Source organism: Paenibacillus sp. KS1 (genome assembly GCF_001680695.1).
GTDB lineage: Bacteria > Bacillota > Bacilli > Paenibacillales > Paenibacillaceae > Paenibacillus_B > Paenibacillus_B suaedae.
On sequence record NZ_MAIS01000039.1, the window covers coordinates 1 to 57671 of the forward strand.

Annotated in this window: 50 protein-coding genes and 1 riboswitch (1 of these 51 running past the window's edge); of the genes, 6 read left to right on the plus strand and 44 right to left on the minus strand. The window is 48.1% G+C overall.

The features are described 5' to 3' along the window. Window positions 1-349 precede the first annotated feature (349 nt). The 15 genes from BBG47_RS14480 to BBG47_RS14555 all read right to left on the minus strand — a co-directional run bounded on the left by BBG47_RS14480 (window position 350) and on the right by BBG47_RS14555 (window position 19230). Window positions 350-1300 (minus strand): 4-hydroxy-3-methylbut-2-enyl diphosphate reductase, encoded by a 951-nt coding sequence (locus BBG47_RS14480; RefSeq protein WP_021253997.1) that lies wholly within the window; start codon window positions 1298-1300, stop codon window positions 350-352. Window positions 1301-1382: 82 nt separating this feature from the next. After that, window positions 1383-2852, minus strand: coding sequence for a sensor histidine kinase (locus tag BBG47_RS14485; protein WP_028531874.1), 1470 nt, complete (start codon window positions 2850-2852; stop codon window positions 1383-1385). 4 nt (window positions 2853-2856) lie between these two features. Next, window positions 2857-3543 (minus strand): response regulator transcription factor, encoded by a 687-nt coding sequence (locus tag BBG47_RS14490; RefSeq protein WP_065292278.1) that lies wholly within the window; start codon window positions 3541-3543, stop codon window positions 2857-2859. Between the two features lie 175 nt (window positions 3544-3718). Beyond that, on the minus strand, window positions 3719-5368 hold the full coding sequence (locus BBG47_RS14495) for a S1C family serine protease (RefSeq protein WP_065292279.1): 1650 nt from the start codon (window positions 5366-5368) through the stop codon (window positions 3719-3721). Between the two features lie 285 nt (window positions 5369-5653). After that, window positions 5654-6319 (minus strand): response regulator, encoded by a 666-nt coding sequence (locus BBG47_RS14500; protein WP_021254001.1) that lies wholly within the window; start codon window positions 6317-6319, stop codon window positions 5654-5656. A gap of 26 nt (window positions 6320-6345) precedes the next feature. Continuing rightward, window positions 6346-7431, minus strand: coding sequence for a HAMP domain-containing sensor histidine kinase (locus BBG47_RS14505; RefSeq protein WP_065292280.1), 1086 nt, complete (start codon window positions 7429-7431; stop codon window positions 6346-6348). Window positions 7432-7438: 7 nt separating this feature from the next. After that, window positions 7439-8485: a cell wall-active antibiotics response protein LiaF gene (liaF, locus tag BBG47_RS14510; protein ID WP_065292281.1), complete on the minus strand. Its 1047-nt coding sequence runs from the start codon at window positions 8483-8485 to the stop codon at window positions 7439-7441. A gap of 243 nt (window positions 8486-8728) precedes the next feature. After that, window positions 8729-8917: a hypothetical protein gene (locus tag BBG47_RS14520; RefSeq protein ID WP_065292283.1), complete on the minus strand. Its 189-nt coding sequence runs from the start codon at window positions 8915-8917 to the stop codon at window positions 8729-8731. 139 nt (window positions 8918-9056) lie between these two features. Beyond that, window positions 9057-9884 (minus strand): 3D domain-containing protein, encoded by an 828-nt coding sequence (locus BBG47_RS14525; RefSeq protein ID WP_065292284.1) that lies wholly within the window; start codon window positions 9882-9884, stop codon window positions 9057-9059. 111 nt (window positions 9885-9995) lie between these two features. Continuing rightward, window positions 9996-10613, minus strand: coding sequence for a PadR family transcriptional regulator (locus tag BBG47_RS14530; RefSeq protein WP_251483721.1), 618 nt, complete (start codon window positions 10611-10613; stop codon window positions 9996-9998). Further along, window positions 10610-12142 (minus strand): MDR family MFS transporter, encoded by a 1533-nt coding sequence (locus tag BBG47_RS14535; protein WP_065292285.1) that lies wholly within the window; start codon window positions 12140-12142, stop codon window positions 10610-10612. The genes BBG47_RS14530 and BBG47_RS14535 overlap by 4 nt, the downstream gene beginning before the upstream one ends. 171 nt (window positions 12143-12313) lie before the next feature. Further along, a complete protein-coding gene (locus BBG47_RS14540; RefSeq protein WP_065292286.1) occupies window positions 12314-16252 on the minus strand; it encodes an SdrD B-like domain-containing protein in 3939 nt (1312 codons plus the stop codon). 285 nt (window positions 16253-16537) lie between these two features. Beyond that, a complete protein-coding gene (gene sdaAA / locus BBG47_RS14545; RefSeq protein WP_065292287.1) occupies window positions 16538-17407 on the minus strand; it encodes an L-serine ammonia-lyase, iron-sulfur-dependent, subunit alpha in 870 nt (289 codons plus the stop codon). Continuing rightward, a complete protein-coding gene (gene sdaAB / locus BBG47_RS14550; protein WP_065292288.1) occupies window positions 17392-18099 on the minus strand; it encodes an L-serine ammonia-lyase, iron-sulfur-dependent subunit beta in 708 nt (235 codons plus the stop codon). The genes sdaAA and sdaAB overlap by 16 nt, the downstream gene beginning before the upstream one ends. A 69-nt stretch (window positions 18100-18168) precedes the next feature. Further along, the gene (locus BBG47_RS14555; protein WP_065292289.1) at window positions 18169-19230 is read right to left on the minus strand and encodes a PTS sugar transporter subunit IIC; all 1062 of its coding nucleotides are present in this window, start codon (window positions 19228-19230) and stop codon (window positions 18169-18171) included. A 612-nt stretch (window positions 19231-19842) separates the two neighbouring features. On the opposite strand from BBG47_RS14555, the gene BBG47_RS14560 reads away from it, so the two are divergent. Further along, window positions 19843-20517: a helix-turn-helix transcriptional regulator gene (locus BBG47_RS14560; RefSeq protein ID WP_021254015.1), complete on the plus strand. Its 675-nt coding sequence runs from the start codon at window positions 19843-19845 to the stop codon at window positions 20515-20517. 173 nt (window positions 20518-20690) lie between these two features. Here the strand turns inward: BBG47_RS14560 and BBG47_RS14565 are convergent, their stop codons facing one another. The 8 genes from BBG47_RS14565 to metA all read right to left on the minus strand — a co-directional run bounded on the left by BBG47_RS14565 (window position 20691) and on the right by metA (window position 33236). Beyond that, a complete protein-coding gene (locus tag BBG47_RS14565) occupies window positions 20691-22163 on the minus strand; it encodes an ammonium transporter (RefSeq protein WP_065292290.1) in 1473 nt (490 codons plus the stop codon). A gap of 282 nt (window positions 22164-22445) precedes the next feature. Then, the gene (locus BBG47_RS14570; RefSeq protein WP_065292291.1) at window positions 22446-24671 is read right to left on the minus strand and encodes a M1 family metallopeptidase; all 2226 of its coding nucleotides are present in this window, start codon (window positions 24669-24671) and stop codon (window positions 22446-22448) included. Window positions 24672-24895: 224 nt separating this feature from the next. Beyond that, complete coding sequence (gene thrS, locus BBG47_RS14575) at window positions 24896-26869, minus strand: threonine--tRNA ligase (protein WP_065292292.1); 1974 nt, start codon at window positions 26867-26869, stop codon at window positions 24896-24898. Between the two features lie 543 nt (window positions 26870-27412). Beyond that, window positions 27413-28369, minus strand: a complete 957-nt coding sequence (gene ytxC / locus BBG47_RS14580; RefSeq protein WP_021261987.1) for a putative sporulation protein YtxC — start codon at window positions 28367-28369, stop codon at window positions 27413-27415. A gap of 184 nt (window positions 28370-28553) precedes the next feature. After that, window positions 28554-29693 carry a cyclic dehypoxanthinyl futalosine synthase gene (gene mqnC, locus BBG47_RS14585; protein ID WP_028531863.1) on the minus strand — a complete coding sequence of 380 codons (1140 nt, stop codon included), beginning with the start codon at window positions 29691-29693 and terminating at the stop codon, window positions 28554-28556. A 224-nt stretch (window positions 29694-29917) separates the two neighbouring features. Beyond that, complete coding sequence (locus BBG47_RS14590; protein WP_065292293.1) at window positions 29918-31108, minus strand: trans-sulfuration enzyme family protein; 1191 nt, start codon at window positions 31106-31108, stop codon at window positions 29918-29920. A gap of 5 nt (window positions 31109-31113) precedes the next feature. Continuing rightward, entirely contained in the window at window positions 31114-32295 is a 1182-nt protein-coding gene (locus BBG47_RS14595; RefSeq protein WP_065292294.1) for an aminotransferase class I/II-fold pyridoxal phosphate-dependent enzyme, read from the minus strand. Beyond that, complete coding sequence (gene metA / locus BBG47_RS14600; RefSeq protein WP_021254588.1) at window positions 32292-33236, minus strand: homoserine O-acetyltransferase MetA; 945 nt, start codon at window positions 33234-33236, stop codon at window positions 32292-32294. Before metA ends, BBG47_RS14595 begins: the two co-directional genes overlap by 4 nt. A 167-nt stretch (window positions 33237-33403) precedes the next feature. Then, a riboswitch (SAM riboswitch) is annotated at window positions 33404-33530 on the minus strand. 541 nt (window positions 33531-34071) lie between these two features. Here metA and corA point away from each other — a divergent pair. Beyond that, window positions 34072-35007 (plus strand): magnesium/cobalt transporter CorA, encoded by a 936-nt coding sequence (gene corA, locus BBG47_RS14605; protein WP_065292295.1) that lies wholly within the window; start codon window positions 34072-34074, stop codon window positions 35005-35007. Between the two features lie 255 nt (window positions 35008-35262). Here corA and BBG47_RS14610 read toward each other — a convergent pair whose 3' ends face one another. After that, entirely contained in the window at window positions 35263-36324 is a 1062-nt protein-coding gene (locus BBG47_RS14610; RefSeq protein WP_065292296.1) for an HRDC domain-containing protein, read from the minus strand. 276 nt (window positions 36325-36600) lie between these two features. On the opposite strand from BBG47_RS14610, the gene BBG47_RS14615 reads away from it, so the two are divergent. Next, a complete protein-coding gene (locus BBG47_RS14615; protein WP_065292297.1) occupies window positions 36601-36897 on the plus strand; it encodes a DUF3055 domain-containing protein in 297 nt (98 codons plus the stop codon). 100 nt (window positions 36898-36997) lie between these two features. On the opposite strand, the gene BBG47_RS14620 is transcribed toward BBG47_RS14615, so the two are convergent. From BBG47_RS14620 to BBG47_RS14680, 14 genes are all read right to left on the minus strand, one after another. Then, on the minus strand, window positions 36998-37888 hold the full coding sequence (locus tag BBG47_RS14620) for a 5'-3' exonuclease (RefSeq protein ID WP_094183170.1): 891 nt from the start codon (window positions 37886-37888) through the stop codon (window positions 36998-37000). Between the two features lie 117 nt (window positions 37889-38005). Beyond that, on the minus strand, window positions 38006-38161 hold the full coding sequence (locus tag BBG47_RS28975; protein WP_083189309.1) for a CBS domain-containing protein: 156 nt from the start codon (window positions 38159-38161) through the stop codon (window positions 38006-38008). Window positions 38162-38233: 72 nt separating this feature from the next. Continuing rightward, window positions 38234-38461 (minus strand): magnesium transporter, encoded by a 228-nt coding sequence (locus BBG47_RS14625; RefSeq protein WP_065292298.1) that lies wholly within the window; start codon window positions 38459-38461, stop codon window positions 38234-38236. A 20-nt stretch (window positions 38462-38481) separates the two neighbouring features. Then, window positions 38482-39186, minus strand: a complete 705-nt coding sequence (locus BBG47_RS14630) for an MgtC/SapB family protein (RefSeq protein WP_065292314.1) — start codon at window positions 39184-39186, stop codon at window positions 38482-38484. 461 nt (window positions 39187-39647) lie between these two features. Further along, window positions 39648-40019 (minus strand): arsenate reductase family protein, encoded by a 372-nt coding sequence (locus BBG47_RS14635; RefSeq protein ID WP_021254581.1) that lies wholly within the window; start codon window positions 40017-40019, stop codon window positions 39648-39650. Window positions 40020-40055: 36 nt separating this feature from the next. Beyond that, a complete protein-coding gene (locus BBG47_RS14640) occupies window positions 40056-41063 on the minus strand; it encodes an RluA family pseudouridine synthase (RefSeq protein WP_065292299.1) in 1008 nt (335 codons plus the stop codon). Further along, window positions 41056-41640 (minus strand): cob(I)yrinic acid a,c-diamide adenosyltransferase, encoded by a 585-nt coding sequence (locus BBG47_RS14645; protein WP_065292300.1) that lies wholly within the window; start codon window positions 41638-41640, stop codon window positions 41056-41058. The genes BBG47_RS14640 and BBG47_RS14645 overlap by 8 nt, the downstream gene beginning before the upstream one ends. A 66-nt stretch (window positions 41641-41706) precedes the next feature. Continuing rightward, window positions 41707-42273 (minus strand): P-loop NTPase family protein, encoded by a 567-nt coding sequence (locus BBG47_RS14650; RefSeq protein WP_065292301.1) that lies wholly within the window; start codon window positions 42271-42273, stop codon window positions 41707-41709. Between the two features lie 87 nt (window positions 42274-42360). Then, entirely contained in the window at window positions 42361-42900 is a 540-nt protein-coding gene (locus BBG47_RS14655; RefSeq protein WP_065292302.1) for a hypothetical protein, read from the minus strand. A gap of 132 nt (window positions 42901-43032) precedes the next feature. Then, window positions 43033-43293 carry an aspartyl-phosphate phosphatase Spo0E family protein gene (locus BBG47_RS14660; protein ID WP_021254576.1) on the minus strand — a complete coding sequence of 87 codons (261 nt, stop codon included), beginning with the start codon at window positions 43291-43293 and terminating at the stop codon, window positions 43033-43035. Between the two features lie 147 nt (window positions 43294-43440). Next, window positions 43441-44649, minus strand: coding sequence for an aminotransferase class I/II-fold pyridoxal phosphate-dependent enzyme (locus tag BBG47_RS14665; RefSeq protein ID WP_065292303.1), 1209 nt, complete (start codon window positions 44647-44649; stop codon window positions 43441-43443). 13 nt (window positions 44650-44662) lie between these two features. Continuing rightward, window positions 44663-45163: an Lrp/AsnC family transcriptional regulator gene (locus BBG47_RS14670; RefSeq protein ID WP_021254574.1), complete on the minus strand. Its 501-nt coding sequence runs from the start codon at window positions 45161-45163 to the stop codon at window positions 44663-44665. A gap of 274 nt (window positions 45164-45437) precedes the next feature. Next, complete coding sequence (locus BBG47_RS14675) at window positions 45438-45830, minus strand: spore coat protein (RefSeq protein ID WP_065292304.1); 393 nt, start codon at window positions 45828-45830, stop codon at window positions 45438-45440. A 27-nt stretch (window positions 45831-45857) separates the two neighbouring features. Next, on the minus strand, window positions 45858-46127 hold the full coding sequence (locus BBG47_RS14680) for a hypothetical protein (protein ID WP_021254572.1): 270 nt from the start codon (window positions 46125-46127) through the stop codon (window positions 45858-45860). 107 nt (window positions 46128-46234) lie between these two features. Between BBG47_RS14680 and BBG47_RS14685 the strand changes: the two genes are divergently transcribed. Continuing rightward, a complete protein-coding gene (locus tag BBG47_RS14685) occupies window positions 46235-47449 on the plus strand; it encodes an NAD(P)/FAD-dependent oxidoreductase (protein ID WP_065292305.1) in 1215 nt (404 codons plus the stop codon). 100 nt (window positions 47450-47549) lie between these two features. Here BBG47_RS14685 and BBG47_RS14690 read toward each other — a convergent pair whose 3' ends face one another. The 4 genes from BBG47_RS14690 to BBG47_RS14705 form a co-directional block, all read right to left on the minus strand. Next, a complete protein-coding gene (locus tag BBG47_RS14690) occupies window positions 47550-48755 on the minus strand; it encodes an MFS transporter (RefSeq protein WP_065292306.1) in 1206 nt (401 codons plus the stop codon). 87 nt (window positions 48756-48842) lie between these two features. After that, on the minus strand, window positions 48843-49370 hold the full coding sequence (locus tag BBG47_RS14695; RefSeq protein WP_065292307.1) for a hypothetical protein: 528 nt from the start codon (window positions 49368-49370) through the stop codon (window positions 48843-48845). 259 nt (window positions 49371-49629) lie between these two features. Beyond that, window positions 49630-50049 (minus strand): DUF350 domain-containing protein, encoded by a 420-nt coding sequence (locus tag BBG47_RS14700; RefSeq protein ID WP_021254568.1) that lies wholly within the window; start codon window positions 50047-50049, stop codon window positions 49630-49632. Window positions 50050-50075: 26 nt separating this feature from the next. After that, a complete protein-coding gene (locus BBG47_RS14705; protein WP_065292308.1) occupies window positions 50076-52439 on the minus strand; it encodes an endonuclease MutS2 in 2364 nt (787 codons plus the stop codon). A gap of 154 nt (window positions 52440-52593) precedes the next feature. On the opposite strand from BBG47_RS14705, the gene BBG47_RS14710 reads away from it, so the two are divergent. Both BBG47_RS14710 and BBG47_RS14715 read left to right on the plus strand, forming a co-directional pair. Continuing rightward, complete coding sequence (locus BBG47_RS14710; protein ID WP_021254566.1) at window positions 52594-52950, plus strand: phage holin family protein; 357 nt, start codon at window positions 52594-52596, stop codon at window positions 52948-52950. Window positions 52951-53093: 143 nt separating this feature from the next. Then, window positions 53094-53471, plus strand: coding sequence for a cupredoxin domain-containing protein (locus BBG47_RS14715; protein WP_065292309.1), 378 nt, complete (start codon window positions 53094-53096; stop codon window positions 53469-53471). 99 nt (window positions 53472-53570) lie between these two features. On the opposite strand, the gene BBG47_RS14720 is transcribed toward BBG47_RS14715, so the two are convergent. Together BBG47_RS14720 and zapA are read right to left on the minus strand one after the other, a co-directional pair. After that, a complete protein-coding gene (locus tag BBG47_RS14720; RefSeq protein ID WP_065292310.1) occupies window positions 53571-54182 on the minus strand; it encodes a CvpA family protein in 612 nt (203 codons plus the stop codon). Window positions 54183-54218: 36 nt separating this feature from the next. Continuing rightward, window positions 54219-57671, minus strand: partial view of a cell division protein ZapA gene (gene zapA / locus BBG47_RS14725; protein ID WP_065292311.1) — the 3' portion only. The gene runs 105 nt beyond the window's last position; only the last 3453 of its 3558 coding nucleotides appear in the window; its start codon lies beyond the right edge, outside the window; the stop codon is at window positions 54219-54221.

Below are 57671 nucleotides of genomic sequence, written 5' to 3' on the forward strand. Positions count from 1 at the left end.
GCCGCAGTGTCACTCGCTGTCTGGGATGGATCCGCCTGAACTGTGAAGCTCATAGAACCGAACATCAGGATGCCGCTTAATGTAGCAATTACTAATTTCATCGTTGTTTTCATTGGATGATTCTCCTTCTTCGTACAATTATGAGTATGTATTCACATATGTATAACAATCTTACCGTTCCATTTTGTGACAGGCTTCCAATGATTTCATGAAAAAAATAAAAAAACTCCCCCAAAGGAACTTAGCATTTAAGTTCCTTTGAAGGAGCCACTCACATTTTCCTATACATATTGCACATGCAGCACTTCATAAAATGAAGTTACATTACTTTGGACCGAAGCCCGCTTCTTCACGATTTCGACTTCGTTCGAACAGGAGGAAGCAGCTTCTTCATATTTACCGTCCGCGTCTTCTCCCATGTCTCTGGATCCGCCTCGTCGAACTGTTCCAAGAACGCAATGACTTCCTTCGTAATTGGCGTCGGCGTCGAAGCGCCGGAGGTTACCCCAACCTTCTTAACGCCTCGCAGCCATTCCACATCCAGCTCAGACAAGTCTCCAATGCGGTACGCCGTCGTACCGGCAATCTCCTCTGACACCTGAGCAAGACGGTTCGAGTTATTGCTGCGCGGGTCGCCGACAACGATAACGAGATCACATTCTCCCGCTTGCTCCGCCACTGCCGCTTGACGAACCTGTGTCGCCATGCAAATTTCGTTATGGATTTCGGCTGATGGAAATTTCTCAACCAATCGATTCATAATATGCTTAATGTCCCATTGGCTCATCGTCGTCTGGTTCGTAATAATGATCTTGTCTGTCGCCAGTTGAAGCGACTGAACTTCTTCTTCCCGCTCAATCAAATGAACGCTGTCCGGCGCGACACCGATTGCCCCTTCAGGCTCTGGATGCCCTTTCTTCCCGATGTAAATAACTTCGTAACCTTCCGCCGTCTTCTCGCGAATGAGATCATGCGTACGCGTTACATCCGGGCAAGTAGCATCGACAGTCGTAAGCCCCTTCTCACGCGCCTTGCGGCGAACCTCTGGCGATACACCATGCGCCGTGAATATAATCGTTCCTGACTCCACTTGATCCAGGATTTCCATCCGGTTCGGGCCATCAAGCGTAATAATGCCCTCATCCTCGAATGCGTTCGTTACATGACTGTTGTGAACAATCATGCCCAATATATAGATAGGCCGCGGTAAATCCAGATTGCGTGCAGTTTGCTGTGCAATGACCATTGCATCAACAACACCATAGCAATAACCTCGCGGTGTTATTTTCATTACTTCCACATGTACACCTGCTTCCCTTCCAATTGCTTCGTCTGCTATAAGAGCTGCAATGAAACTGCACCACTAGCATCCGGCATCTTCATTATACCGGAACTTCCTCGCATTCGTCGACCGAAGCAAGCGGCAGCCAGATAATGAACGTCGTCCCCTCATTTGGCTTCGTGACTACTTCCACAGAACCGCGGTGCTCATCAATGATCCATTTCGCAATCGACAGACCGAGCCCCGTTCCGGAAGTAACGCCGCGCGATACGTCAGCACGATAGAATCGCTCAAAGATATACGGAACTTCCTTCTGATTCATGCCCATTCCCGTATCTTGCACCTTCAAGCCAATTTGCTCGTCCTGAATAATCGCATCCAGGCGCACAAATCCGCCATCCGTGTATTTGAATGCATTCTCGATGAAGATGAACAGCATCTGCTGCAAATAATCTTTGTTGCCGTATACCACTTTCTGTTCGATTGCTGCTATATCTCCTAGAATCCATTCGGCCTTGCGCGGCAAGAATTGCGCTCTTCGCACAACTTCCTCCACGAGCGACTTCAATTCAATCATCGACTTCTCCATCACATAACCGGCATCCGCGCGAGCCAGTGACAGCATATCATTGATGAGCCTGCTCATTCGACGCGATTCATCTGCTATGTCGCTTAACGCCTCCATAGACATTTGCTGCTTGTCTACTTCTGTTAACGCCAGTGTCCCGCTTTCTTGCAGCCACATCTTCTCAAGCAGATCAACATTTCCCCGAATCGTAGTCAGCGGAGTGCGCAGTTCATGCGATGCATCAGATACGAATCTGCGCTGTGCCCGGTATGCCTCGTCAAGCTCATTGTAGAAGGCTTCCATTCGCCCAAGCATGCTGTTAATACGGTCAGTCAATTGACCAACCTCATCATCCGGCGGCCCGACACGCGGAATTCTTACACTGAGATCCGCACCCTTCTGAACCCGGTCTGTCGCTTTAATAATGTTCTCAATCGGACGTAATGATTTCTGCGCCAAGAAGAGCCCTAGTGAGAACGCCAATACGACGGTAACCATAGACGCAACAACGAGAATACTCCTTAGTTCACGCATAAATCGAGCCTCATGTCCGGTAAAGGCAGCGACCTGTACAGCTCCGATGATCGTATCATTGTTCTCCAGCTTCAGCAGCTTCTCATACACGAGAAATTGAAACGATTGCACTTCAACCTTACGGATGCCTGCTTTAATTTGGCTTGGATTCGACGGAACAGGCAGCTTCAGATTGAGGGACTTCAAGTTATCAGAACGAATTAGCTTGCCTGAACTGAAGTTAATCGTCTGAAAAAACACTTCCTCATTATTTAACCTATTAGACTGCTGAACATCCCAATTCAGCTGGGAACGTTCCCAATCGATAGAGGGGAGGATATACAATTGATCCATCTGGTTGGAAATGCGGGTCTTAATATCTTTATAGATGTTGTAGTCGACAAATGTATAAATCGCAATCCCGAACAAAAATAAGGTAAAGGCAAGCAAAGCCGAATACCAGACTGTAAGCCGCAATCGAATTGACATCGATCTAACTGTCCCCTCTCAATACATAGCCCGTCCCACGGATCGTTAATATGATGCGTTTGCCTCCATGCTCCTCTGTCTTCTGACGAAGCATGGCAATATATACTTCCAACACATTGGATTCACCGCTGTAATCATATCCCCATATCTTCTCCATAATCATATCGCGCGGCAGTACCCGCTTCGGGTTCTGCATGAATAGATGGAGCAGTTCAAATTCCTTCGCAGTAAGCTCGATCGCCTTGCCGTCCCGCTGTACTTCACGTGTATGTAAGTCCAGCACAATATCCTCGAATATTAGGCGATGCGATCCCCCTTCACTATCACTGCGACGCCGCAACAGGGCACGAACACGTGCAAGCAGCTCTTCAAGTGCAAACGGCTTGACCAAGTAATCATCCGCCCCGTTATCAAGCCCTTTCACGCGATCCTGCACCTCATCCTTAGCCGTCAGCATGAGCACAGGCACACTGCTGCCCCCTTCTCGCATGCGGCGGCATACTTCCCATCCATCAACTTCGGGCATCATGACGTCCAATATGACCATGTCTGGTTCATGCAGCATCATGTCCCGCAGCCCTTCCGATCCATTCGAAGCCGTACGCACCTCGTACCCTTCGAACACCAAACCCCTTCGAAGCATGGAGGTAATTTTCTCATCATCGTCAATTACCAGTATCGTTGATCGCATCATACTCATCCCCTTTTTCCGATTTCCATCAAATATGCAAATCATTTGTTATTCTGCCATTAAAGCGAAAAGGAAGCCAGAAATCGCATAAGCCATTCTGTGCTTCCTATCTTTATACTTAGGGGGATACGTCCTTCAAGTGCCATTGCTCATGTCGTGACGCACTCCCTTCCCCTTATTGCTGCAATTGTTTCGTGAATTTGTTCTTATCGCCAATCTTCACACTCACATCAATCGACTTGCCATTGCGTACGACTTGAAGCTTAACGGTATCGCCAACCTTCTTCTTGCTAATCTGTTCAATTAGCTCTTCCTTGGTTGTATATTTAGTCCCATCCATACCGGTAATGATATCATATGCGCGCAAATCTGCCTCATAAGAAGGGGTACCGAACAACACTTCGCTCACGAGAGACCCCTTAATTAGATTCATACCTAATCGGTCTGCAATATCATCTGTCATCGTAATGAGTGTTGCACCGATAAACGGCAGAGGCTCCTTCGCAATCTCGCGTTTATTCTTCAAATCCTCGACAACCTTACTCATCACATTCGATGGAATCGCGAATCCAATTCCTTGCGCCTGGCGACTTACCGCTACATTCATGCCGATAACTTCGCCCTGCATGTTCAACAACGGACCGCCAGAGTTACCAGGGTTGATCGATGCATCTGTCTGAAGCAAGTGTTGGTATTCACGAGCGCTGCCGTTATCGTCAACATTGATTTTGCGTTCGCGTGCACTAAGTACACCAACAGTAACCGTATGATCGAATCCAGACGGGTTGCCGATTGCAACAAGCCAGTCTCCGATTTGAGTTGCATCAGAATTGCCAAGGCTAACAGTAGGAAGATCTCCCTTGCTTTCAATCTTCAGTACAGCCAAATCCAAGTCTTTGCTATGTCCAAGCAGTTCTGCCTTAATCGGCTCCTTGTTTCCTTCCACCTGTACCTGAATCGCCTCCGCACCTTCAATCACGTGCTGATTCGTCAATATATAACCGTCTTTATCAAAAATGAACCCTGTACCGATTCCAAGAGGCTGCAGCTTCGGCTTCACATCCTGGCGGGAATTGTCATTCCCATAGCCGTCTCCGAAGAATTGGCGGAAGAACGGGTCATCCATCCACGGATTGCTGCCACCACCGCTTTGCCCTCTTGTCGTTGCGAATGTCTCGATCTTCACGACAGCAGGACTAGCCTTCTTAAATACATCCGCTACACTGTTCGAGCCGTTCGGCAGCGTCGTTCCAGGCCCATTGGTCTGCACCGCATTCGCACCTGCCGCACTGCTTCCAGCCCCCTCGCCAGCAAGCGCTGTTCCTCCTGTAAACAAGTTCGTCTTATCAGCCGTAATCATAAGCGCCGTAATGACGAGTGCTCCTGCCATGAAGGAAGCAAATATTGCCTTGAAAGAAGTTCCTCTCTTGCGCTTCGAATCCTTGAAGTTCCAATCACCTTGCGGTGGAGCAGATTGGCCTCCTCCGTCACCACGCATATTCGGAGCCGTATATCCACTCGCTTGAGCCCCTCCCTGCTGCGTAGCGCTGGAGAACGGAAGCGGCTTAACCGGATTCGGCGGCGTTACCTGCACATCATTCATACGTCCAGTTGGATCTGTCGAAGTTGTGGTTCTCGAAGGTTCTTCTTGTTTTACAGATTGATAAGGGCCGTAGGCGTAATAGTAACGTTCATTTTGCTTGCCCAGTTCCTGTTCCTCACTCAGGCTGCCATCGCGCTCTTGTCGAGCAGCGCTGTCGTCTGATGATGATGTATGAGAATCCTTGTCGGATGCACGAAATAAATTGCGTTTTTGTTCGTCCATTTTGCCTACCTCCTAATGTACTCGTATCAAATGAAGTATCGTAATGATATGTTTATATAATGGACGATAAACCTTAATCCTAGCTTAAAAACAATATAAAACACCATAAAAGATGATAATACAAAAGTTCGACAAAAAAACAGGCCCTTCGGCCTGTTCTGCAATTCCTGTCGACGCAATAAACAGCACAGTTTAAATCTGTTAGTGTCTAGACCTAGAATATCATATGCCTAGACAACTGAAGCATCACGTTCACAACTGCGTCTATTTACAGGATAGACGAAATTATTCGTTTTTAACCCACCCTTTACGATGAGCGAATACCGCAAGCTGTGTACGATCCTGCAGCTCACACTTCATAAGTAGGTTCGATACATGTGTCTTAACCGTCTTGATGCTGATATGGAGCTCATCTGCAATATCCTTGTTCGTCTTGCCATCAGCAATAAGCAGCAGCACTTCCTTCTCCCGCTCCGTCAGTCCCTCGTCATCCGGCTGTGCTGCGCGCTTGCGCAGTCCACGGGTCAATGCCTGCGATACTTCACCGCTCATGACCGGTCTGCCCTGCAGCGCGCCACGAATCGCGTATACCAGTTCTTCAGCCGACACCGTCTTGAGCACGTAACTGACTGCCCCCGCCTGTATCGCTTCGACAACCTGCTCATCTTCCATGAAGCTGGTCAGCATGACAATTCGCAAATTCGGAAACTGTGCGATAAGCTCTCTTGTCGTCTCTACCCCGTTCAAGTCAGGCATCATCAAGTCCATAAGGATTAAATCAGGCAATGGCTCATTCCGACTAGCCATCGCTTGTATGGCAGCAATCGCTTCTCTACCACCACTAGCCTCACCAATAACTTCAATCTCCGGATCGAGCATTAAGTAAGTTTGAAGACCTAGCCGCACCATTTCATGATCGTCCACAAGAAATACCGATGTCTTATCCCCCAACAGATTCGCCTCCCGTCCGTTCTCCGTTACTCACACATTTCTGTATTGGAATGACCTCCGTCATTTGACTGCTCTTCTATTTCTTCAAATCGAGGGATATGTACGCGTATCGTCGTTCCCGCTCCCGGACGGCTTATGAGATCCATGTGACCGCCAAGCTTATCCACCCGTTCTCGCATCGTCGTCAGTCCATAGCTCCCTGCCTTGAATGACGCACTCTGAAGATCGAACCCTTGGCCATCATCTGCCACAGCAAGAATAATCTGATTCGGCGTCTCCTGCAGAGTCAAGGTAACCTTCGTCGCCTTCGCGTGTTTGACTACATTGGCCATGGCTTCCTGAATCATTAAGAAGCACTGATGCTCTTTGGCTTCCGACAATTCACAATTTAGTTCAATGTCAATCTTACCTTGCAAGCCATTCTGCCGGCAATAGTCAGGGAACCAGCGGCCCAACGCTTCTTGCAATGTCTTGCCGTCAAGCTCAAGCGGCCGAAGCTGTGCAATTAAGCCGCGCATTTGGCGCTGTGCGGTATGGGACATCTCAACAAGATGGCCAACCACCTTCTTCGCCCGATCCATATCCATGTCCATGACCTTCGTCAAGGAAGAGGAAGCCATATGAAGTGCAAATAACTGCTGACTAACCGTATCATGCAAATCTCTTGCTAGACGTCTTCGTTCCTCCAATACAACAGCTTCGCATTCCCGCTCCCGATCCATCACTTGCTGCTCGGACATCTTCTGCAAGATACGAAGCTTCTGTTCCATCCCGCTTACCATCGTATTGAAGTCTTCATACAAGCGAGCAAATGACTCTTCATCGCCAAGCGGAATCCGCTCTGACCAATTGCCCTTCATCACCTGCATCATACTATCGTGAAGCACGTCCAGGCGGCGCTGAAGGCGCACGCCTGCGACATAACCCATAATGACCGATACGATGATGACCGTCACAATACCGAACAGCCACCAGTTCATCCCACTATACCAGGAACCTCCATAGACGAAGCCAATCCAGAACACACTCATGATAATACAGCCTGAAATCACAAAGGTGAGAAGCAGCTCCCACTTGACACTCTTCGTGCTGCGAAACCAGCGTGACACCATGATTGCACTACCCCACTTTCATGACCTTTACATCCCCTATGAAGGTACTGACGGAGATTTTCACTTTCTTGCCTGCTTCATAATAATAGGGAGTCTCCACTTGCAGATTATTCATGAACCCTTCCTTCTCCTGATTGAATACTCTCACATCGCCAAGGAAGGAGCTTGAACTTACCACTACACCAAGATCCATATCATTCGGAACATATACTTTCACATCTCCTATAAAAGAAGAAACATTGATCTTCGTCTCGCCATACGATACCTGCGCCTTCGTCAAGTCGATTACAGTGTCACCAATGAAATGCGAGATGTTCATCGGCTTCAATTCCCAATAATCAGAGCCTAAATGAATATCACCGATAAAGCCTGACTTGTTCACCGTGTCGAACTTCGATCCCGAGCCCATTGGCGGAGGCGGCGGTGGTGGCGGTGGTACTGATCCCTTATACGAAAATGGATCATAATCAGATGATTGGCTTTGATTGCGTCCAAACGGTTCTTTATAGCGTCTGTCGCTATCCCCGCCTACTGCCGAACCAGTCTCATCATATCCCGGAGGCGGAGGAACATCGGATACACCGTCTTTATTAAAATGCTTATTAAAGGACTGATCAAAGTCATCATCTAGTGGACGCGGTTCACTATACGGTCGATCATGTTGTCCACCATGTTCATGCCAGTACCCTTCGTCCCAACGCTTACGATCACGATACTTATCTCTATGCCGATTTTTTCGCGGACGAATCAACATCCCTACACCGACCATAATGAGGATAAATGGAACGAGCATCCTCATAGCTGAACCAATATCCACCGTCAGAACTCCTAAATTCGATAACTGGAAGTAGCCACCGATGGCTAGAAGGATAAGCCCCCAGAACGCCCCCTGTATAAGCGCATTAAATCCCGTTAAGATAAGGATCACCGGCCAGAATGTGCGTATCAATTCCCCAAGATCCATATCAATATAACCAAGTTGGTTAAGCATGAAGAAAGCGCCGATCGCGATTAGAAACAACCCTCCCGACCATCTGCCACGCTGATTATTCATACGGTTCCCTCCATTTCTCTACAGTCATTTCATTCATTATGTAGTAATTGTAAGAGAAATCATGTCCATCTACCAGCGACGGAGGAAGGAAGTTCGTCTCAGTCTCGGGACCGAGGAACTGGAAATGAATTACTATCTCATTTTTCACTTCCGCAATGAAATGAAAATGGCTGCCCAAGCAAGGGGCAGCCATTCGTTACGATACCTGGCTAAGTCTATAACTCGCCACCGCATCTTGGTGTATTATTGTTGTTGATCAGCTTCCTGCACTTTTTGCACGACGCCTTTTTCTGTTCCTTTTACAGCACCTGCTGTAGGAGCAACCTCTTGGCCAAACTCAATGTCAGCAGCGTTGCTTTGGGCTGCAAACTCACCAGAAGTGTACTTCGCATTAGCAGGCTGCATGCGGTTCGCTTTGTTGTTCTTCGGCATTTCCATTCACCTCCTGCATCGCCGCGCTTAGGCGGGTCAAATTCAGAAACTTGCGTTCCTACAGGAGATATTATGCTTAGCGCAGCACTCGATTATTCGAATGCACACCCCTAGCGCTCATCATGATTCAAAGCCCCAATTAGAGCATGGACTCCGGAATCCCTTTATTTTTAAAGACAGCTGCATTCAAATCGTCCAGCATTTGTTCCGATACTTTTCCATTACCGCGTTTAATAAGCTTGACTTCCACTTCTTTCTTGCCCCACTGTCCGTATACTTGCTTCGTTGTATGGAAGAATAGATCAAGCTTCTTGCCCTTAATTTTGGCACCAATATCCGTTACAATCCCATATCCATATCCCGGAATATAGAGGATGCTTCCTAATGGAAATACGGATAAATCCGCTGCGATCGTGGACACATAGTCTCGACGCACTTTAACACCGGAATAAGTAATCCCGTACTCTGGATGCCCCGGCTCCTTGCCAGTTGATTCAGCTCCTGCCGTATAGCCAGTAGCAACTACCTTTACCGATCGAATGATGCGCTCCTGCTGAGGAGCAAGCTCAGCAGCTGTGAATGTCAATTTGGCCGCTGCAACCGCAACATGTGGACGTTCCTGCTCTTCCTTCACCTTCTGCCCTTTTACCGTCGGCAAAGGCTGTACATACACGAGCGGCAGTGTTTCAGATGCGGCGTTCGAGGTCCAGGTCAATTTCTGCGTTTGCTGCACCTGTGAGGAAGCATGAGTGGACAACGATGCTTGTGTTAACGTCCCTTGTTGATATGCACCCGCTTCTGTTGACCACGCTTGGACAGTCATTGGAGCTATAAGCATACCCGCTGCTACATACAGCACCGCTCCAGCAATACCTAACGACAACCTTGTGAATACGATAGCGCGCTTATCCGATCTTGATGTCATGTTTCCCTTCCGTTCCGAACTTGTAGTCGATATTGTAAACATATGGTTACCCCTCCCTTAGTGGGAAGGATGTCCTGCTCATTTCGCTTTTATTCATATTCAACAAAAAAAGAACATCCCCGACATTCCGAGACGTTCTTTCGACAACTTCCATTAATGCAGCTTCTGTACTGGCAAGGGTTCGCCTTTACTGCCTAATTTGCCAGCCAGCGCATCCTCGTGAAGGCTTTTCAGCCAATTCAATTCCGTTACTGTATATTTATAGCCTCCATACAGCATATGAAGCACGGAACGAGGGGCATATGAAATATGCTCTTCATACAGGGCCCACATTCGTTCTGCTTCCTGCTCATAGAAAGAAATGCGATTCTGAATAATCTCCATAACTATTGCCTGATCCGCATACTTGACAAAGGACAGGGCCGCATAAAAGGGATGATTCAAATGCGGCATTTTCTTCATCTCTTCAATGAGCAGTTCTTCGAGCTCTTGCTTCCCCTTCTCTGTAATGCGATAGATCGTCTTATCCGGGCGAGAACCACCGCTAACGAATTCAGCCTTTTCTATAAATTCGCCTTTGTTTAACTGGTCAATGGCATAATACAGCGACCCGTATTGAATTTTCATATAATTATGCATTTCGCGTTCTTTCATAGCCTGACTCATCTCATAAGGATGGCGATCTTGCTCCATAAGCAAACCAAGTATGGCCAGCTTCATCGACATGTCTTCCACCTCTTCCTTCATGAAACGACAGCCATTCGCAATCACGCAGGTTCTCCACCTTGCTCTGCGGCTGCCGCACTCCCATGAGAGTGTTTAGACATCATTGTAACACGTCCCATAAGCAAAATGAACAAAAGGGAAAGCACCGCGATCGGAATGGACCACGCATAAACATGGGCAATGGAATCAGACAGCACACGGGTCAACTGTTTCAAAATTGGTTTCGGAATGGATGAACGCACTTGATCCTGCAGCAGTACCTGCGGATTGCCAAGCTGCTCCACAAGCCTTGGATCAGTCAGCACATCGCCGAAGCGATCACGTAAATAAGAGGTCTGAATACTCCCTAATATACTGATTCCGAGCGTATTGCCAAGTGTTTGGAAGAACCGCACTAGCGAATTGACTGTGCCCCGCTGCTGATAATCCACCTTATGCTGTGCCGCGATCGAGGTAACGGGGAAGGAGGCACCTATCCCCAAGCCCATCATAATCATATATACAACCATCGTAGACATGGAGGTGTCAGGCGTTACCTGTGATAAAAGCACAACAGACAGCAGCAGCAATGTTCCCGAGATGAGCATAATATTGCGAAACGAGATCTTTCTAAGCAGAAATCCTGCTGTAACGGTGCTGCATACGAGTGCCAGCATCATTGGCGTCAGTACTGTACTGGCATTCGTTGCGGATCCGCCCACAACTCCTTGAATGAATAACGGAATGAAAGTCGCTCCTGCCATCAACAGCATTCCAATTAGCAGCCCTGCCCCCATGCTCGCGGTAAACAGCTTACTCTTGAACAAACCAAGCGGGACGACTGGCTCTGCCACCTTCATCTCAACAATGATAAATAGAACAAGCATAAGGAGTGCCCCTGTAAATAGCGAGATGATCGTTAGGGAAGACCAGGCATAATCCTTGCCCCCCATCTCCAATCCGAACATGAAGCACAATATTGCAGCAACCAGCGTGAATGTTCCCAGCCAATCAATCTGCTGCTTCTTGAAGCTTAGTGTCTCCTGATAGCCAAGCATAACAAGTAGAAGCGCAATCAATCCTAATGGAAGATTCACGTAGAAGATCCAGCGCCAGTGCAGGTGATCGGAGAAAAAAGCTCCAGCCATGGGCCCAAACACACTGGATAGACCAAATACTGCCCCGAACATTCCTGTCATCTTAGCTCGTTTTCCCTCTGGAAATATATCGAACAGAATCGTAAATACAACGGGCATAAGTACACCGCCGCCAATACCTTGAATCGCACGATACCAAATTAATTCCTGCATCGAACCGGCCATTCCACATAGTGCCGAGCCTACCATAAATACGATGATCCCGAGCATAAAGAATCGCTTGCGTCCGTACATATCAGATAACTTGCCGAACAACGGCATACACGCCACGCTTGCAATCAGATAAGCCGAGAACAACCATACATACTGTTCGAAGCCGCCAAGCTTCGCAACAATCGTCGGCACGGCTGTCGATAGTATCGTCTGATCCAGCGACACAATCAACAGCCCGAGCAGAAGACCAATAACCGTTATGCGAGCACGAGAAGAAGAACCCATCCTTACCACCTCTATATTCAAATTTGAATAACACGAACATAATTCATTATATTCAAATTTGAATACAAAGCAACTTTTTTTATCGCATGATTTTGAAAATTTGTACGCACGTTTGGCGTCAATGCACAAACAAAAGCCGTCAAGGAGCTTTACTCCTCGACGGCTGATTCGTTAACGATCTGCTGCCCCTCTTTTGCTTAATCTCCACATGATGACAGCAGCGACGCACAAGAACATACCGATGATTGGTTCAATCGGCGCTTGCTCACCAGTCTGAGGCAAGACGTTCGGGCGGTTCGGCTGCCGATCAACGTCCTGCTTCCCACCCAAATCGGTACCGTCCGCTTCATCCTCATTCGTTCCTTCAGCTGGCTCTTTATCAGTACCTTGACCCTTATCTGGCTTCGTATCGCTATCCGGCTCTGTCGCTTCGCCTGGTTCGGGATTCGTATCGCCATCTGGATTCCCAGGTTTGGTTTCTACGATTGTACCTGGAATCGTCGGCCGTTCCTGATCGCCCGGTTTGCCTGGCTCTACAGGCGTTCCAGGATTTGTAGAACCGCCACCTCCAGGATTAGTAGATCCGCCCGTTCCCGGTTCCGGATCTGGATTGACCGTTCTTACAATAAGTCCCGCATCAATCGTTAGATCCCGTGGTCGTTCCGCCGTAAGTACGATGTTGTCTGACCAGCCATTCAGATCCGCATCAGAATCGAGTGCGCGATCATCTCCCTGATACCGTTTCGTGAACGAATACCCCTGTGGGGCAATGAATCGAATCTTATAAGTACTGAGATCCAAATCATTAAATAAGTAGTAACCAGATTGATACACGTAATCGGTCACGGCAGGATCGTAGACCGATCCCGTGACAGTCGGATCATAGACCGAATTTGTCACCGAGCTGTAATACACGGAATGAGTGACCGTCGTAGTCAGCTTCTCATTATTGTGGTTATATAATTCGACCACAACCCCATTTAATCCAGTACCATTCTCATCCTGAATCCCATTGCCGTTCGTGTCGATCCATACATATTTGCCGATGGCTCCCTTGCCCGGAATAGATGGAATATCCTTCTTAATTAGACCTGCGTCAATGTTATGGTTTTTGCCGCCCTGCTCCAGTGTAATGATGTCTGTTCTGCCTTCCACATTCGCCTTGGAGTTCTTCCCTGGATTCGTTATTGCATCTTTCACCGTAAATGCATCATAGCCTTCCGGCAAGTGGAACGTAACGTAGTATTTGCCCGCATCCAAGCCAGTAAACAGATAGTATCCTGGCTGACTTTCGTGATTATTGCCAGTTACAGTGCTTTGTATTACCTTGCCGTCACTCTCGCGATGCAGGTCGACGCGAACGCCGTTAACACCATGATCCGGTGCTTCATCCTGAATCCCATTGCCATTTTCATCGTACCAGACGTAATCCCCAATCTCTCCCTTTGGATCGCCCTTTATCTTAATGCCGACCTTGAGCGGCTCTGCCGGGAGCATAGCCTTATCGCTAATGACCGGAGTCGCGGTGTATCCGAAGGAATTCCATGCGATCTGATCGTCGCTTGCAGGCGTGTCAACAGGCGCACGCATTGTCCATGTCAATTCCTTGGATTGGCCAGGAGCCAGTATGACATCATCAGCGAATTCGAACTTTAAGGCTCGCACCTTCGATATATCTTGCGGAGGCTCTTTATCCCAGTTGCCGCCTGACATCGATATCTCTTCATCGATGCTGTAATATACCGTTACACCGTTCGGAGGCGATATCGGCTCCTTCAGAATCGGGGTCCACTTGCTGCCACGCGGCGATTTGTCGATGACCCCGTGATCACCGATATGCGGAAGCGCATCAACGATCAAAAGGTTTTTAACGCCAATTGATCCCCGGTTCGTTACAGAGATCTTATACTTAAGTTCTCCGCCTGGCGCAACATTGCCGATATCTGGATACTTAGACCATTGCCCGTTATCCAAATCCCCTTGAACCCATTTTTCGGAGATCAAGCTATCGATGCCGTTCACATCAATTTTATCTCCGTTGTATACATACCACTTGCCGTTCTCTTGCTTATAGCGCTGGTTCTTGAAGTTGGTCAACCCGTTAATATAGTTGTGCCGTTCTGATGTGACCTCAACTTCATTGTAAACTTCGCCCGTCGGGGTATCCGACTTCACTCTCGCTTCGAAGGTAAAGGTGAGCGCTTCGCCCTTCTGCAGCGTCAAGGAGTTGCTGCCTTCCGTACCCCACGCCCATGTAATCGGCGCGCGCCCTTGCTTATCCTTCTTGGCCTCTGAGAACGCAGGAGCAGGCACCTGCTTGCCATTAAGCGGCTCCAGCTTCAAGCTGTCCGGCACATATTCCAGCTCTTTCAGCAGCAGATCTGTTACAACCGGGTCGCGAAACGGAACATCAATCGGACTGGCATTGGTTACAACGATCCTATAAGTAACCGTACCTCCTGGGAAAGTACTTTTTCCACTTACAACCGATTTATCCACTTCCAGCAGCGGACGCTTATCCACCGCCAATACCTTAACCCCCGTCAAATACTCGGTCTTCTCGCCATTGAAGCTGTATTCCATGCTTGCATAGTTAATTGTTTGTTTCCACTGCTTCGGGTGCTGTTTGGCTTCCTCGTTCGTAGGAAGGCCGTTATTTTTGTCCAGATAGGTAAAGTTATCGTTCGGGTACTTTTCTGTCAGTCGAGGGAAATCGCCATACTTATAATCATCATGTTTGACACTATCATAAGAGGTCAATTGGTAACGAAGTTCTAAAACATCATGCGGACGGAACGCAACGGGTACATCTCCCAAAACAAGGCGAATGCCTTGAATGTCAGCGTTCAGATCTGCTGCCAACAGCTTGTGTTGTGACTTGAATTTTAATTCCTTCCAGAGTTTCCAGTCACTCTCATCAGGTGTGCTTTTCGACGTGTACTGAATTTCGTACTCATCTTTATCTGCACCGTCAAAGGCTGGAATGCGGATATACTGCAATTTCATGCCCTTCGGCGTCATATCTGTCATGACGGCTTTATCCAGAGGGACATTGGCAGCATTCCCTACTCCGCCAATATAAAAGCTGACTTCCTGGCCTTCCGACAATTCCTTCTCCTGACCGCTCCAGATTTGCTTGTATATCCATATTCCTCCGCCAGGCTGCTTGATAAAGTCGTGTTCCGCCTTCGCAGTCAGTTCCTTGGCCGCATCTCCCAGAGGCTCATAAGATGCTTTGGCCGTATTCACCACCGCTTTTGTGTTGCCGGTGCTCGGATCAATCACCTTGTCTTTAGGATACAGAACCGTAACAAGTATGCTTTTGGAACGATCCGTTATTTTCTCCTTATTAAGCTCCTCCGCATCAATCTTCCATGCCAGTGTCTGACCCTGTATGGAATCAGGCGCGGGGGCTGCCTTGGAGAATTCGGCTTCAGGCGGCAGAACGTCGGTAATCACTACATGGTCAATGTTGAGATTGCCGTCTTTGTCTGCCGGATTCTTGTTATCCTTCAGCGTAATTTCGTAGACGACTTCCGTTCCTGGCTGCGGCTTCACACCTTCAACAGGTACGATTCGCTCCTTCGTAAGAACCCAATCCGCAGATGCCTTCCCTGTAACTGTTACAGGGTTCGATTCAACCTGCAAGCTTCCGGAATGGTGGATGAATGTTGCCGTTGCCGTTCCGGCAGTCCCGTCAGGCGTTGTGTGGTTAGGGAAATGTGCCTTCACCTGCAGTTTTCCCGTCGCGCCGGATGGGGTAGGATTTTTGAATGTAAACGTTACCTTATCCACGCCGCCCACATTCTCATGTTTGCTTACGACATGTTCAGATCCCTGCACTTCCTCGAATACGATGCCCTCAGGCAAGGGAAGCACAATTTCCGCATCGGAATAGTCCTCTGTCGTGCTGGATAGACTGTAATCAATTGTGTAGGTAAAGGTTGCTCCTGTGAGCACAGTGTCCTTACTGCTGCTTAATCGCAATTGAATTCCTTGTGAGTCGTTACCATCTGCGTTCGCATGCGCCGTAACAGGCAGGAGCACTATGTTCAAGATGAGCAGCAGCGCCCATATCGACGCCTGCGCCCTTCTTAGTGTCCTCCTCAAATCGTTCCCTCTCCTTTCCGTAAATAAATTTGAGCCGTTTGTTTGGGAATTTTACCCACACGAACGACTTCCTTCCTATCCTAATCGATGGCGCTGAACAAATTCTGAATGAAAGTTGGAAGCAATCTTAAGCGACGATATGCAATGATAGGGGAACTGAACTAAAATGCGAAGACAGAAAAAAAGCAGGCGATTGCCTGCCTTTGCCTTACATGAACGTAACGTTGAACTCCATCTCATGGCATATAAGCCAAACAAGTGTCCAGGGGAACTTTGGCGTTCGCGTTATTGGCCCAGCACGAGCTGTTCCAGCTTGCGGCCAGTCGGCGTGTTGGCCAGACCGCCTTCGGCAGTTTCGCGGAAGGAGCTTGGCATGGAACGTCCAACTTCATACATGGCCATAATTACCTCATCGGCCGGTATTCTGCTCTTGATGCCGGCTAAAGCCATATCCGCGGCTACGACCGCCGATGAAGCACCGACACCGTTACGTTTCACGCAAGGAACTTCTACAAGTCCTGCAACCGGGTCGCATACTAATCCCAGCATATTCTTGAGTGCAATCGCCATCGCTTCTGCCGATTGCTGCGGCGTTCCGCCTGCCATTTCCACGACTGCCGCAGCAGCCATTCCCGTTGCGGACCCAACCTCCGCTTGGCAGCCGCCAGCCGCTCCCGCGATGAACGCATTGTTCGCAATAACAAATCCAAAGGCTCCTGCCGTAAATAGGAATTCGAGCATTTGCTTCCGCGTAGGGTTCAGCTTCTCCTTGACGGCGAACAAAACCCCTGGAACAACACCCGCCGAACCTGCGGTCGGATTGGCGCAGATAATGCCCATGGCCGCATTTACTTCGTTGGTTGCAATGGCCTTGCTGACTGCGTCAAGAACGAGAGATCCAGCTAAGGCATTGCCGCTGGCAATATATTGATGAAGGAGGAGGGCATCCCCTCCGGTTAAGCCCGAGAGAGACCGGACTCCTTTTAGGCCTTTTTCGATGGCCTGCTCCATCACAGTCAGATTGGCATCCATCGCCTGCATGATTTCTTCTTCCGTCTGCTGCCGAAGCGCTACTTCTCTCTCCAGCATCACGCGGGATATTTTACATTGCTTTTCTTCGGCCAACCGGACAAGCTCGGCTACGCTATGGAACATGATTGTCCTCCTTCCGCGCTCGTGCGCTGGTAGGTTTGCACTTGCCATATTTCTTTAATATGAGGGAGCGAATGCATGCGATTGATTACAGTCACATCAACCGCTTGGTCAAGCTCGATGGCCATCAAGGCGCTCTCGCCTTTACCTGAACGGGACACTGCCATATATCCGATATTAATATGATGCTGCGCAAGCAGCGAGGCTACATTCGCCACGGCACCCTGCTTATCCTCATGCAGAACCAGCATGGCGGGAGTCTTGCCGGCTGGGTTTGGATTCAATTGTTTGACTTCGCGGATTTCCATGCTGCCTCCACCGATTGAAATGCCGACAACTTCGATCCCGCCGCGCTTGTCCCGCAACGTAAGACGTGCCGTATTCGGATGTTCGCCCTCCTCCTCTGATGTCACGAAAGTAATGCGAACGCCCTGCTCTTCTGCGATGCTGAGGGCATTCGGAATTCGCTCGTCTGACGTGTCAAAATCCAGGATTCCGCTTACGATTGCCATATCTGTCCCATGCCCTTTGTACGTTTTCGCAAATGAACCGTATAAGGTAACCGTGACGGATTCTGGCAGCCGTCCGAACAGATTGCGGGCTGCGCGTCCAATTCGGTTGGCTCCTGCCGTATGTGAGCTGGATGGGCCGATCATGATAGGGCCGATAATATCAAATACAGATGTGAACGGCATAATAATCCTCCTCTTACACAGAATTGATGAATAATTGATGCCACTAACTTCGTTATATCTTGTTCTGGTTTACGCCACTTCAGTGCCCGCTGCGGCTGTAGGCTTAGGAGCAGGCACGGTTCCGCGAATCTCACCTACCGTGCGGATCTTATAGTTTTTGAAAATCCGTGAGCCGATTAAACCTGCCGTGATGCCGCAAAGGGCGCATAAGGCTGCCGCAATTGTTACCGTAAGCGGATCGTTGAAGCCGTACATGACCATGAGTCCCGCAATTGGGGTTGCTGTACCTGTCGCATTATTCGTTAGATTGAACAAAGCCACGACGACCCCAGCCATCGCTCCTCCCAGAAAGTTGGTTACATATACTGGAATCGGATTGGCTGATATGATGTCTGCTTGCGTTAATGGTTCAATCGCCACCGCAATCGTGTCTTTGCGGTCACCAAACTTCATACGATGGAAAAAGACGAAGTTCATAAAGGACGAACCCATGACGGACAAGGCTCCGATGGCCATCGGCAAGCCCGTAAGTCCCAGCATGGCAGTAAGTGCCATCGAGCTGAGCGGTGCGGTTGCCACGACGGTTATGACTCCACCAAGCACGATACCCATCACGATTGGATTATCATTAGCTGCCGTCGTAATGATGCCGCCAATATTAAGCAGTGTCGCATTGACTACTGGTGTTGCTATGTTAGCTACAAATCTAACGAGCGGTGCAGCAACGATGATGCAGACGATGAGATCAAGTCCATCCGGGACTTTCTTCTCGATTAGCTTGACGAGGAATGATACGAGATAACCGGCAATGAAGCCAGGCAGCAATCCTGTTCCCGCACAAGCTGCCCCCAGCAGCAGAGCATAGACGGGGGAAACGCCCATTGCAAGCGCTACCAGTGCAGCTGCGGCCACACCGCCCATACTGCCGGATGCGAGCCCAACCTCCTTGGCAAGACTGAAGCCGAACAAATCGCCACCTACATAACTTTGAAATGCTTCTACCAAAAAACTGGCAACTGCCGCATTTGCTAGCGCTCCCATTGCCTTCATGCCGTTAGGCGCTTTGAAGCTGAAAAGGGAGAACAGGGACAATACGAGCAATAGTAGGGCTGTACCGATTACGATGTCCATACGTGAAGATCCTCCTTCATGGGTACAAAGTGTAGTAACCGCTTACAAAACATTAAAAGTGCATTTATACCGCTACATGATTGATTGAAAATACATTCTATATAAATGATTAATAGTTAATGAACTCAAAAATATTTGAGTACATAAACTTCAACTTGATTGTATCAACTTTTCTTTATTTACACAATTCTTTTATACATATTTTCGGAAATTGCCGCAATTCACCTTTATTAAGCAGTTTGCTATGACTAATAATTCAAGAAATACGGAAACAAAATGGAAAAGGAAAACGCTTTACTATCTTAATCAGCGCGGCACGTCCCCCTATTTAATATCGTAACTTAGATACAACTCATATCGAATGTCTAACGGATGATTTTGGAAAATACAATGAATCAGGGATTGATTGAGGTTGAAGTTCGCGTTATGATAATAGTAATTTATCATTACTAATAGTTGATATAATCAAATCTAGTTTATTTTATCAACTTTTTTTGATTATAAGATTGTCCAGAGCGTCATTATTATGTTGTATCAAGCAATATAATATTTCTCGAATGACAAAGAAATCTTCTGGTCAAATTCGGGTTGTCTAGGGAAGGACTTGATGCAATGAATACAAGATTTACAGAGCGAGATCATTTAATTTTGGAATCCTACGATGCAGTAGTAGAGGGATTAGCCAATTATTTGGGGCCTGCTTCGGAAATTGTTCTTCATAGTTTGGAAGATTATCAGCATTCGGTTGTCAAAATCGCAAATGGGCATCATACAGGCAGGGAACTGGGAGCGCCTATCACCAATATTGCTTTGCAAATGCTGCAAGAAATTGAACAATCCAATGGAAAGCAGTCGCTCAGCTATTTTACGAGAAGCAAGAATAATCGCCAGATGAAGTCCAGCACGATCGCGATTCGGGGTGATAGCGGCAAGATTATCGGACTGCTTTGCATCAACATGAATATTGACGAATCTTTTGCTGATGTGCTGCAAACCTTCCTGCCGCAACCGGATATGGAAGCAAGGGAGCAGTCCGAGCATTTTGCTTCATCCGTGGAGGATATGATTCAAGAAACGATTGAGCGAACGATCGAAGAAGTCGATGCTTCTCCAGACATCTCTTATGCGAACCGGAACAAGCATATTATCGGACTGCTGCATGAACGAGGCGTATTCAACCTAAGGGATGCGGTCACTCTTGTGGCAAATGCGCTGAAAATCACAAAACATACGGTTTATCTACATTTGCGCAATAATGCTTCCAAAGGTGAAAAAGCAACGAAATAGAAGCAGAAAGAACGCTGAACACAGCAGGATTAGCGACCGGGTTCTCAAAATGAGCCTGGTCGCTGTTTTTTGTGGGCAAACACCTGTTGTAAGGATAGCCCCCTTCAGGGGAGATTCTTTAAGCTTCCTCACCACGTTCAACAGAGTTTTATTCGCACTCAGTCCCCTTTAGATCAAGAGATTCTTTCATTCAATCCTTCGGAATACTGCTTAGCGCTTTCCTCATCTGACTCCGTTCTGAGCGATTCTTGCATATCTTGATCAACATGTTCAAAATGTTCAGGATAGCCATACTCGCCATGTTCACTTAAATCCAAGCCGATACACTCTTGCCCCGCATTGACACGCAAGCCAAACAACCGTTTCCCTGCATACAACAGCACGTAAGAAGAGACAAATGCAAATCCGCCCGCCGCTAGAATCCCATAGGCTTGCACCCATAACTGATGCAGACTGCCTGTATCCAGCCAGCCTCCTTGGCCTACACCAACCTTCTCCGCCAATGCCGAAGTGGCGAATATCCCATTGGACAGCGTGCCCCATACCCCTGCTACCCCATGTACCGACAAGGCTGAGACTGGGTCATCAACTCGCAGACGATCGAACCAGAGCGCACTGTAGTACACTAGAATACCAGCCGCCAAACCAATTACGATGGCCGCCCAAGGCTCCACGAATGCACACGAAGCTGTGATCGCAACCAAGCCCGCCAGCATTCCATTCAAGAGGGTAGGCACATCTGCCTTGCCGCTGCGCAGCCAACTAATAGCAAGCGCCGCAACAGCCCCCGCTGCAGCTCCAAGCTGTGTGTTCATGGCGACATATCCAAAAAATCCATCACCGATCGACAACGTACTTCCTGCATTAAAACCGAACCACCCCACCCACAGCAGAAGCACACCGAGCGTTATATATACTTGGTTATGACCTTTTATTTTCTTGGACGAACCGTCTGAATCGTATTTGTTCATGCGCGGCTTCAAAAGCAATGTCGCAGCCAGCGCAGCCATAGCCCCTGTTAAATGCACAACCGTAGAACCGGCAAAATCCTGCTTCCCATGCATCGCAAGCCAGCCGCCTCCCCATATCCAGTGAGCAACCACTGGGTAAATCAATGCCGTGAACAGAATCGCAAACCAAATGTAAGCGGACAATCGCGCGCGCTCGGCAAATCCACCCCACACGATCGAGAGTGACACAGCAGCAAAGGCTAATTGGAAGGTAAAAAATACGGAAGGTGGTAACCCTGTAGAGGAAGCTGGAGTAAAGAAGAAATCACCCCAACCAATAAACGAATTGCCATTCATACCAAAAATCAAGCCATAGCCGACTGCCCAAAATACAAGAGAGCCAAGCCCAACCGTAATGACCGTTTTTGCGGCAATATGACCTGCGTTCTTCATTCGTGCAGACCCTGCTTCCAGCAGGATGAATCCCGCTTGCATAAGCAGCACCAGTATAGCCGACAGCATTACCCACAGTGCGTTCAGACCAGATTCCAGTGATTGCACAGAAGCCTCCCCCGCGGCACTGACAGCATCCGGAAATAGGCTAAAACATGCAAATCCAGCACCAAGCACACCAGTCGCCGAAGCAAAACGTCTGCTCCTACTCCGATTAAGGCTCTTGTCTCTGTTCATCCTCATTTTCTCTACACTCCTCGCTATTTATATGTTAGATTTTATTACACGAAATCTTGTTGTTAGAGGAATTATATAAAGGTAAATTGTGCAAATCAATGGGTTATGTTATAAAATGCATGAAATGCGTCAAGTTATACAAATTTCATGTAATATAACCTAACATAATATTCATGAAGATAGTGATAAATAAAAAAAAGACTGCAGAATTATTCTGCAGCCCAAGTCTTACATTCTTGCTTCATTTGTCTTGGATTGATTATCCAATATGCTATTCCTTACTGTTGATTACTCGGCTTGTTCAAAAAACTTGGCAATCGGATTTTCAACATGCTTATCTTTATAAATAGAGCCATCAACCTTTTTCACAATATGCTGCTGGAAATTGCTCGTAACCGACAAGCTCTGAAAACCAATTCCCGTCAAAAACTGCTCTGCTGATTTCTTCGTCATATGATCATCTGTCCAGAAATAATGCACCACTAGACGATCCTTATTGTACGGATGCATAATTCCGTAGCCACCTAGCAGTCCTTTTGTGTTCATTACTTCCTTCCAAGGGAAGCCCGCTTGTTCAGCTTTTGCAATAATAGCCGGCTTCAATGCTTGAATAAATGAATTGGACTTCGGATTGCCGATTACAATGACATTGCTCTTTGCCAGAGAAGTCTCCAACTGTTTTTTCACAGCCTGCTTCTCACTCAAGATCACAGGCTTAACGCCGCCCATGTTCAACACATTGGAAATATTCTCGAAAAATTGCTCTTGCTGCTTTTTCGCTTCTGCGCTTACAGGACTACTGTATATGATCGCTAGCGGTTCTCCATGTATCGCCTTGTTAAGCACCTTGTACATTGTCTCTTTCGGCAACTTAGGATAGGACTGATCAATCCCATCATACATTTCTAAAATCGACAACCGCATATACTCCGCCATTTCAGCTTCTGTCATCTGGTATTCCGGCTTGAGTTCAAAATTAGGCTTGTTTAAGTTATCATCCATTCGATCGCGCACAGCCTTGCCAAACTGATCCTCAATCGTTTGGAGCAGTCCCGCTACGGTTGCGTTGCGATACGCATAGCGATTGAAATACTCCTTCATAAAGGCATCGAACTTCGCTTGCCCAACCGTGCGGTACAATTCATAAATCGCAAGGCGACCTTTTTTATAGAACAGCGCATCCGGAGAATCTCCAGCCTTGTCATTCGGGGAATTAATAGCCCGATCCAATGAGAACGTTTCAATACGGGCACTATCAAATCCATTCATCTTGTCGCCCTGGGCATCATAATAATACACCTTGGAAAAGTCAGCAAACCCTTCATCCAAGAACGACTCGGTTTCAGAATCGTTGCCGATGATGGAATGGAACCACTGATGCGCAATCTCATGGACAAAGACAGAATCCTTTTCAGGAACAGCATTTGGATTTACCCGCCCCATTTGGATAAGGCGTGCAAATTCAACAGCAACACCTTCTACATGGGATTCCACGATCCGAAAATCGGGGTACTCGTATTTGCCGAATTTATCGCCAAAAAATTCAATCGCTTTAAATGCCTCATCAATATATTTATTGACAACTGCCGTCTTCGCAGGATCATTGTTGTCGTTGTAATATACATATTCAATCGTTAAGCCATTCTTGGTTTTGCTGGCCTTATGGAACTTCTCACTGGAGAAGAACACGAGCTCGCGCGTCTTGTCCGATTTCGTCGTTACGATTTTGCGGCCAGCTTCACCAGACTTCTCCGACATTTGTCCAGGCATCGCGATTTGCAGCTTGTCTGGAACATCCATTGCAACCGTATAGTCGGCAACCTCATAGTAATCCGTTTCGAATGTCTTACTATATGGGGTCTTATTCCACTTATGTGCTGCTTCATCGTACACAGACATAACCGGGAACCAATGCGCCCCATTAATGATGTCCTTATAGTAGGACAAGCGCTGTGAACCGAATGGAATTTTCGTTTTATATTCAAGCTCTAACGTTACTTCTTCATCCTTGCCCAACGCTTTTGCCAACTGAACCGTAAGCGCCTGCTTCTCATTTGTGGTAGCTAGGGCAGCACCGGTCGAAGCATCCTTTACACTAAGGATATCAATACCGCCAAGGAAATCCTCTGGTTTCTTATCTGGGTATTCCTTTGCAATCTCCTCATTCGCTCGTACGAACATGCTCGATTGTGTATCCTTCGAACGATTGGCATCTGCGAACAGACGGAACACAACATCATTCAGCTTGTCCTCAGACGTATTGCGGTATTTCACCGTCTGCTTGCCTGTAATGGTCATGTCGTCCGTATTCAGCTTCGCTTGGATATTGTATTGGATATGTGAAGTTGCTTGTTGTTGAGACTGCATTCCTGCTGTGCTAATCGTCTTGACTTGATCCGCCGCAGCCTGCTGTGCATAAGCTGTGCCTCCAGATGTTAGCGGAGCAGCAAGCAGGGTAAAAGCCATTGCACATGCTATTGTTGTATGTAGCAATTGTCTTCCTGTAAGTTTCATTCGTCCAATCACTTCTTTCCGTTTGTGTTTCATCTCATGATGATATATTCAATTATAGAGCAAGATACAAATGATATCGTGCGATTAACCTTATGCGGAGCTTACAATATTGTCACGTAAGATTTTAAGGAACTTTATTAATGAATGCCGCGAATCAAAAAAAAAAAGAAGCCCCCGTCTAAGACGAGAGCTTCTCTATGACAAGGGTGCTCTTAGCTCGCCCTTTATTTCTGTGAATCTTCTTGTGGAGCAGCCTGCGCAATATGGCGCGTACGGATTTCCTCTTGCAGCAGCGCAACCACTTCTGCTACCGGCTTCATGCCAAGATCGCCTTCTCCACGCTTACGCACGGATACAGCACCATTGTTCTTCTCATTCTCACCGACGACGAGCATGTATGGTGTTTTCTCCAGCTGTGCCTCGCGAATCTTGTAGCCAAGCTTCTCGTTGCGCACATCCGCTTCAGCACGGATACCTGCATCACGCAGAGATTCTGTTACTTCCTTCGCATACTCTTCGTAGTTCGGCGATACTGGAATGACCTTCGCTTGAACTGGAGAGAGCCAGAGCGGAAGCGCCCCTGCGAAGTTCTCCAGCAAGAATGCAGTCAGTCGCGCCATCGTACTGATGATACCACGGTGGATAACGACAGGACGATGCTTCTGTCCGTCATCGCCGACATATTCCAGCTCGAAGCGTTCAGGAAGCAAGAAGTCCAGCTGTGCAGTCGACAGTGTCTCTTCCTTGCCAAGCGCTGTTTTAATTTGCACATCCAGCTTCGGTCCGTAGAATGCAGCTTCACCTTCTGCTTCGTAGAATGGAAGACCCAATTCTTCAACAACCTCACGCAGCATGCGTTGAGACATTTCCCACATATGGTCGTCTGGGAAGTACTTCTCTGTATCCTGCGGATCGCGATAAGACAAGCGGAAGCGATAATCCTTAATTCCGAAATCGTCATATACGCGGCGAATCAAATTAATAACACGCGCGAATTCTTCCTTGATCTGATCCGGACGGCAGAAGATATGCGCATCGTTCAATGTCATAGCACGAACACGGTGCAAGCCCGTGAGCGCTCCGGACATCTCATAGCGGTGCATGGTTCCCAACTCGGCGATACGAATTGGCAATTCACGATAGCTGCGCATGTCAGACTTGTACACCATCATATGGTGCGGGCAGTTCATTGGACGCAGAACAAGCTCTTCGTTATCCATAACCATTGTTGGGAACATATCTTCTTGGTAGTGTTCCCAGTGGCCGGATGTTTTGTACAATTCCACATTCGCAAGTACCGGTGTATACACGTGGCTGTATCCCAAGCGCTCTTCGATATCCACGATGTAGCGCTCCATCGTACGGCGCAATGTCGCACCATTTGGCAGCCAGAGCGGCAAGCCTTGTCCAACTTTTTGGGAGAAGGAGAAGATCTTCAGCTCTTTACCTAATTTACGGTGATCGCGCTTCTTCGCTTCTTCCAAGAAGTGCAAATATTCATCAAGCTGTGCTTTCTTCGAGAATGCTGTTCCATAAATACGCTGCAGCATCTTGTTGTCCGAGTTGCCGCGCCAGTAAGCACCCGCCAAGTTCAAGAGCTTGAATACCTTCAACTTGCCTGTAGATGGGACGTGAGGTCCACGGCACAAGTCGAAGAATTCACCTTGGTCATAGATAGTGATCACAGAATCTTCAGGCAAATCGCGGATAAGCTCCAGCTTCAACTCATCACCGATTTCTGTGAAGATGCGTAGAGCTTCTTCACGAGATACTTCACGGCGTTGAATTGGCAGGTTCTCGTTCACGATACGCTGCATTTCCTTCTCGATCTTCGGCAGATCCTCAGGCGTCAAGGAGATATCCAGGTCAATATCATAGTAGTAGCCATCTTCGATAACGGGACCGATACCAAGTTTCACGTTTGCGTCCTTGTACAAGCGCTTGATTGCTTGCGCTGTCAAGTGGGCTGAACTGTGGCGAAGCACTTCAAGCCCGTCTTCTGAATCTGCAGTTACAATCTCAATCTTCGCATCTTGTTGAATTGGCGTATACAGATCAACAACCTTGCCATCCAGCTTCCCCGCTAGTGCAGCCTTCTTCAATCCACTGCTAATCGAGCCCGCTACATCTTCGATAGTAGTGCCTTGCTCATATTCACGAACAGCACCGTCTGGAAATGTTACTTTTACGTTAGACATTTGCGATTCCTCCCAGTTTATATGGCATCATTCAATCTGCTGTCCATCTTCTTTATGCCGGCTAGGAAACAAACAATTACACGTTCTTCCCATCTTCACCGTACACAACACAGCCTATTGAATTTGTCTGAAAAAATAAAAAACACCCGCCCTGTAAAGGGACGAGTGTTATAGACAATTAGTAACCCGTGGTTCCACCCTCATTCAACTGCTGATGATGCTTACGCGATTACAATTACAGCATCATATGCCGCAATGCTCTGTCGCACGCTTTCCTCAGATCAGTCCTTGAGCATTCGGTAACGGGAATGATTCGTTGGATGATACTGACCGAGTAAGCTCGTTGTTCCCATCCAAAGCTCTAAAGTGGTAAATAAACAGCGTTGCCGAAGGGACTTGCAGCCTCGATCCCTCTCTCTGAACGGTTCCGTCCGTTATTCATGTCTTTGTCATCGCATATCGTATGCTATTGATTACTCAATACCGCATATTATATGCGATCTTCGCAGGGTGGTCAAGCTCCGATTCCCGAATCATGAAATGCTATGGCCGCAGCATTGAACCGTCCTGCACGTTGTTATGTACAAGAGTCTCGTGAGGCCAGCCATCTCCACCAAGCACAGCATGACAAGAACTGCACAATACACATACATGCACCCTCGATTCGAAGATTTGCTGAATCGTCTTAATCACCTGAGATTCTGGCTCGCGCGTGTGAATGATAATATTTTGCGGGGATACGTTGATGAGTGTGCTCACAATCATATCCTCCATCTCCATATCATAATCAATCATCTCCACAACCATGCCATTCATCACATGCTTCGGCTCAAGCGGCTGAAGATCCTCATCCAGGAGCGTAAATTCATGACCGCCCTTGTGCATTAAGTGCGCAAGAGGGATCTTCGTCTCCTGAATGAACACGAAGTATTTCAAAAGACCAATGAACTCCTGATACTGCCGTTCAAGTACATATTCATCAATCGCATAGTCAACCACTTCACGAAGCTCTGTTAAATAGTGCCGCAAACGGAACTGAATGAACCCTTCAACATTAAGGGCAGTATGATCTTCTAAATATCGCCGCAGTGCACGTGTAAGTTTCCCTTTGCGTCTGCGTCTGGACTCACTAGAACCGGTTTCATCTCCACCGTTGAGCAGCTGCTGGCAGTATTCCTCAATTTTACGGCGTTCCTCTTCACTGTATTTCGAATCCTTTGCAATTAAGGAAGCAAGAAGCAGCCTTTCTTTTTGGGACAGAATAAATTCAGCAACTGCCTTGGCCGCTCTATTCCATACATCTTGTCCTTGTGTAGACAGTTGAAAACCTGGCAAGATGCCCCGGCATGTAATCCAAGCCGTCTGCCCTTCAGACCATTGCTGGAATTCCACGCCATTCGGCTGTTTATGTAAATCGCTCAGCTCCTGCTGCAGCAAATCAGTCAGCGTTACTGCGTCATATTCGGATCGCAGCGGCAACGAGATCGTGAACAACTCCATGAGCCCACTCCTTTCTGTTCCTTCTTAAGTATATGGGGTCATGAATGGAGATATACGAAGACGAATCTGGAAAACAGAGGACACTCGCATTCCTTCTGGCATTATCGCCAAAAATAAAAAAACACCTGCTGGCTTTTCCAAACGGAAAGTCCAGCAAGTGTACTGTTTCATTTTCAATTGACGCCTAATTTTGCATAACAAAATCTTTGGCAACCGTTGCATGTTCATCATCAAACACACGCAAAATATTATACTTCGTATCACGCTGCGCAGGAATCTTGCCCGCTTCACGGATAAGCTGCAGCGTGCTTCCGATGTTTACTTTATGTGTAGCGCCAGCAGCCGATACGACATTCTCCTCAATCATCGTACTGCCAAAGTCATTGCAGCCGAAGCTGAGCGTCTTCTTGCCAATTTCCGGCCCCATCGTTACCCATGAAGCTTGGAAGTTCGGAATATTATCCAGGAACAAGCGGCTGATCGCGAGTGTCTTCAAATACTCTTCAGGCGATACGCGCTCTGCCTTCATGTTCGTGTTGTCCGGTTGGAATGTCCATGGAATGAACGCAAGGAAGCCTTTGGAAGGATGGCCGTTCTGCATGCATTCATCTTGTGCTGTACGAATACGCTCCAAGTGCAGTGCGCGCTCTTCCAGCAGCTCGCCGAAGCCGATAACCATCGTGCCCGTTGTATTCATGCCGACCTTATGGGCAGTTTGCATGACGTCCATCCAATCACGCCATGAACCCTTCAAGCGACTGATCTTCCGACGAGTACGGTCGTCCAAAATTTCAGCGCCGCCGCCCGGCAGTGAGTCAAGACCCGCTTCATGAATTTGACGGATTACCTCTTCTAGAGATAATCCATTCGAGACTTCCTTCATCTTCATAATCTCCGCAGGAGAGAAGGAGTGCATTGTAATACTTGGGAACCGTTTCTTAATTTCGCGAAGCAGATTCGTATAATAGCTGAATGGAAGCTCTGGGTTTGTTCCGCCCTGCATCAGAATCTCAGTTCCGTCTACATCGATCGTTTCCTGAATCTTCTGGAAGATGACTTCATCAGGAAGCACGTAACCTTCCTTCGAACCCGGAGCACGGTAGAAGGCACAGAATCTGCAGTACGTATCACAAATATTTGTATAGTTGACATTGCGCCCAATTACAAATGTAGCAATCGGATCTGGATGCCATTTCTTCATAATTTGGTCGGCAGCTGCCCCCATTTTCTCGATCTGATCAGATTCGAACAAGGTCACGCAATCGTCTGTATTCAATCGTTCACCACGAAGCGCTTTGTCCAAAATGCGGTCTATCGGTGACATCGTCACAGTCACTTCCCCTCTCATATGTTGCCTTACACTCTCGTATATAAAGCGAAGTAGACCCCGCTTACGGCGGGGTTAAATTGTACGGATTATTGCACATGCTGCTTCATCATCTAGTTGTGCATTGTATCGCTCAAGAAGCAGCTTCACTAAATAATCGTAACATACATCGCCCATAAAAAACAGCACCCTTCCATGAGAAGGGTGCTGGATAGAATCGGTTATTTGGATAACGCCTGATCCAAATCTGCAATCAAATCCTCGACATGTTCAAGCCCAACAGAGAAGCGGAGCAATCCATCCGTAATTCCACGCTGCAGACGAACTTCATGCGGCATTGCTGCGTGAGACATCATGGCAGGATAAGACAAGATGCTCTCAACAGCGCCAAGGCTGACTGCCACAAGCGGGATTGTCACGTTGTTCAGCACTTGCTTCGCCCGTTCGCCAGAACCCACATCGAATGATACCACTGCTCCGTATCCCAGTGATTGCTTCTCATGCACCTCACGGCCAGGATGATCAGCTAGACCAGGGTAATAGACGTCAGCAATGTCCGACCGTTCACTCAGCCACAGTGCAAGGCGGCGGGCGCTCTGCTCACTCTGATTCATCCGAGCTTCCAATGTTTTCATGCCTCTCATCAGCAGCCAGCTGTCCTGAACCCCAAGCACAGTGCCAAGGCCATTCTGCAATTGCTTCACACGGCGTCCAAGACTCTCGTTGGCTGTTACTGCCAGACCTGCGAGCACATCACTGTGTCCGCCCAAGAACTTGGTTGCACTATGTAAGACTATATCAACACCAAGCTCAATTGGACGTTGATGATAAGGGGTCATGAACGTATTATCCAGCATGGTGAGCAGACCCTTTTCCTTGGCCCATGAGGTCACTTCTGCAATATCCGTAATTTTGAGCGTCGGGTTGGACGGTGTCTCCATATAGACAGCCTTCGTATTTGGACGAAGCGCAGCCTTCACCTGCTCAATGTCGGTCATATCCACTAAGGTGGACTCAATGTTCAACCGGTTTAAAATGGAGGTCAGGAGACGGTACGTTCCACCATACACATCTTCCGTTACGATAACATGATCTCCTGCCGATAACAGCAAGAATGTCGAAGAGATCGCTGCCATCCCTGATGCGAAGGCAAATCCATTCGTTCCGCCCTCGAGCAGTGCAATATATTGCTCCAATGCCTCACGTGTTGGATTGCCAGAGCGAGAGTAATCGTACTGAGGCGGATTGTAAATGTCCTCATGATGGAATGTCGTAGCTTGGTAAATCGGGACACTGGAAGCTCCCGTACCGGCATCGATCTCACCGCCAAAATGGATCAGCTTCGTCGCAAACCGGCGTGATTGCTTGCCTAACTGACCGTCTGATGCTTGATTCGAATTCTGCTCACTCATCTCCGTTATCCCTCCACTTCTACTCTAGCCGCTTCTATCGCTTGCTCCAAATCAGCAATTAAATCATCAACATGTTCAATTCCAACCGAGAATCTGAGCAAGCGATCGTCTACACCAATCTGATCCCGAATCTCCTGCGGAATATCCGTATGGGTCTGAACCGCCGGATAAGTCATCAGCGACTCTACCCCACCCAAGCTCTCCGCGAAGGCGATCAATTTCAAGTGGCGCAGGATCGGCTCTACATAAGCTGCATTCTTCAAGCGGAAGGAAAAGATGCCTGTGTTGCCCGACGATTGGCGCTGTTGAATCTCATATCCCGGATGCTGCTCGAGTGCAGGATAATACACATTGTCGATGGCAGGATGCTCTAACAACCACTCGGCAATACGGGTTGCGTTGGACTGGTGCCGCTCCATACGAAGGGCAAGTGTCTTCATGCCGCGCATCAATTGATAGGAGTCAGTCGGGCTCAGGACAGCCCCGATCGAATTATGCAGGAAGGCGATTTCTTCCGACAACTGCTTCCCTTTCGTTACGATCAGACCAGCAAGCACATCATTATGTCCGCCCAAGTACTTCGTTGCGCTGTGGACTACCATATCTGCCCCAAGTTCAATCGGGCGTTGGAAAAATGGCGTTAGCAGCGTATTATCAACGATAGTGAGAATTCCATGAACCTTCGCCCACGCCGCTACCTTCTCGATATCCGTAATCATCATCAAGGGGTTCGTAGGCGTCTCTATAAAGACAGCCTTCGTCTGCGGTGTTCTTACAGACTCAAGCGCATCAAAATCATTCGTATCTACATAAGAGGCCGTCACGCCGAAACGAGACATAATCCGTTCCAGCAGACGATAAGTACCACCGTACAAATCGAGGGAAACAATCAGATGATCGCCTGAACTGAACATCGCGAACAATGTCTGTAATGCAGCCATCCCAGAACTACAGGCAAATCCGGCATCCCCACATTCCAAAGCAGCCGCCGCTTCCTCTAGAACAGTACGAGTCGGGCTCTTCGTCCGAATATAATCAAACCCCGTGCTCTGTCCAAGCTTCGGATGCCTGAATGCAGTTGCTTGGTAAATCGGATAATTAATAGCTCCCGTTTTTGGTTCATGAACCGATCCAATTTGAGCTAATCGACTTTCGATGCGGTAGTTCTCTTCGTTGCGTTCGATCATAGTTGATGAGCCCCTTCCTTGCGCGGTACGGCTTTGCCCAATTCGTAAGGTGTTTCTTGATATACGTAGTAGTTTAGCCAATTTGAGAAGAGGAGGCTGGCATGCGCACGCCAAGTGGAGTAAGGCTTGCGGGAAGGATCGTTATTCGGGAAATAATTTATCGGAATGTCCATCTCCATCCCCTTTGCAATATCGCGGTCATACTCCCACTTCAGTGTACAGGGATCGTATTCCGAATGACCGGTCACGAAAATTTGCTTCCCATCATGTGTCGCTACCAAATACACTCCTGCTTCTTCCGACTCCGCTAATATTTCTAACTCGGCAATCTTCGCGACATCCTCTCTCCGAAATTCCGTATGACGGGATTGCGGTACAAGAAACATCTCGTCGAAGCCGCGTGTCAGATTCACATTTTCCTTAGTTAGTACATGCTCGTATACACCGAAAATTTTCTGATCCAGTGCATATTTCGCAATTCCATAGTGATGATAGAGGCCCGCTTGTGATGCCCAGCAAATATGGAACGTGGAAGTTACATTCTCCTTAGACCATTCCATAATGCGGCACAACTCATCCCAATAGTCTACATCTTCAAACTTCATCTGTTCGACAGGAGCACCCGTAATGATCATACCATCAAACTGCTCTCCTTCAATATCTTCAAATGTTTTGTAGAACGAAGATAAGTGCTGTGCGGACGTATTTTTGGATGTATGGCTTGCTGGATGAAGGAGCGTCACCTCAACTTGCAGCGGCGTGTTGCCCACTAAACGCAGGAGTTGGGTTTCCGTAGTCTCTTTCGTCGGCATCAAGTTGAGAATGATGATTCGCAGCGGACGAATATCTTGATGATAGGCTCTCGTTTCGTCCATGACGAAGATATTCTCCTGGGTCAAAATTTCTTTGGCCGGCAAATGATCCGGAATTTTAATCGGCATTGACGCTCTCCCCCTCGAAAATGGTAATTGGATGGTGTCGGCACATGAAATCACATTGGCCACAACCGCTCACAGGCCTGACTTGAAACGGCACAAATGGCTAGAGACATACAAAAAAGACCTTCCTCGACTACGAGAAAGGTCATGTTATACATGCTCATGAGCCTCTCTCATCTGTCAGTAACGACTTCCATCGTCCCTGCAAGAATTAGCACCGTGCGTCGCGCTTCATACTGCGCATCGCCGGTTGCCGGGCTTCATCGGGCTTGTCCCTCCACCTACTCTTGATAAGATTGCTTATATGAATATTCATTTGATTTGGCCTTGGTAATAATGTACGGCAAAGAGAAGCTGTTCGTCAAGAGGGGAACACAACAAAAAATCACGATTCCACCCCCTTCGCATACGATACATTATTGACGAATTCCGCCAATGGATTTTGTCTTGAAAGGTTGAAGTACGAGCGTTATACTTAACAAGGTGCGTCGAGGCCTTAACTTTTCAATGAAGGCAATAATCATTCCTTCACTGGGCGCATGATATATAAAGTCACGTACAATTATTCAAGCTGAGGTGAGTTCGGATGGATGGCGACCCGAGGTCGTTCCGTAGTACGTACGTACAACCGAATAATACGATTCGACAGGCAGCGGCAAGTTCGCAGTCCAATGTCGGGATTCGTGCCTCTGCAGAGAACCTAGTTCACTAATTGTGCCTAGGCTTATATCACGTGCGCGAACGACGGACTGCGCATGCCCAGCCTTGTTTCGAGTCGTCTGGTAACATTTAGACGATGCGCATGTCGCAATGGCGACAGCGTCAAGGAGTGAGTGCAATGAAAATCCGTCTGGTCAACGAGGGCGTCTTCACGACTGAGGAAGATATCAATGTCACATTAACACCGCCAGAGAATGGCTTCTACTGGATCGATGCTGACATTGAGGATTTGGTCGTTCTGCAGCCATTATTCAGCATGCATGATTTGGCAGTTGAGGACTGTATGAGTGAAGAAGAGCAGCGTCCCAAAATCGAAATTTATGAAGGTCATTATTTTATCGTGTTCAACAGCATTCGCTTTGACGATGAAGAGATCTTTTTACGCTCATTGAACATTTTCCTCGGCAAACATTTCATTATTACCGTAACAAAGCAGAAGATTAACGAGCTGCGTATGGTGAAGCCTGTATTGTGGGAGCAGCAAGCTAGCACGCCTGACCTTATGCTCTACCTGCTTATTGACTTGGTTGTCGACAACTACTTCACAGTAGGAGATCGAATTGAAGCGAAAATCGACAAGCTTGAGAAAGAGCTCATTATGAGCACAAAGAAAGAACATCTCAATGAAATCATCAGCTTGCGAAGTGAGATTCTGTGGCTCAAGAAGGGTCTTGGCCCTCAAAAAGAGGTACTGCTTGTCCTCTATCGTAAGGAATTGCGGCTGATCGGCGATGACCTGCAGAAGTACTTCCAGGATATTTACGAGAATGCCGTCAAAGTATCGGAGACATTCGAAACGTTCCGCGACCTTATGGGCAACTTACGTGAATCTTATCAGCTTAGCATCGCGAATCGCGCAAACGATATTATGAGAGTGTTCACAGCCATTACAACTATATTCATGCCGCTAACCTTAATAACAGGGATCTACGGCATGAACTTCGGATATATTCCAATTATGGACTGGGAGTACGGCTCCTTGTATATGATCGGATTCATGCTTGCGCTTGGTATCTTTATGTTCTACTTATTCCGCAAGAAAGACTGGATTTAATAATCAGCGGGGGGTGTTCAAAGTCATTTGATAATGACCTTGGACACCCCCGCTTTGTTTTCTTTGCATTACCGTATTCCCGATTATCCCCATTTGCTCACCTTGTTCGCCGATGACGAAAAACGAAGCCAACCACTGCGAATTGTTTTTCGCTGCTTTCCAAACAAAATAGCACGACGCCCCTAAACTAGCCTAAACAGCAGAATAAATTCATTAACGAGCTCGGGCATACGTCCTTCGAATATGTGGCATTCGTCAGCTTGCTGCTTGTGCAACGCTGCTGCTTCTCGCTCTGCTTCGATGCAGAAGCCGCAGCAATCGAATCCGCTCATAGTTCGCTTGTACCTCGGCATAGGATTCGTCCAATGCCGATTCTCCAAATGCCTTCACATAGATTGGCTTCAAGTATTCATCGCCCAGTTCATCGAACGCCAGCTCTATCGTTGCCCGCTGCTCTTCCGGCATAGATTGAAGCTCCGATTCAACCAGCATGCACACATTATAGCCTTCACGTTCCACCGTCTCAATGCGCATAATGAGTTCACGCCGATCTACCTGAAGAAGCTCTATCAATTGCGCAATCGATAACTGCTGCTGCAAGCCTTCTAGCAATACACGGCGGTCTGTCAGCTTGGAGAGCTCTTGATTCTGCTTCGATTCCCATTCGGAATAGACCCACTTCGCGAACTCCTCTTCGGATACAACGGAGGATATCCAATCCAGCGGGAAAGTCGATGTCCTCTCAAACCCCTTCGCAATTGAAATGATGTCTGCTCCATAGGATGCCAGCTTCGCTTCCCCGAATCCAGGAAGCTGCTTCAGTTCTTCCAAGGTGTGCGGAAGCAAGGCACTGACCATACGAAGCATACGATTCGTTGCTATCCAATAAGGGGCCCGGCGCAGCTTGCTCGCCGTCTCCCTACGCCACTTCGCAAGCTGTTCATATACCTCGGATCGGGCATATAAATCCGCATAGCAGGCAACCCATTCATTGCGTTCCTTCATTCTGCGCTCGTGTATATCGGCCTCCGGCACAAACCCAATAGTCAGACGGTACCCAGCGTGCAGCAAACGCGCCATGCCACGCCGCATAGCCGCCCGCATCTCGGCCCATACCGTCCCCTCGAACCATACTTCGGCAGGCTGTCCATCTGGTTCCCAGAGTAGGATCCACTTTCCCTCATCTAGTCCAGCCGTAACTAATCCATATGCGGTATCACGAGAAGAATCTACTCCCCTCTTCCGCTTACGAGAAGATACCATCTCCCCATCGTCCAGCACCATTCGCTCTAATCTGGCCATCCATACAATTTGCATCAACTATGCCCTCCCTATTCGATAGACTTGATAATGATACAACCTCTCCGATTGCTGCGACCTTCTATTCACTTCTATCGGACAAAAAAAGAAAGCACCTCATCACGGTACGTATATACGCATCGCAATGAGGTGCTTCCTCGTCCTAGTTATGAATTTATTACCATTATAACATGCTCTTCTCCAGTGTCAATTCCTGTATTTCTATTTCTAAATGTTGGACGCTACTATATAATAATATCATCTTATTGGAGCAGCAGATAAGGGAGGCTAACAATGAGCAATCATGATCTTGATTTTCTATCGGACAGCACAGAGACAACAACAACACGCTTCGTCACCTTTGTAGGGCACAGCTATCGGCGCTTTGATTTGGCGATTACATCTACAGGCCGTTTTTACGGCAAGAAGCTCGTTACCGACTTGCAGAGCGGGCTGACCGCCATTCTCGGGCAGGACGATCTCAAGGAAGAAGGCTATTTAGAATCCTTTTATCGCTTGTCGGAGGAAGAGGGAGATGAGCTTCGCGGCTTCCTGTACATGGTCATAGGCGAGGCGCATTTCACCGATTAAGCTGATGACTTGGATTCACGAACCCAACCTTCATACAGCACTTATGATCAAAAAAGGGAGGAGCTTCTGCTCCTCCCCTTCATTCTACCGCCCATGTTCGTTACATTCCGACGTACGATATCATACTTTTCATTTCCAGACGCTCAAAAATTGCACTGACGGACTCGCGCTCTGGCGCAAATACACAGACATCCATCTGGCATTCTACCGGCACATCGCAGTTGATGCGCGCAAGCTGTCGTGACAAATGAAGCATCTCAAGGTCGGACTCAATCTTCGTCCGTACACCCTTCGCAAGCTCCGGCAAATTCTCCAATATTCCCTCAATGCTCTGATATTGCTGGATCAGCTTATGTGCTGTTTTCTCACCTATCCCTTTCACGCCTGGATAGTTGTCCGCAGTATCTCCCATAAGCCCCTTCACATCAACCACCTGCTCTGGAGTCAGCTGACGCTCCTCCATGAGTGACAATGGCGAATAGACTGCATAATTGCCATGCCCCTTCTTCATAATGATCACAGTCGTCCGTTCATGAACAAGCTGCAGCATATCGTGGTCGCCTGTCAGGACATAGACATGCATATCATCACGGAATAAGCGCGACAAGGTTCCGATACAGTCATCTGCCTCGAATCCTTCAGCCGATATATTAGGGATGCCGAATCCATCCATTACATCCCGAATGAGTTGAAATTGTGGTACCAGATCCTCTGGGCAATCGGGACGATTTGCTTTGTACGCTGTGAACTGTTCTGAGCGAAATGTCTTGCTCCCGAGATCCCAGCAGCATGCAATATGCGTCGGCTCGAACCGTTCTACCGCATCCCAGAAATATCTCATAAAGCCATACACCGCATTCGTTGGTGTTCCATCCTTCATTCGACGAATAGAACCGCCGTACGCAGTAGCGAAATAGGCGCGAAATAAGAGCGCCATTCCATCAACGAGCAGTAAGCGCTGCTCCTTATTATCATTCATTTGTACTTCCATCGGTATGGATTACCCCTTTCGCTTCAATGCCTATCGTCAAGTATATCATAATTCCTACAATCACTAGATAACGGATTCTGCCAAGCAAGGAACCCATACTCATTCTTTCTATTTATGCTACAAATGAGACATTACATCATCAAAGGTCACGATCCCGACTAACCGACTGTCCTTCGTTACTACCGGAACAGCCAGAAGGCCATACTTCTTAATAATGTACAAGACATCCGCTTGCGGTGCATCTGGTTCGATCGTAACGAGATACGGATTCATTATCTCATTCACCGACCGTTCGGGCGAAGAGATAAGGAAATCACGTAGCGACACAACGCCGAGCAGCGTATCCTACTCATCGGTCACATACAAATAATAAATAGTCTCCACATTCGTCAAGCAACGGCGCATCCAATCAAGAATCTCAGCAATTGTATCTGTCGTACGGATTCGGATGACCTCCGTTGTCATAAGTGATCCTGCTGTACCTTCTGGGTAAGCGAGCAATTGCTTAATGTCCTCCGCCTCTTCCTTCTCCATATGATCAAGATAGAAATCCGCTTCTTGATAAGACAGCAATCCATCTTCTTGAGCTCTACTTACAATTGCTCAATCTCTACGCTCACAACATGCTCAATCTTCTTGATGTAATAATAGATTTCCGTCAAGTATTGATTACTTGGCACAGATAGTACTAGGTCAATTCGCTGGCGATCCTTATCCAGATCCTTGAGTTTAAAGTGGCGGATATGGAACTCATCTGCATCCGTTCGATCCTTGCGCTGAATCTTCTTAATAAGATCCGTCATTCGGTGGTTCGATTCTACGACGATCTTCAACGCCACATCATGCCGGTTCAACTTTGCAGGGGCAATCATCTTAATTAAACCCGGAATGAGGTTGACAGCCGTAATCAGCAGCGCCGCACCGCAAGTTGCTTCCAAATAGAATCCAGCCCCAATCGCTACACCGAGAGCAGACGCCGACCAGATTAATGCTGCAGAAGTGAGACCGGAAATAACCTCATTGCTTCTTCGCAAGATAACACCCGCTCCAATAAAACCGACCCCGCTTATGATCTGAGCTGCCAAGCGCATTGGATCCATATTCGGATGGTTAGTGCCGCCGAACTTCCCGAATGCCTCAATTGACACAATCGTAACCAGGCAGCTGGCAATACATATGACCATACTCGGTCTCAAACCAAGCTGTTTTTGCTTAATTTGTCTGTCAAGCCCAATCAGCAAACCGAATAATAGCGCCAAACCGAGCTTCATCATCATTTCCAATGTCAAAAATATCATGTCGATCACCTTCTTACTCAAATTCAACTTACTCAAATTCAACATCTACTACAAAAACATCTACACGCAAAAAAAGCCCCCTCGCAAAGAGAGAGCCTGATTACATCCAGCAAGTCGATTCCTCACACGTCAAATAAGCCTACTGATCCTTCTCGTGCATACAGGGCGCAAGACGATTCAGGGCACAACAAGACATGGGAGGGCCGCTTGTATAGGACACATCCTCTCTACGATTGTACATCAGTTGTCGCAAATAACTCGGACTGCCTTCCACCATTACCCTCCCCTTTCATCGCAAGTTAAATACTTCCATGAGGAATCTTACTTGTTCGTTCACGTGATGTCAACCATCATCTTCCTTGTCTTGCATACATCTATTAACGCTGTTCCTGTTAACCTGTCGACCTGAACAGCATCGTACCTGTGTGCTGCTTATCAGGATCAACAGTTGCAAATCCTTCTTAATGCTTGGAGGCCGTGCCCCACGCTTCTGCAAACATCTCTTCCTTGAAGCCGACAGTTGCTCGATATCCATCTGTAACAATAGGACGCTTGATCAGCTTGCCATTCGATGCCAACAGATTCAACTGTTCCTGCTCGCTCATCGTTGGCAGCTTGTCCTTAAGCTGCATCGCCTTGTATACTTCGCCAGACGTATTGAAGAATTTCTTCAACTCCAATCCGCTTTGGGCAACTAGTGCACGCAATTCCTCGCTGCTTGGCGGCTCCTCTACGATCGGGATTAGTGCAACATCATAGCCTTGTCCCTTGAGCCACTGCACTGCTTTACGGCAAGTGCCGCATTTGGCATATTGATATACAGTAACGTTCATATGTCATGTAACTCCTCTCATAACATCATTTCATTATTACTCGCTCCAGCCAACAAGCCGGTCACGCAGTTCTACTAGTTCCTGAGGAAGCTCGGCCTTAAAGTGAAGCTTAACCCCACTCATCGGGTGTGTAAATCGCAGCTCAGAGGCATGAAGTGCATGCCGCGTTAATGGCTCCACTGCAGCCTGAAGCAGCGGAGTATTCACCAGTTCAGGATCAGCATAGAACTTATCGCCCAGCAGCGGACTTCCGATATGCTTCATATGCACCCGGATTTGATGAGTACGTCCCGTCTCCAGTCGACAGCTTACTCTTGCAGCTTGTCCATGGTAGGACTCCAGCACACGATAATGCGTGATGGAATCGTATCCATCCGGTGTCATGACACGAAGATGAGGCTGCTCCTTGTCTCTATCGATCGGAGCATGTACCGTCCCTTCCTGCTCACGAGGAATTCCAAATACAAATGCCTCATACTGCTTCCACACCTCATTCTTCTGCATCTGATCCGATAATTGATGATGAGCGTGGCCGTGCTTCGCAACAATAAGCAGCCCAGAGGTCTCTTGGTCGAGTCGATTCGCTGGTCGAAATCGGGTTCGCTCGCCACGCATCCGCCAATGATGGACAACTCCATTTGCCAGTGTCCCATTCGGGTATCCCTTGGTAGGATGGACCACTATGCCTGCCTGCTTATTGAGCACGAGAATATCCTCATCCTCGTACACAATCTGAATTGGGATTGGCTCTGGTTCGATTGTATCCACATGATCCTCAGCAATCTCCACCCGGATCAGATCACCCGCACGAAGCTTGTCGCGCACCGTTAGAATTCTGCCATTGTATTCTGTACCGCCATTCACCGTTATCGCTTGTTCCAATGTCTTCAGCCGCTTCAATAAACGCCTCGACAAATTCAATCTGGAACGGAGAACGGTTCGGAGCTGAATCCCTTCTTCACTCTCAGGCACTACATAGGATAGCTCAGCCGCAATCTCCCCAGACAAGCCGTCCGCTTCTTGCTTCTCTTCTTCTTCAATCATGCTGCTCCTTCTTCCTGAACACGTCAGCACTTCTCACATATTCCTGATCCTGAACGCCAACAAGACCATTTGCTCGGCGTGCCACTGCAAAGAAATAGTCTGACAATCGATTCACATATTTCATTACTTCGACATGTACGGTCTCCTGATGCGAGAGCGTAACGAGCTGACGCTCCGCTCTTCGACACACAGTTCGACATATATGCAAGGCTGCTGCTGCCTCGGATCCTCCAGGCAAAATGAACTTTGTGATCGGTTCATTCGCAGCCTCATGCTCGTCCATCCATTTCTCGAGCTGTTCCACCTGTTCTGGACGAATTTTATAAATGAATTTCCCCTGCTTCTGCTCCGCATAAGCGGTATCAGCTCCGCAATCGAACAGTTCATGCTGGATCACGGATAACTGCTCCCGAAGTGCTTTCATTTCATCTCCATGGCAGCAAGTAATCGCCCAGCCGACGAATGAATTCAGCTCATCAAGCTCCCCATAAGCTGCTACCCGCAAATGATCCTTCGGTACCCGGCCACCTATCAACGATGTCGTTCCTTCATCACCCGTACGCGTATATAACTTCATTTGCTATGCCCCCTCATTACCGTTCTATCCTGGGCTTAATGTCCTCTCCACGTGCACATTACTAGTTTACTTTCGTTTCCGCTTCGCGCTAATGTCCTCTGGAATTCCTGAAGTCATCCGGAACCATTGTGTACTCCGCTTTACAAGCTCGCGATTCAGAGCGGCGTGCTGCACAATATACTCAACTTCAAGCGGATTCGTGAACGGCGTGTAGCCTGGCGGCTCGTTCGTAATAATGAACAGCTTCCCCTGAAAGATGAACAGCGCCTCTTGCAGTTCCATCCGCGCAGCTGTCAATCGCGCAGCGTATTCAGCAAGATCCTGCTTATTGTCCATTTCCTCCATAATTCGTTCGTGTGCGCCATGCAAATACGAGGTAACGCTATCAATGACAAGTACACGCCGGTCGGCCCGGTACATATTGGATTGCTCATTGATTCGATGCAGAACTTCTGGCAATGCACATTCCGTATCAATCGTCTGCCATGTGAAATGGGGTGGCGCAGGCAATTCATCCGGAAGCGGCGTAAGACGGGTCGTCATGTAGAACCCTTCACGCCCGAACGTTGCAGCATAATGCATTGCAAATGATGTTTTCCCGCTCCCGGTGCTTCCTGTTACACCAATGATCACGAGCGCTCCCCCTTTCACTTATGATGTCTTACCGTGATGTCCAATGATTGCTTATCTATCTATACGGTCTGTCTGAATCAAGCCACATTACTTCTCTTCAGCAAGAGCCTTGAGTATCTCAACTGATCTGGCTTCATCAGGTGTGCGCGAAGGAATCGTAACAGACAGCCCCTTTTCCTGAACGCCATGTTTCTTCAAGACAGGCAGCTTCTCTGCAGACAACGAGAATAAGAAAGTTCCTTTATGCTCTTCCTTGCCTTCATATACAGCACCGTCATACACGCCTTCGTTGTATTTTTTGGCATCAAAATACTTATCGAGAGCTACGTGTCCACCCTGAGGAGCCATTCTCTTCGCGTCCTCCTCTGGAATGACCATTACACTATTCTCTCCAGCCGCATATTCCACAAACAACTTCTCGATGCTGTACAACGGTGAAGCGACGACTTGAACTGTGAATTTATTCTCAAAAGTCTTATTCAGATCATCCTGCAGTGCACTTGTCATTTCGGGAGGTAATGACGATGATGTCATGATGAATACCGTAGCATCGGCTTTAGGCCCTCCACAACCACTTATAAGCACAAGCAATACCGCTAGAACACCGATCCATCTCCAATTGCGCATGATAGCCTGTCCCCTCTCCACGTTGCCCCATATAAATGTATTATCCGTTTAATAAATCCCAACCTTCACTATATCATAAACAACATAGGCAAAAAAAGAAGACTCCTCATAGGAGTCTTCCTCACGCACCATCTATTTCATCGATTGTGACTTCATATATTCATTAATCTTCAAGTCCAACATGCTGCTAATCTCGATTACTGTCTCTGCAGTAAAGGACTGCTCCTCTTGGAACATCTGCTCCATTTGCTTGCGAAGGACAAGGATTTCATACTCAAGCGCCAATAGCTTGGACGAAATGTTTCTTGTTCTGCCCGACCATCTTACATGAGATCTATCTTCTCTCACTGAACTATGCGGATACGACGTCAAGGTATAGTTCGAACAAAACAATCGACCTTTCCTCCCTTCATGGCGATTCTAGAATATCCTAGAGTTCTCCAGTTGTTCCATAACATGGGACAGTTCTGCGAGACATGTTATATTATACCAGAGGGGGAGAAAGAAAACTAGTTCATTTTCGTTGATTATGAATAATTATCACATTTCTTGCTTCATCTTGTCGAGGAATCGACCCATTCGATCAAGAGCTTCATTCAATTGCGCAACGGATGTCGCATAAGAGCAGCGAATATGACCTTCTCCTCCTAGGCCGAACACATCACCCGGAACAGCCGCAACCTTCGCTTCGAACAACAACCGATGGGCAAATTGCTCTGAAGTAAGCCCAGTTGACTTAATGGATGGGAATGCATAAAAAGCCCCTTGCGGCTCATGGCATTCCAGTCCAATTTCGCGGAATCCGTTCACAACAAGTCGTCTGCGCTGATTGTACGACTCCATCATATGATCCTTCTCGCTCATCCCATTGCGCAATGCTTCAAGGGCGGCAATCTGTCCCATTATCGGTGCACACATGACCGTATATTGATGAATCTTCATCATCGCAGCAATGATCTCTGGATGACCGCATGCATACCCCATCCGCCAGCCAGTCATGGCAAATGCCTTGGAGAATCCGCTGACAAGCACCGTTCTGTCCTTCATGCCTGGAATGGATGCGAAGCTGACATGCTTCTGATCATATGTCAATTCAGCATAAATCTCGTCTGAAATGACGATTAAATCGTGTTCTTCAACAATCTTCGCGATCGGGAGCCAATCCTCATAGGTCATAATACCGCCAGTTGGATTACTCGGATAGCATAAAATCAGTACCTTGGATTTCGGTGTAAGCTTAGCCTTCAATGCCTCCGCAGTCAGCTTGAACTGATTAGCAGCATCCGTCTCAATTCCTACCGCTACCCCACCACCAATCGACACGATCGGCGAATATGAGATATAACACGGTTCCGGGATAAGGATTTCATCGCCTGGGGCAACCAGCGTCCGCAGAGCCAGATCAATGGCTTCCGATCCGCCAACGGTAACAAGCACCTCATCTGACGGTTCATATTTTACTTGGAATGAATTGTTCAAATATTCTGCAATCGATTCACGCAGCTCCAGCATCCCTGCATTGGAAGTGTACTTCGTACGACCACGCTCTAACGAATATACACAAGCTTCACGTACATGCCAAGGCGTGCAGAAATCCGGTTCCCCGACACCGAGTGTGATGATGTCCTTGCTGGCGTTAGCCAAGTCGAAGAACTTACGAATACCGGATGGCGCAATGTCACGTACCAATGGGTTAATATAGTCGCTCATGGAGCGTACGCCAGCTTGCTTCTCTTCTTCCTTAATCATAGCACTTCACCTTTCACGGGGTAATTACGAGACGATGATCATCCTCGCGCTCTTCATAAATAATGCCGTCCTGCTTATACTTCTTCAGGATGAAGTGTGTCTTCGTCGACAATACCGATTCAATCGGAGACAGCTTGTCGGATACGAAGGAAGCGACTTCACGCAAGTTCTTTCCTTCTACCTCAACTAGCAAATCATAGGCGCCAGACATCAAGTATACGGACTTCACCTGTGGGAATAAGTATATTCGCTCTGCAATACCTTCAAAGCCACGACCACGCTCTGGAGTTATTTGCACTTCAATAAGGGCGGTTACAGTCTCATCATCAACCTTGCTCCAATTCACTACCGTTGCATATTTAACAATGACGTGCTCTTCTTCCATCTCGGCAATCGCGGTGCGAACTTTCTCTTCGTCAACACCAAGCATCGTGGCGATGAGCGCCGGGGAACGACGCGCGTCCTCTTTTAACAATTTAAGTATGCTAATATTAAAATCGCTCAAATCCTTCATATTCGATCCTCCCTCGACCTGCAGTGGCAAGCCGACTTAGTGTAAATATGCTACATATGATACACCTTTTCATATGTGCACGCCAATATCAACAGGCTTTACTGCGCATTTCATGATTTCCTAGTGCATTTCCTACTGCTATGATACCTGTTGCCGTAATGGAATTGAAGGTCCACGACCATGCGAAATTGCAGCTTTGCTGGTTGGTAGGTCATCTCCGTACTACAGCCGCAAGTAAAAAGGCCGCTGAAGTACTCAGCAGCCTTTCCCTGTATTACATGTACTGATTGTAGTTGCCTTGATGATGCTCTTGTTGTTGATGCGCATGCTGCTGATAGTGACCATATCCCGTTTGGCCCAGCTTCTGCTGCACGAACTGGTTGGATTTCATTTGAAGCTGTTGATTGTCCTTCAGTTGCTTGTCCAACTCTTGGCGCAATGCTGGTGATGCGACGGAATACATATTGTTCTTCTCCATGAGCGTGAACAGCTGTCCTTGCATCGTTAACGTACTGTGGGTCAAGTCCGTGAACATCTGCCGAACTACCGGACAAGCCGCTTCTGTTACACCTGTTGTATACTCGCGAGAAGTTCGCTTCAAATCAGCCAAGATCGTGTACAACAAGTCTTCCTCTTGCATGAATTGATTTTGTTGTGAACCATTCATGTTGTCGTTCCTCCTTCATTACCTCGATTATTGAGATTGTTGCGGACTAGTTGGCGCCATATGTGTGTGCTGCTGCAGAGTATGTAGCAATACATTCATGTGCTGCTGATGAACACCGATCATGTGCGTCAGCGCTTGCTGAACGCCTGGAGTTGTCGCCATTGCTGCGGTTGCTGCACACTGCTTAATAAGCAAATCCTCATTGGAGATCGAATCCACGATGTACTCCAATTCCTTCGCCGATAACGGCTTCATATTGCCTTGATGTGACTGTTGGTTATGCTGAGCATATTGCATCTGAGCATACTCCTTTCATCCTGTCTGGAAGTTGTCGTTCTCTATGTATTATGAACCCAACATTAGGGAAATATGTAACCGGAAATCTGGATAAAAGGAGATGTCGCGTGGATCTACAATTTGGGTCGCTTCCATGGAAGAGTACGCTGCCATCAAGGCATGTGCATCCCCCATTATCTGAATCCATTTGCTGCGACGTGCTAGTAGTCGGATCAGGCATTAGTGGTGCACTTTGCGTCTATGAGCTGTGCAAGCGCGGGTTCGATGTCGTTGTGCTGGAGAAGAGGCAGGTAGGGGGCGGCAGTACGAGCTCCAATACAGGATTGCTTCAATACATGAATGATCGTTCGCTGACCTCATGCATCGGTTTATTTGGTAAGCGAAAGGGACTTCGTTTCTATACACTGTGCAAGCAGGCAGCAGAACGTCTGCTTACGATCGCTTCCGAGCTCGATGAGGATTCTGAGATGTTCCCTCGCAGCAGCCTCTATTATGCCAGTAGCGAAGAAGACGTAAGAAGTCTGCGAGTCGAATACGATACCTTACATCGCTATGGCTTCCATACAGAATGGTGGAACAGTCAACAAATTCGTCATCGATTTGGATTCGATAAGCCGGCCGCGATTGTCACTCATGGTGATGCTGATGTGAATCCTTACCGTTTCACACATGCTCTATTACATACTGCGAAAAACAAATATAAGCTGCGAGTATATGAGGAGACCAAGGTCACCCAAGTAAGGCACGAGGGTGGTCTCGTTCAGTTGCATACGAATAGCGGATATGTTGCCACAGCCAAGCATGCCGTATTCGCACTCGGGTATGAAACGAATGAAATGAAGCCGAATCCAAACACAAGAATTACTAGCTCCTTCGCGATAAAAACGCAAACTATCCCTAATCTGCTAGATGTATGGCATGAACGCTTCCTCATTTGGGAGACAAGGCGTCCTTATTTATATTTGCGTACCTCGGCAGATAATCGAATTTTGGCGGGCGGATTAGATGAAGGAGATATAAGTACTGAAGAGCGGAATAAGCTGCTCCCAAGCAAAACCTCACAGCTTATCAAGGAAGTGGAGGCCCTATTCCCACAGTTGGCTCCGCTCATAGCTGAAAATGCTTGGGCGGGCGCATTCGGTGTCACGCAGGATGGATATCCTTATTTTGGCGAGGCTCCTCACCGTCCAGGATGCTTCTTCATTGAGGCCTTTGGGGGAAATGGCACTGTATACAGCACCATTGCGTCTCAAATTGTTGGAGATTTGATTGAATTCAGCTTCCATCCGGATGCTGAACTGTTCAGCTACACGAGGAGATAACGGTGAACCCGGACGTTTTAGTTGAACCTATACGCTCTATTCGTGAAAAAGACAGGAATATAAAAGGCCCTGATGACTCATGCGAGCAGCAGGGCCTTTCTTATTTTCCTATTCGCTGATTCGATACTAATGTCCGTATGCTTACTGCACTGATAATAGGAAGAGCCCCCAAAACAGCCAAGAAAGCAACGACAACCGGCTCTGTCGTTCTCCATTGCACAACTAGCAAATACGCTGCAACCCCTGCCATTCGCCCGAACAACAAACCAAATTCGCGCAGAACCGTCAGCTCAACGCGTTGGGCTGCTGAACGCTCATCTACCCCCATAATGTCGAAAGTAGCGGTTGTCATCGGGATCACAAACAGTGGCGAGAATAGAGAGGTGATAATCCCGAATAGGAGCAGGCTTCCATAGGCAACACCGAAAAACAGAGGAATGACTGCAAGGGCCATTGCAATCGTCCCAATGAACAAGCCCGGTACCCGGAAGGAAGGACGCATAATTCTGCCTATCACATAGAAGCTGCCTAATGCTACAGCAGATGTGATCAGGGTGTAATTGCCCAGCTTCATCTCATTGGTCGTTGCAATGTAGACCACAAGTCCGATCAGGAAGGTAAAGACCCCATCCTTGGCGCCTTGTGCAGCAAGCGCTGGCAAGGCATGCCGCCAAGGACTGCCAACCTTCTTCCATGCGGTAAATGGCAATGTCCAATTATAGTGACCCTCAGGGGGACGCTTGCGCAGCCAAAAGCTGAATACGATTGCCCCAATAAACACAGCAAACGAAAGGGTAAAAATGATGCGGTAGCCCGTACCATCGCCGAGCTTAGAGATCAAATATCCGGATGCCCACGGCGCGGCCATCCCACAGCATGAGCCTATAAGCCCAACCCAGCCATTAAATAAATCCCGGTTGTCCGGATCCGTCACTTCAAAGTACACCACATTGAAGGCCAGCCAAAAGGCACCGAATGCCGCACCTAGCACAAAACCAAGCAGCCATATGTAATCAACCGCACCTTTGCCAAGCCAGAGCACAGCTGCATAAAATGCCCCAGCCAATCCAATGCCAAGCCGCAAGCAATTCATCTTGTTGCCTTCCTTCACCCACTTGCCTGCACAGTAGAAGGTCAACCCGCTGGATATTTGCTGACTGAAGGCAAACCAGCCAATCAAGCTGTAATCTGATGCAGCCTTCCATAGAAAAACATTGACGAATGCTCCCGAAAGAGCATTCGCCAACGAAAAGAGACCAAAAACGATCAACAGCAATAGCGATTGAGCGTCAAGACGCGCTGTCACGAAGGGAACCCCTCCCTGCTTAATCGGGCATATAGCCCTCTTCGTTACAGCTTATAAGTTGCCCTAAAGCAGCCGTCTTATGATAATTTATTCAGACTGCGCACGGCGGACGACTTCCATAAGCGGCTCGCGGTGCGGCTCAGCCAATACTTTGGATACTTGGAAGCAAGAAGTGCACACATATACATCCAAGCGGAATGGCGCTGTTACAACCGGCGCCTTCAAGGCTTCCGATACATGTGGCTCGAAGTGATTGGAACCAATCGTCTCTGTGCCAGCTAGTAACATATATTCTCTGCACTGAGGACATTCCGGCACTTCAGATTGCCCATGAAGCACCTTATCCACGCCTTCTTGGTACTGCAATGAACTCTCATCGCCGAACAAGGCAGCATCTTCTGTCCAGCCGAAGTTGGACCAGCCCTTCTCCTTGGATTCTTCCTCATGATCATGATCGTCATAATCTCCATGCTGCTTATCAGGATCGTGCTCAATATCCACATTCAATGTCCGATAAGCATTCAGCTCATTGTGGCAATGCGGACACTCTTCTTCTGGACCTAGCACCTCATCCCACACAATTTCCGTATCACACCAAGGACAAATCTGACTCATGTCCGTTCAACCTGCCTTTCTTATCAGAAGGCTCTGCAAGTCGATTACAGAGCACATTCTCCCCTATCTAGATGTCAATTCATAATGATCTGCACTTGTTCGTGCTGGTATCTCTATTATAGAGCATCCATTACAGATTCGCCCAATACACGATTCCAATAATAATAAATATCGCTGCCAATGCAAACAGTGTTCCCCATAAATACTTCATGCAAGACCTCCGCTGCCATAGTAACGAACCTGCTGTTCCTACGTAAAACTACTTAATGCTAGCTCCGATAATGTAGGACATGGATACGGAGATAACCATAGACAGCAAACCAACTGCACGGTTATCCTTCTGAATTTCATCGTCCAATTTGAAATACGGCATCAGAAATCCAAACAAAAAATATGCCATTAATAGCAGTACATATCCGAGTGCTGCCCATGTCAATGACGCATACAACGTATCCCGTGCTTCGATCCCAAAGCGGAATATGTTGCAAATTCCGAAGATTTTGCCAGAGGTAGCCATCGCGACACTAATATTGCCTTTGCGGATCTCCTCCCAGCATCTGTATCTTGTCACTAATTCAAAGATGGACAAGAACACGACAAGCGCCAGTACGGTTACAGAAAAGTAAGCACACATGGATACGTATGGGTTACTAAGCCATTGCTCAATAAATCGTTCCACATTCATCCTCCCCGGTTCGTTCGCTGTTACGAAAGTTCAGCAACCGTAATCCCTGTACCGCCTTCACCGTAGTTGCCGAGACGGAACGTCTTCACATGTCTGTGTCTTCGCAAGAACTCCTGAATTCCCGTTCTCAGAATCCCAGTCCCTTTGCCGTGAATGATATATACTTGACCCAAGTTCGCGAGCAGAGCTTCATCAAGGAAGCGATCTACCTCAATAATTGCCTCTTCTAAATTCGCTCCACGCAAGTCAAGCTCGGAACGTACATTGTCCGCTCGTGTCCGCTTCACATTTGCGCCTGTCTTCACGGACTTACTGCTCTGCTTCGAAGCGGATGAAGTGACAAGCTCCAAATCATCCATTCGAACCTTCATCTTCATAATCCCCAGCTGAACAACAGCTTCGTTGCCCGCCAGCTCAACCACGCTGCCCTTTTGATTCAAGCTGTATACCATAACGTCATCCCCAGCTTCAATCTTGCGTGCTTGCTTCTTCACAGTCTTCGACTTGGAAGCTAGTTTGCTAGCCGGAGCAGCTTCATCGAGCTTCTTGCGAGCCTCGGTCAACAAATGCTCCTTCACACTCACGCCTTCCTGAGCGAGCAGCTTCAGTTCTGTAATGATATCATCTGCTTCATGACGCGCTTTCCGAACAATTTCACGCGCTTCCTCAGAAGCACGCTCAATTCGCTTGTCCCGCTCCGCCTGAAGCTTCGCTTCCTCTTCAACAATCGAAGCACGAAGGAGCTCTGTTTCCTTGCGAATCTTCTCTGCTTCCACACGCTCTGCTTCTGCGCGAAGACGGTTCTCCTCGAGCGATGCGATCATCGTCTCGATGCGCATGTCTTCTTCTGTCACTTCGCCACGAGCGTGCTCAATGATGGAAGTCGGAAGGCCAAGACGTTCTGCAATCGCAAATGCGTTGCTTCGGCCAGGAACACCAACAAGAAGTCTATACGTTGGGCGCAATGTCTGCACGTCAAATTCCATGCTTGCATTAATGACGCCCTTGCGTTCATATGCATATGCCTTCAGTTCACTATAGTGCGTCGTCGCAACGAGTCTGCAGCCAAGACGATGAATATGCTCCAGAATCGCGATCGCGAGTGCAGATCCTTCTGCAGGATCCGTTCCTGCCCCAAGCTCATCCAACAGCACGAGGCTCTTCGGAGTCATTTCTCCCAATATGCGAATAATGTTCGTCAGATGGCTGGAGAACGTACTCAAACTCTGTTCAATGCTCTGCTCATCGCCGATATCAGCGTAAATGGCATCGTATACACATAGTTGGCTGCCATCCTGTGCAGGTATGAACAAACCGGACATGGACATGAGACTTAGCAGCCCCATCGTTTTCAAGGATACCGTCTTACCGCCTGTGTTCGGACCGGTAACGATAATAGTCGTATAATCATTGCCAAGCTCCACATCGATCGGCACCACTTGTTCCCGATCAATAAGCGGATGGCAGCCCTTAATGAGCTTCATATACCCGCGATCATTCATGCGCGGCAGCGTTGCCTTCATCTCATGCGCTAGACGAGCCTTCGCGAAGATGAAGTCCAACTGTTCAATGCAATCCGTATCGCTTAACAGCAGATCAACTTGCAAGCCAACGTGCTCGGTCAAGCGGGACAAAATACGCTCAATCTCACGCTCTTCCTTGAGCTTAATTTCCCGCAGCTTATTATTAAGTGTCACAATCGCCTCAGGCTCAATGAAGAGCGTTGCCCCTGAACTGGATTGATCATGAACAATCCCGCCGTAATGGCCGCGGTACTCTGCCTTCACCGGGATTACGTATCGATCATTGCGAATTGTGATCAGCTGCTCCTGCAGCATCTTGGACGCGCTGGATGAACGAATCATGGACTCCAGCTTCTCACGGATGCGTGTCTCCCCGATGCGCAGTTCACGGCGTGCCGTTGCCAATTCAGCACTTGCCTGATCCAGCACCTCACCCTGCTCATCGATGCAGCGTCTAATCTCTTCTTCCAATTCTTTCTGCCAGCTCAGCGAATCCGCCAGCGCCATCAGAAGCGGTACAGGATTATCTTCATGCACACTTTCAATATGGCGTCTCACGCGACGACCTGCGAAGATAAGCGCTGAAATATCCCACAATTCATTGGCACTCAGCATTGCATTAATACGTGCACGCTTCACGGCAGGACGTATATCGGTAACACCGGAGAATGGAGCTCCACCCTTCAACCGATCTATCGTCATCGCCTCATCCGTCGCCTGCAGGCGTCGTTTCACTTCCTCTAGATCCGTGCTTGGCAGCAGAGACAAGGAAGCATGTTCCCCTAACGGGGTAGCCGCATGTCGCGCAAGCGATTGCAGTATTTTATGGTAATCCATTGTTTTTAAAATTTTCGAGTCCAAAACAAGTCACGACTCCTCTCGCTGTTCATTATAGCGGTATACCGAAATAATGGCTATCCAATGTCTGAACATGCCACTCATGAATATCGCGGATAAGGTTACAATAATTGTTGCACAAACCTATACCCTTCAAACGAGTAAGGAGGAAAAGTCCATGAGTTTTCTCGGTCATGTGGTTCGATTCATTGTGGCAGCCATCGTATTGATGGTTACGGGCTGGATTGTGCCGATGTTCACCGTAGGCGGTTTCTGGAGTGCCTTAATCCTCGCCTTAGTCATAGCCTTATTCGGCTGGATTGTCGAAGGCATATTTGGAAAACGAGTTACGCCGTTCGGACGCGGGATCGTCGGCTTCATCGCCAGTGCGGTTGTCATCTACATCGCCCAGTTCTTTGTTGGCGGTGTATCCGTTACTGTACTCGGCGCTATTCTTGCAGCGCTTGTCATTGGATTGATCGACTTGTTCATTCCAGTCGCAACGCCGTTCGAAGCTGGCCACGAGTCCAGATAACGGCGGTTCATCATCCAGGGCTGCTGTGCTCATTCCCATGAGTGAGCCCCTTGTATAGCTTCCTTCTCTTCGCTCCATATAAGCAATGGAAAAAGGATAAAATTTCCGTTACACTATATGGACGAGGAGAGGAGGAAATACGAATGTTGACTCGGGGTAGCCTAAGGCCACTCATCTCATGCCTATTGCTCGCAGCGGTCATAGTATCCGGATGCGGGGGACAATCTGGACAAAAGCAAGATGACGAAGTAAAAACAGACAAAGAGCTTATCATTAAGGCAACGAATTTCAAATTCGATCAGTCTGAATACCGCGTCAAATCCGGTGAACCCATCCGCATCGTATTAGATGCTGTCGGCAATCACGGAGTTGCTATCAAGGCATTGAATTTGTCCCTTGATCCAACTCATCCGAAGCAAGTTATCACTCCAGAACAACCCGGTACATATGACATGTCATGCACAATTCTGTGCGGTCCGGGACACAATGAAATGACAGCCAAATTTATTGTCGAAAAATGAGCGGCCGCCGTTGATCCCTGCCTATTGCTTGGGAGGACGGCGGTCTGTTCATTCATGTATATGAGATTCATGCATGCCACGCATTTACCAGTGATTCCATTACAGCCACTGAGCCCATTTTACAGCTTCAACCATAACATCTGGCATCCACTTCCCCGTTCTATTTACCCATATCGAAGCATCAACCCAGTCGCGAAATACACCAGCCGGCCATGCCCGCAATAGTACGTAAATCATACACCATAAAAAGACAAATTGCACCAATCCGAGAACTGCCCCTGTTACCCGATCGACGGTTCGTACCGGCGGTACATCCGTGAATTTCTTCAAGGCGAACCGGATTAGCCAAAGGCCTGCCAGTACAAAAGTGAACAGCAGCAAAAAGGCCACCACAGCGTGTACGGCATCCATAAATGTTGCCGCTAAGAGCGTACCGTCGCTATCTTTCGCCCCTGATCCGCTGCTAACTGTTGTAAATACTCTCTTCCTTACCCATGGTACAAAATCTGCATAAAACCGAGCCGCGACGATAAAAGCGACAATATAGCCGAAGAGGGAGAGCGCGATAGACTTGAATCCCCGCACTGCTCCCAGAACAATGCATGCGATTGCTGCTCCCACTATGGCATAATCCAAGCCGTTCCATGACGCAAATACCGCCGCGATTTCCATCCATACGTTGTTAATAAGCTTCCCTATATCTTGCATCATTTATTTGCTATTCCTTTGTTCGCTCCTCATGTATATCTACTCGATCATTTCCAGCCATTCGTTGAATTCGCTCTGCAGCTTCGCATACTCATCCTTGAGCTTCGTGAACTCATCAGTAAGCTTGGTATATTCATCTGCAAGCTTCGAATAAGCCCCTTGTGTCTCATCCGCTTGTCTGCGTTCTTTCTCCCGCTCCAGTTGGGACAAGCGGAATTGATGGGAGAGAACCTCGAATTGCTCCTGAATAACCTCCATCTCAGCATGAGAGCGAGCCTGCTCTTCTGTATGCTTCTTCGTCTCCTCAACTTCAGCCTTCAATCTCTCGAGCTGTTGCCGCAGCTGCTCACGCTCTTCACTCCACGTAGCCGATGTCTCTGTCCATTGCTGCTCTTGCTGTGTCCATTCTTGCTCACGCTGCTTCAAGAGAGACTTAGCTTCTTCATATTGTTCAAGCTCCGTAATGTATAGCTGCTGTTCTTCCTCCAGCTGATCATAACGGGACTGAACTTCCTCCACCTGCTGTCTCGCCTCTGCAATAGTGGCAGCAGCTTCATGCTGCGCCTGCTGGATGCTTGTGAAAGCTGCTTGCAGCTCTTCCTTCTCAGATTCAAGCTGACGGCATTTATCTTCATATTCCGCGAGCTGATCGTACAAGGCATCCTGCTCTTGTTCACCCTGCTCTTTCCAAGCATGGCGTTCTGCTTCCCATTGTTCTTGCAGTGCGTTTCGTGCTTGTTCGGCTTCTCGCATCCAAGCCGCTCGTTCTTGGTCAAGTCGCTCATTCAGCTGACGCTCGAATTGAGCACGAAGCGCTTCGAGCTCTTCTTCCTTGCTCTGTTCGATCGCTTCAAGCTGCTGCTGCAGCTCAGCAGCCTCAGCCTGCACATGATCTCGCACGCGTATGAGCCGCTCCATCTCCACCTGACGCGCTCGATCAAGCTCCTCTGCGCGTCCCAAATGTCCTTCGAGCTGATGAATGCGCGCATCCTTCTTCTGCACGTTCTGCTCAGCTTCTGCACGCAGAGACTGCTCAAGATCCGTCAATTCCTTGGCATGTACAGCCGATGCTTCCTCGTGCAGTGCATTCCAAGCATCTACATCCCCCTCATATTGGGTGCGCAATTCCTGCAATTGCCGTTCATGCTGAACTTGCTGCTCTTCATGCCGCTTCTCATACTGAGCGCGTTCTTCTTGCAGTTGCTTCTCGCGCTGGACACGTTCTTCTTGCAGCTGCTCTTCATACTGGGCAAGCTCATCTTGCAGCTGCTCCACATGATGAGCACGTTCTGCCTCCAACTGCTGCCCATGCTCAGCACGTTCTGCTTCTAACTGTTCCTCATACTGTGCACGTTCTATTTCCAATTGCTCTTCATACTGAGCACGTTCAGCTTCCAGCCGCTCTTCATGCTTAGTACGTTCTGTTTTCAACTGCTCTTCACGCTGAGCACGCTCCGCTTGCAACTGTTCTTCATACAGAGCGCGTTCTGCCTGCAACTTCTCCTCATGCAGAGATCCCTGCTCTAGCTGCTGCTGCTCGGATTGTGCACGCAGCTCATCCAGCTGCCGCTCATACCGAGCAATCAATTCCTGCTGCTGTTGCTCATGCTGAGTAAGCAGTTCTAGCAGCTGCTCCTCATACAGCTCCGTCGCTTGCTTCAGTGCAAGTTCACGCTCTTGCTCAGATTGCTGGAGTCGCTCTTGGTAGACAGCCTCAACCTGTTGAACAGCCTTGCTCCGTTCAGATTCAGCTTGGGCTAACTCCTGCTTCCATTTATCCTCAAGTGCAGCCATCGCAGATTGCTTATCTGCTTCTGCTTGCTCCAACTGCTCCAGATGCTCGATGATCAGTTGATCCAGTTCTTGATCATGTCGAGATTTGGCATCTGCCAGCTCTACGCGCAATTGGGCAATGTCACTTTCATATTTGGCCTTAGCTTCGTCCAATGCCTTCTGGTTCTGTGCTTGCGCTTCACCTAGCGCGAACTCTTGATTCGCAACCAGTTGAGCGAGTTCTTCTTCATACTTCGTCTTCGCTTCATTTAAGGCGTCTTGATGCAGCACCTGCATGTCGTCCATCGCTTGTTTCTGATCGGCCAGCAGTTGAGCTATGTCGCTCTCACACTTCGCTTTCACATCATTCAATGCCTTCTGATGCAGTGCCTGTGCTTCATCCAGCGCCTGCTTCTGCTCCGCTTGCGACTTCGCCAAATTCGAGCGTTGTTCCGCCTTAACTTGCTCGATCTCCTTCGCATGCTGGTCGGACAGCTCTTTGACTTTGGCAGCATGACGTTCTTCAGCCTGCTTGCGCTGATTGTCCTGGGCAGACTTCATCTGCTCGGCAGCCTGCTCATGCTTCTGCTGCAGCTGCTTGGTATTCGCCTCATGCTGCTGCTTGAGCAGCGTCAACTGCTTGTCTCGATCTTGAACGAGCTCTGCTTCTCTCTTCGACAAGCGCGCTTCCCATTCTATCGCCTGCGCTGTCAATTGCCCTTCCCATGCAGCTGTCTGTTCAGCAAGTTGTTCTTCCCATTCTGCAGATAACTGCTCAGCATTCTGTTTCTCAGCGTCGAGCCGCTCTCGCCACTGCTGTTCCTTGGCGTCCAGCTTTTCCGTCCATTCCAGCTCCTGCAGAGCCCGCTCTTCTTCCCAGCTCTGTTCCTTGTTCGCGAGCTTACTGGACCAGCTCTGCTCTGCTTCATCGAACTGCTTCTGCCAGCCTTGCTCTGTATCTCTTAGCTTGCTCTGCCACAATTGTTCGTTCTCCGAATACTTCATCTGCCACCCTTGCTCGGATTCCGTCAACTGCTCCTGCAAGCTTTGCTCTGATTCCGTTAGGCGCTTCTGCCAGCCCTGCTCTGATTCTTGAAGCTGCGACTCCCAGGTTTGATTCTGCTCATTCAGCTTCGTGCTCCACAGACGCTCTGTTTCCTCCAGCTTCTGCTTAAGGGTACGAGCATGAAGCTGCTCTGCCTTCTGCTTTTCTTCCAAAACCGCTTTCAATCGTTCTTCTACTTGCTGCAGCTTCTTCTTCTGTTCATTCTCACGAGCTGTCAACGATTGAATCCGTCGCTCTGTCTCCTTCACCTGCTCAGTCAGCTTATGCACACGCTCTTCCGATGCCTTATGCTTATCGGCCAATTGCTGATTCGCTTCCTTCAACTTAGCCGTCTCAGCGCGAAGATCAGCCGCTTGCTTCTCGGCCTTCGACTTCTCGTTGCCAAGTTCCTTCTGAAGCTGCTCCAGCTTCTGTGCAGACTCATTGCGCAGCTTCTCTAGTGACTGCTCCGACTCCGTCTGTACCTGAGTAAGCTGTCTCGACAAGCTGTGATTCGTCGCTTCTATTTCCTTCAACGATGAGCTTAATTGCAACTGCTCATCCTTCACCTTCTGCACTTGCTCAGCAATATGTACAGCTGACAACACCGCAATTCGCGTTGTATCCAGTCGCGAGTTCGCAGTTGCAATACTCCGCATATGCTCATCGACCAT

Bases quoted from the DNA above. Each gene is read 5' to 3' on its own strand.
- BBG47_RS28975 (WP_083189309.1), bottom strand. From the start codon at position 38,161: ATGAATCCGTATCTCGTTACGATCGAACCAGATGCACCGCAAGCGGAT.
- BBG47_RS14715 (WP_065292309.1), top strand. From the start codon at position 53,094: ATGTTGACTCGGGGTAGCCTAAGGCCACTCATCTCATGCCTATTGCTC.
- mqnC (WP_028531863.1), bottom strand. From the start codon at position 29,693: ATGTCACCGATAGACCGCATTTTGGACAAAGCGCTTCGTGGTGAACGA.
- BBG47_RS14610 (WP_065292296.1), bottom strand. From the start codon at position 36,324: ATGCAAATTGTATGGATGGCCAGATTAGAGCGAATGGTGCTGGACGAT.
- metA (WP_021254588.1), bottom strand. From the start codon at position 33,236: ATGCCGATTAAAATTCCGGATCATTTGCCGGCCAAAGAAATTTTGACC.
- BBG47_RS14640 (WP_065292299.1), bottom strand. From the start codon at position 41,063: ATGATTGAAGAAGAAGAGAAGCAAGAAGCGGACGGCTTGTCTGGGGAG.
- BBG47_RS14635 (WP_021254581.1), bottom strand. From the start codon at position 40,019: ATGAACGTTACTGTATATCAATATGCCAAATGCGGCACTTGCCGTAAA.
- BBG47_RS14710 (WP_021254566.1), top strand. From the start codon at position 52,594: ATGAGTTTTCTCGGTCATGTGGTTCGATTCATTGTGGCAGCCATCGTA.
- BBG47_RS14495 (WP_065292279.1), bottom strand. From the start codon at position 5,368: ATGGACGAACAAAAACGCAATTTATTTCGTGCATCCGACAAGGATTCT.
- BBG47_RS14490 (WP_065292278.1), bottom strand. From the start codon at position 3,543: ATGCGATCAACGATACTGGTAATTGACGATGATGAGAAAATTACCTCC.
- BBG47_RS14535 (WP_065292285.1), bottom strand. From the start codon at position 12,142: ATGGGTTCTTCTTCTCGTGCTCGCATAACGGTTATTGGTCTTCTGCTC.
- BBG47_RS14525 (WP_065292284.1), bottom strand. From the start codon at position 9,884: ATGTTTACAATATCGACTACAAGTTCGGAACGGAAGGGAAACATGACA.
- BBG47_RS14555 (WP_065292289.1), bottom strand. From the start codon at position 19,230: ATGGACATCGTAATCGGTACAGCCCTACTATTGCTCGTATTGTCCCTG.
- BBG47_RS14665 (WP_065292303.1), bottom strand. From the start codon at position 44,649: ATGATTAAGGAAGAAGAGAAGCAAGCTGGCGTACGCTCCATGAGCGAC.
- BBG47_RS14620 (WP_094183170.1), bottom strand. From the start codon at position 37,888: ATGGAAGTACAAATGAATGATAATAAGGAGCAGCGCTTACTGCTCGTT.
- thrS (WP_065292292.1), bottom strand. From the start codon at position 26,869: ATGTCTAACGTAAAAGTAACATTTCCAGACGGTGCTGTTCGTGAATAT.
- sdaAB (WP_065292288.1), bottom strand. From the start codon at position 18,099: ATGCCGTTCACATCTGTATTTGATATTATCGGCCCTATCATGATCGGC.
- BBG47_RS14560 (WP_021254015.1), top strand. From the start codon at position 19,843: ATGAATACAAGATTTACAGAGCGAGATCATTTAATTTTGGAATCCTAC.
- BBG47_RS14675 (WP_065292304.1), bottom strand. From the start codon at position 45,830: ATGAATGGTTCACAACAAAATCAATTCATGCAAGAGGAAGACTTGTTG.
- BBG47_RS14595 (WP_065292294.1), bottom strand. From the start codon at position 32,295: ATGATCGAACGCAACGAAGAGAACTACCGCATCGAAAGTCGATTAGCT.
- BBG47_RS14570 (WP_065292291.1), bottom strand. From the start codon at position 24,671: ATGAAACTTACAGGAAGACAATTGCTACATACAACAATAGCATGTGCA.
- ytxC (WP_021261987.1), bottom strand. From the start codon at position 28,369: ATGGAGTTGTTCACGATCTCGTTGCCGCTGCGATCCGAATATGACGCA.
- BBG47_RS14520 (WP_065292283.1), bottom strand. From the start codon at position 8,917: ATGCCGAAGAACAACAAAGCGAACCGCATGCAGCCTGCTAATGCGAAG.
- BBG47_RS14590 (WP_065292293.1), bottom strand. From the start codon at position 31,108: ATGAGTGAGCAGAATTCGAATCAAGCATCAGACGGTCAGTTAGGCAAG.
- BBG47_RS14720 (WP_065292310.1), bottom strand. From the start codon at position 54,182: ATGATGCAAGATATAGGGAAGCTTATTAACAACGTATGGATGGAAATC.
- BBG47_RS14565 (WP_065292290.1), bottom strand. From the start codon at position 22,163: ATGAGGATGAACAGAGACAAGAGCCTTAATCGGAGTAGGAGCAGACGT.
- BBG47_RS14645 (WP_065292300.1), bottom strand. From the start codon at position 41,640: ATGAAGTTATATACGCGTACGGGTGATGAAGGAACGACATCGTTGATA.
- BBG47_RS14630 (WP_065292314.1), bottom strand. From the start codon at position 39,186: ATGATATTTTTGACATTGGAAATGATGATGAAGCTCGGTTTGGCGCTA.
- BBG47_RS14680 (WP_021254572.1), bottom strand. From the start codon at position 46,127: ATGCAATATGCTCAGCATAACCAACAGTCACATCAAGGCAATATGAAG.
- BBG47_RS14655 (WP_065292302.1), bottom strand. From the start codon at position 42,900: ATGCGCAATTGGAGATGGATCGGTGTTCTAGCGGTATTGCTTGTGCTT.
- BBG47_RS14670 (WP_021254574.1), bottom strand. From the start codon at position 45,163: ATGAAGGATTTGAGCGATTTTAATATTAGCATACTTAAATTGTTAAAA.
- BBG47_RS14485 (WP_028531874.1), bottom strand. From the start codon at position 2,852: ATGTCAATTCGATTGCGGCTTACAGTCTGGTATTCGGCTTTGCTTGCC.
- liaF (WP_065292281.1), bottom strand. From the start codon at position 8,485: ATGAATAATCAGCGTGGCAGATGGTCGGGAGGGTTGTTTCTAATCGCG.
- BBG47_RS14695 (WP_065292307.1), bottom strand. From the start codon at position 49,370: ATGAGTCAGATTTGTCCTTGGTGTGATACGGAAATTGTGTGGGATGAG.
- sdaAA (WP_065292287.1), bottom strand. From the start codon at position 17,407: ATGTTCCATAGCGTAGCCGAGCTTGTCCGGTTGGCCGAAGAAAAGCAA.
- corA (WP_065292295.1), top strand. From the start codon at position 34,072: ATGAAAATCCGTCTGGTCAACGAGGGCGTCTTCACGACTGAGGAAGAT.
- BBG47_RS14615 (WP_065292297.1), top strand. From the start codon at position 36,601: ATGAGCAATCATGATCTTGATTTTCTATCGGACAGCACAGAGACAACA.
- BBG47_RS14505 (WP_065292280.1), bottom strand. From the start codon at position 7,431: ATGGTGTCACGCTGGTTTCGCAGCACGAAGAGTGTCAAGTGGGAGCTG.